This is a genomic window from Micromonospora sp. NPDC005710, assembly GCF_040630995.1.
Taxonomy (GTDB): Bacteria; Actinomycetota; Actinomycetes; order Mycobacteriales; family Micromonosporaceae; genus Micromonospora.
Window position 1 is genome coordinate 55,371 of record NZ_JBEXYP010000012.1, and the last position, 57,100, is coordinate 112,470.

The 57,100-nt window shown below is 70.7% G+C and carries 52 protein-coding genes and 1 pseudogene (2 of these 53 only partly in view); 39 read left to right on the forward strand and 14 right to left on the reverse strand.

What is annotated here, in order from left to right; all coding sequences use genetic code 11:
- On the forward strand, positions 1-237 hold the 3' end of the coding sequence (locus ABZ406_RS17880; RefSeq protein WP_357762465.1) for an SDR family NAD(P)-dependent oxidoreductase. It extends 591 nt beyond the left edge of the window; only the last 237 of its 828 coding nucleotides appear in the window; the start codon falls outside the window, past its left edge; it ends in the stop codon at positions 235-237.
- Positions 238-259: 22 nt separating this feature from the next.
- Positions 260-1,351 (forward strand): PLP-dependent cysteine synthase family protein, encoded by a 1,092-nt coding sequence (locus ABZ406_RS17885; RefSeq protein WP_357762468.1) that lies wholly within the window; start codon positions 260-262, stop codon positions 1,349-1,351.
- A 73-nt stretch (positions 1,352-1,424) separates the two neighbouring features.
- On the opposite strand, the gene ABZ406_RS17890 is transcribed toward ABZ406_RS17885, so the two are convergent.
- The 4 genes from ABZ406_RS17890 to ABZ406_RS17905 form a co-directional block, all read right to left on the reverse strand.
- The gene (locus ABZ406_RS17890; RefSeq protein WP_357762471.1) at positions 1,425-2,054 is read right to left on the reverse strand and encodes a putative glycolipid-binding domain-containing protein; all 630 of its coding nucleotides are present in this window, start codon (positions 2,052-2,054) and stop codon (positions 1,425-1,427) included.
- A gap of 94 nt (positions 2,055-2,148) precedes the next feature.
- Positions 2,149-3,954, reverse strand: coding sequence for a DEAD/DEAH box helicase (locus tag ABZ406_RS17895; protein ID WP_357762847.1), 1,806 nt, complete (start codon positions 3,952-3,954; stop codon positions 2,149-2,151).
- Between the two features lie 353 nt (positions 3,955-4,307).
- Positions 4,308-6,017, reverse strand: a complete 1,710-nt coding sequence (locus tag ABZ406_RS17900; protein WP_357762474.1) for a hypothetical protein — start codon at positions 6,015-6,017, stop codon at positions 4,308-4,310.
- Positions 6,018-6,131: 114 nt separating this feature from the next.
- Positions 6,132-7,712: an NlpC/P60 family protein gene (locus tag ABZ406_RS17905; RefSeq protein ID WP_357762476.1), complete on the reverse strand. Its 1,581-nt coding sequence runs from the start codon at positions 7,710-7,712 to the stop codon at positions 6,132-6,134.
- Between the two features lie 239 nt (positions 7,713-7,951).
- Here ABZ406_RS17905 and mqnE point away from each other — a divergent pair, with 239 nt between their 5' ends.
- The 3 genes from mqnE (at position 7,952) to ABZ406_RS17920 (ending at position 9,976) form a co-directional block, all read left to right on the forward strand.
- On the forward strand, positions 7,952-9,121 hold the full coding sequence (gene mqnE, locus ABZ406_RS17910) for an aminofutalosine synthase MqnE (RefSeq protein ID WP_203174799.1): 1,170 nt from the start codon (positions 7,952-7,954) through the stop codon (positions 9,119-9,121).
- Between the two features lie 23 nt (positions 9,122-9,144).
- Entirely contained in the window at positions 9,145-9,585 is a 441-nt protein-coding gene (locus tag ABZ406_RS17915) for a hypothetical protein (RefSeq protein ID WP_357762479.1), read from the forward strand.
- 73 nt (positions 9,586-9,658) lie between these two features.
- Positions 9,659-9,976: a DUF4229 domain-containing protein gene (locus tag ABZ406_RS17920; protein ID WP_357762481.1), complete on the forward strand. Its 318-nt coding sequence runs from the start codon at positions 9,659-9,661 to the stop codon at positions 9,974-9,976.
- Positions 9,977-10,063: 87 nt separating this feature from the next.
- Here ABZ406_RS17920 and ABZ406_RS17925 read toward each other — a convergent pair whose 3' ends face one another.
- Complete coding sequence (locus ABZ406_RS17925; RefSeq protein ID WP_357762484.1) at positions 10,064-11,401, reverse strand: C39 family peptidase; 1,338 nt, start codon at positions 11,399-11,401, stop codon at positions 10,064-10,066.
- Between the two features lie 210 nt (positions 11,402-11,611).
- Here ABZ406_RS17925 and ABZ406_RS17930 point away from each other — a divergent pair, with 210 nt between their 5' ends.
- The 4 genes from ABZ406_RS17930 (at position 11,612) to ABZ406_RS17945 (ending at position 16,682) form a co-directional block, all read left to right on the forward strand.
- Positions 11,612-13,492 (forward strand): M14 family metallopeptidase, encoded by a 1,881-nt coding sequence (locus ABZ406_RS17930; protein WP_357762487.1) that lies wholly within the window; start codon positions 11,612-11,614, stop codon positions 13,490-13,492.
- 355 nt (positions 13,493-13,847) lie between these two features.
- A complete protein-coding gene (locus tag ABZ406_RS17935) occupies positions 13,848-14,777 on the forward strand; it encodes an ABC transporter substrate-binding protein (protein ID WP_357762490.1) in 930 nt (309 codons plus the stop codon).
- A 13-nt stretch (positions 14,778-14,790) separates the two neighbouring features.
- Positions 14,791-15,861, forward strand: a complete 1,071-nt coding sequence (locus ABZ406_RS17940; RefSeq protein ID WP_357762493.1) for an iron ABC transporter permease — start codon at positions 14,791-14,793, stop codon at positions 15,859-15,861.
- Positions 15,858-16,682, forward strand: a complete 825-nt coding sequence (locus tag ABZ406_RS17945) for an ABC transporter ATP-binding protein (RefSeq protein ID WP_357762496.1) — start codon at positions 15,858-15,860, stop codon at positions 16,680-16,682. The genes ABZ406_RS17940 and ABZ406_RS17945 overlap by 4 nt, the downstream gene beginning before the upstream one ends.
- Before the next feature lie 221 nt (positions 16,683-16,903).
- On the opposite strand, the gene ABZ406_RS17950 is transcribed toward ABZ406_RS17945, so the two are convergent.
- The 5 genes from ABZ406_RS17950 to ABZ406_RS17970 all read right to left on the reverse strand — a co-directional run bounded on the left by ABZ406_RS17950 (position 16,904) and on the right by ABZ406_RS17970 (position 20,401).
- Positions 16,904-17,668 (reverse strand): VOC family protein, encoded by a 765-nt coding sequence (locus tag ABZ406_RS17950; RefSeq protein ID WP_357762499.1) that lies wholly within the window; start codon positions 17,666-17,668, stop codon positions 16,904-16,906.
- A gap of 94 nt (positions 17,669-17,762) precedes the next feature.
- Positions 17,763-18,500 (reverse strand): ABC transporter permease, encoded by a 738-nt coding sequence (locus tag ABZ406_RS17955; RefSeq protein WP_357762502.1) that lies wholly within the window; start codon positions 18,498-18,500, stop codon positions 17,763-17,765.
- 10 nt (positions 18,501-18,510) lie between these two features.
- On the reverse strand, positions 18,511-19,452 hold the full coding sequence (locus ABZ406_RS17960) for an ABC transporter ATP-binding protein (RefSeq protein WP_357762505.1): 942 nt from the start codon (positions 19,450-19,452) through the stop codon (positions 18,511-18,513).
- Positions 19,449-19,760: a transcriptional regulator gene (locus ABZ406_RS17965; RefSeq protein ID WP_357762508.1), complete on the reverse strand. Its 312-nt coding sequence runs from the start codon at positions 19,758-19,760 to the stop codon at positions 19,449-19,451. Before ABZ406_RS17965 ends, ABZ406_RS17960 begins: the two co-directional genes overlap by 4 nt.
- Positions 19,757-20,401, reverse strand: a complete 645-nt coding sequence (locus ABZ406_RS17970) for a transporter (RefSeq protein WP_357762511.1) — start codon at positions 20,399-20,401, stop codon at positions 19,757-19,759. The genes ABZ406_RS17965 and ABZ406_RS17970 overlap by 4 nt, the downstream gene beginning before the upstream one ends.
- Positions 20,402-20,536: 135 nt before the next feature.
- On the opposite strand from ABZ406_RS17970, the gene ABZ406_RS17975 reads away from it, so the two are divergent.
- From ABZ406_RS17975 to ABZ406_RS17990, 4 genes are read left to right on the forward strand one after another with little or no spacing between them, the layout of a single operon-like run.
- Positions 20,537-20,932, forward strand: coding sequence for a type VII secretion target (locus ABZ406_RS17975; protein ID WP_357762514.1), 396 nt, complete (start codon positions 20,537-20,539; stop codon positions 20,930-20,932).
- Positions 20,929-21,855: a WXG100 family type VII secretion target gene (locus ABZ406_RS17980; RefSeq protein WP_357762516.1), complete on the forward strand. Its 927-nt coding sequence runs from the start codon at positions 20,929-20,931 to the stop codon at positions 21,853-21,855. Before ABZ406_RS17975 ends, ABZ406_RS17980 begins: the two co-directional genes overlap by 4 nt.
- Before the next feature lie 9 nt (positions 21,856-21,864).
- Positions 21,865-22,212 carry a YbaB/EbfC family nucleoid-associated protein gene (locus ABZ406_RS17985; RefSeq protein ID WP_357762519.1) on the forward strand — a complete coding sequence of 116 codons (348 nt, stop codon included), beginning with the start codon at positions 21,865-21,867 and terminating at the stop codon, positions 22,210-22,212.
- Positions 22,209-22,820: a hypothetical protein gene (locus ABZ406_RS17990; protein ID WP_357762522.1), complete on the forward strand. Its 612-nt coding sequence runs from the start codon at positions 22,209-22,211 to the stop codon at positions 22,818-22,820. The genes ABZ406_RS17985 and ABZ406_RS17990 overlap by 4 nt, the downstream gene beginning before the upstream one ends.
- Here the strand turns inward: ABZ406_RS17990 and ABZ406_RS17995 are convergent.
- Both ABZ406_RS17995 and ABZ406_RS18000 read right to left on the reverse strand, forming a co-directional pair.
- A complete protein-coding gene (locus ABZ406_RS17995; RefSeq protein WP_357762524.1) occupies positions 22,809-25,058 on the reverse strand; it encodes an AAA family ATPase in 2,250 nt (749 codons plus the stop codon). The two genes, ABZ406_RS17990 and ABZ406_RS17995, sit on opposite strands and share 12 nt — an antisense overlap.
- 1,000 nt (positions 25,059-26,058) lie before the next feature.
- The gene (locus tag ABZ406_RS18000; protein WP_357762527.1) at positions 26,059-27,309 is read right to left on the reverse strand and encodes a DUF222 domain-containing protein; all 1,251 of its coding nucleotides are present in this window, start codon (positions 27,307-27,309) and stop codon (positions 26,059-26,061) included.
- Between the two features lie 381 nt (positions 27,310-27,690).
- Between ABZ406_RS18000 and ABZ406_RS18005 the strand changes: the two genes are divergently transcribed.
- The 3 genes from ABZ406_RS18005 to ABZ406_RS18015 are packed head-to-tail and all read left to right on the forward strand — an operon-like array spanning position 27,691 to position 30,500.
- On the forward strand, positions 27,691-28,272 hold the full coding sequence (locus tag ABZ406_RS18005; protein ID WP_357762530.1) for a helix-turn-helix domain-containing protein: 582 nt from the start codon (positions 27,691-27,693) through the stop codon (positions 28,270-28,272).
- 42 nt (positions 28,273-28,314) lie between these two features.
- Positions 28,315-29,697 (forward strand): MFS transporter, encoded by a 1,383-nt coding sequence (locus tag ABZ406_RS18010; protein WP_357762533.1) that lies wholly within the window; start codon positions 28,315-28,317, stop codon positions 29,695-29,697.
- Positions 29,649-30,500, forward strand: a complete 852-nt coding sequence (locus tag ABZ406_RS18015; RefSeq protein ID WP_357762536.1) for a menaquinone biosynthesis protein — start codon at positions 29,649-29,651, stop codon at positions 30,498-30,500. Before ABZ406_RS18010 ends, ABZ406_RS18015 begins: the two co-directional genes overlap by 49 nt.
- A gap of 18 nt (positions 30,501-30,518) precedes the next feature.
- Here ABZ406_RS18015 and ABZ406_RS18020 read toward each other — a convergent pair whose 3' ends face one another.
- Complete coding sequence (locus ABZ406_RS18020) at positions 30,519-31,481, reverse strand: hypothetical protein (protein WP_357762539.1); 963 nt, start codon at positions 31,479-31,481, stop codon at positions 30,519-30,521.
- Entirely contained in the window at positions 31,481-32,473 is a 993-nt protein-coding gene (locus tag ABZ406_RS18025) for a hypothetical protein (RefSeq protein ID WP_357762542.1), read from the reverse strand. The genes ABZ406_RS18020 and ABZ406_RS18025 overlap by 1 nt, the downstream gene beginning before the upstream one ends.
- A gap of 372 nt (positions 32,474-32,845) precedes the next feature.
- Between ABZ406_RS18025 and paaA the strand changes: the two genes are divergently transcribed.
- From paaA to ABZ406_RS18140, 23 genes and pseudogenes are all read left to right on the forward strand, one after another.
- Positions 32,846-33,922 carry a 1,2-phenylacetyl-CoA epoxidase subunit PaaA gene (gene paaA, locus ABZ406_RS18030; RefSeq protein ID WP_357762545.1) on the forward strand — a complete coding sequence of 359 codons (1,077 nt, stop codon included), beginning with the start codon at positions 32,846-32,848 and terminating at the stop codon, positions 33,920-33,922.
- Positions 33,919-34,203 carry a 1,2-phenylacetyl-CoA epoxidase subunit PaaB gene (gene paaB, locus ABZ406_RS18035; protein ID WP_091395615.1) on the forward strand — a complete coding sequence of 95 codons (285 nt, stop codon included), beginning with the start codon at positions 33,919-33,921 and terminating at the stop codon, positions 34,201-34,203. Before paaA ends, paaB begins: the two co-directional genes overlap by 4 nt.
- The gene (gene paaC / locus ABZ406_RS18040; protein ID WP_357762550.1) at positions 34,200-34,925 is read left to right on the forward strand and encodes a 1,2-phenylacetyl-CoA epoxidase subunit PaaC; all 726 of its coding nucleotides are present in this window, start codon (positions 34,200-34,202) and stop codon (positions 34,923-34,925) included. The genes paaB and paaC overlap by 4 nt, the downstream gene beginning before the upstream one ends.
- A gap of 53 nt (positions 34,926-34,978) precedes the next feature.
- The gene (gene paaD, locus ABZ406_RS18045; RefSeq protein WP_357762553.1) at positions 34,979-35,455 is read left to right on the forward strand and encodes a 1,2-phenylacetyl-CoA epoxidase subunit PaaD; all 477 of its coding nucleotides are present in this window, start codon (positions 34,979-34,981) and stop codon (positions 35,453-35,455) included.
- Entirely contained in the window at positions 35,452-36,561 is a 1,110-nt protein-coding gene (gene paaE / locus ABZ406_RS18050; protein ID WP_357762555.1) for a 1,2-phenylacetyl-CoA epoxidase subunit PaaE, read from the forward strand. Before paaD ends, paaE begins: the two co-directional genes overlap by 4 nt.
- 211 nt (positions 36,562-36,772) lie before the next feature.
- Positions 36,773-37,963, forward strand: a complete 1,191-nt coding sequence (mqnC, locus tag ABZ406_RS18055) for a cyclic dehypoxanthinyl futalosine synthase (protein WP_357762559.1) — start codon at positions 36,773-36,775, stop codon at positions 37,961-37,963.
- Positions 37,964-38,340: 377 nt separating this feature from the next.
- Positions 38,341-39,372: pseudogene (locus tag ABZ406_RS18060) on the forward strand (cell wall anchor protein); the annotation flags it as partial.
- An 813-nt stretch (positions 39,373-40,185) separates the two neighbouring features.
- Positions 40,186-40,896: a demethylmenaquinone methyltransferase gene (locus ABZ406_RS18065; protein WP_357762561.1), complete on the forward strand. Its 711-nt coding sequence runs from the start codon at positions 40,186-40,188 to the stop codon at positions 40,894-40,896.
- 86 nt (positions 40,897-40,982) lie between these two features.
- Positions 40,983-41,207, forward strand: a complete 225-nt coding sequence (locus ABZ406_RS18070; RefSeq protein WP_238679899.1) for a hypothetical protein — start codon at positions 40,983-40,985, stop codon at positions 41,205-41,207.
- Positions 41,208-41,346: 139 nt separating this feature from the next.
- Entirely contained in the window at positions 41,347-42,624 is a 1,278-nt protein-coding gene (locus ABZ406_RS18075) for a geranylgeranyl reductase family protein (RefSeq protein WP_112585680.1), read from the forward strand.
- Positions 42,625-42,758: 134 nt separating this feature from the next.
- Positions 42,759-43,124: an NADH-quinone oxidoreductase subunit A gene (locus ABZ406_RS18080; RefSeq protein ID WP_007454588.1), complete on the forward strand. Its 366-nt coding sequence runs from the start codon at positions 42,759-42,761 to the stop codon at positions 43,122-43,124.
- 14 nt (positions 43,125-43,138) lie between these two features.
- Entirely contained in the window at positions 43,139-43,816 is a 678-nt protein-coding gene (locus tag ABZ406_RS18085) for an NADH-quinone oxidoreductase subunit B (RefSeq protein ID WP_030486262.1), read from the forward strand.
- Positions 43,813-44,550 (forward strand): NADH-quinone oxidoreductase subunit C, encoded by a 738-nt coding sequence (locus ABZ406_RS18090; RefSeq protein ID WP_357762566.1) that lies wholly within the window; start codon positions 43,813-43,815, stop codon positions 44,548-44,550. The genes ABZ406_RS18085 and ABZ406_RS18090 overlap by 4 nt, the downstream gene beginning before the upstream one ends.
- Positions 44,547-45,872, forward strand: coding sequence for an NADH-quinone oxidoreductase subunit D (locus ABZ406_RS18095; protein WP_357762568.1), 1,326 nt, complete (start codon positions 44,547-44,549; stop codon positions 45,870-45,872). Before ABZ406_RS18090 ends, ABZ406_RS18095 begins: the two co-directional genes overlap by 4 nt.
- On the forward strand, positions 45,869-47,068 hold the full coding sequence (nuoE, locus tag ABZ406_RS18100; RefSeq protein WP_357762570.1) for an NADH-quinone oxidoreductase subunit NuoE: 1,200 nt from the start codon (positions 45,869-45,871) through the stop codon (positions 47,066-47,068). The genes ABZ406_RS18095 and nuoE overlap by 4 nt, the downstream gene beginning before the upstream one ends.
- Positions 47,065-48,381: an NADH-quinone oxidoreductase subunit NuoF gene (nuoF, locus tag ABZ406_RS18105; protein ID WP_357762573.1), complete on the forward strand. Its 1,317-nt coding sequence runs from the start codon at positions 47,065-47,067 to the stop codon at positions 48,379-48,381. The genes nuoE and nuoF overlap by 4 nt, the downstream gene beginning before the upstream one ends.
- Positions 48,382-48,436: 55 nt before the next feature.
- Positions 48,437-50,974 carry an NADH-quinone oxidoreductase subunit G gene (locus ABZ406_RS18110; RefSeq protein ID WP_357762576.1) on the forward strand — a complete coding sequence of 846 codons (2,538 nt, stop codon included), beginning with the start codon at positions 48,437-48,439 and terminating at the stop codon, positions 50,972-50,974.
- On the forward strand, positions 50,971-52,323 hold the full coding sequence (gene nuoH / locus ABZ406_RS18115) for an NADH-quinone oxidoreductase subunit NuoH (RefSeq protein WP_357762579.1): 1,353 nt from the start codon (positions 50,971-50,973) through the stop codon (positions 52,321-52,323). The genes ABZ406_RS18110 and nuoH overlap by 4 nt, the downstream gene beginning before the upstream one ends.
- A 1-nt stretch (position 52,324) precedes the next feature.
- Positions 52,325-52,966, forward strand: a complete 642-nt coding sequence (gene nuoI, locus ABZ406_RS18120; protein WP_357762582.1) for an NADH-quinone oxidoreductase subunit NuoI — start codon at positions 52,325-52,327, stop codon at positions 52,964-52,966.
- On the forward strand, positions 52,963-53,733 hold the full coding sequence (locus tag ABZ406_RS18125; RefSeq protein ID WP_357762585.1) for an NADH-quinone oxidoreductase subunit J: 771 nt from the start codon (positions 52,963-52,965) through the stop codon (positions 53,731-53,733). The genes nuoI and ABZ406_RS18125 overlap by 4 nt, the downstream gene beginning before the upstream one ends.
- The gene (gene nuoK, locus ABZ406_RS18130; protein WP_030486270.1) at positions 53,730-54,029 is read left to right on the forward strand and encodes an NADH-quinone oxidoreductase subunit NuoK; all 300 of its coding nucleotides are present in this window, start codon (positions 53,730-53,732) and stop codon (positions 54,027-54,029) included. Before ABZ406_RS18125 ends, nuoK begins: the two co-directional genes overlap by 4 nt.
- A gap of 12 nt (positions 54,030-54,041) precedes the next feature.
- Complete coding sequence (gene nuoL / locus ABZ406_RS18135; protein ID WP_357762588.1) at positions 54,042-55,967, forward strand: NADH-quinone oxidoreductase subunit L; 1,926 nt, start codon at positions 54,042-54,044, stop codon at positions 55,965-55,967.
- Positions 55,968-56,031: 64 nt separating this feature from the next.
- A protein-coding gene (locus ABZ406_RS18140; RefSeq protein WP_357762591.1) for an NADH-quinone oxidoreductase subunit M crosses the window boundary here: on the forward strand, positions 56,032-57,100 show its 5' portion. Its footprint extends 467 nt past the window's final position; only the first 1,069 of its 1,536 coding nucleotides appear in the window; its start codon is at positions 56,032-56,034; its stop codon lies beyond the right edge, outside the window.

The following is a 57,100-nucleotide window of genomic DNA, read 5'->3' on the forward strand; positions in this document are numbered from 1 at the left end:
GGTGCGGTGGCCTCGTTCACCGGGTCGATGCTCACCGCGCAGCGGGTGGCCGACCGGGCGGTCCGGCTGGCCCGTCGACCCCGCCCGGTGGTCAGCCTGCCCCGGTGGCGGGGTGCGCAGGTGCGCCTGTTGGACGCGTTGCCCCGGTTGGCAGTCGCGCTGACCCCGCTGGTCCGGGCCGTCGGCCGCGCCGGTCAGCGCCGCCAACGCCGCCGGACCGGCGCTGACCGCCGCTGACCTGCTTGCTAGGTTTCCGAACGTGACTCATCTCGACCGGTGCGACGAATCCAGCCGGACCTGGGTGACCGAGGCGATCGCCGCCGTCGAGGCGGACGCGAACCGCTCGGCCGACACCCACCTGCTGCCGTTCCCGCTGCCCCGGGAGTGGGGCATCGACCTGTACCTCAAGGACGAGTCATCGCACCCCACCGGGTCGCTGAAGCACCGGCTGGCCCGCTCGCTGTTCCTCTACGGGCTCTGCAACGGCTGGATCGGGCCGCGCACCACGATCGTCGAGGCGTCGTCGGGTTCAACCGCCGTCTCCGAGGCGTACTTCGCCCGGATGCTGGGCCTGCCGTTCATCGCGGTGATGCCCGCCTCCACGTCGCCCGAGAAGATCGCGCAGATCGAGTTCCAGGGCGGCCGGTGCCACCTGGTGGACGACCCGGCAGGCGTGGTGGTCGAGGCCCGGTGGCTCGCCGAGGACTCCGGCGGGCACTTCATGGACCAGTTCACCTACGCCGAACGGGCGACCGACTGGCGGGGCAACAACAACATCGCCGAGTCGATCTACGCGCAGTTGGAGCTGGAACGGCACCCGATCCCCGCCTGGGTGGTGGTGGGCGCCGGCACCGGGGGCACCAGCGCGACCATCGGGCGGTACGCCCGGTACCGCCGACTCGCCACCAAGCTCTGCGTCGTCGACCCGGAGAACTCCGCGTTCTACCCGGCCTGGCTGGCCGCCGACTGGTCGGTACGGACCGGAAGGGGCTCCCGCATCGAGGGCATCGGCCGGCCCACCGTGGAGGCGTCGTTCGTACCCGCTGTGGTGGACCGGATGGTCCAGGTGCCGGACGCCGCGTCGCTGGCCGCCATGCGCGCCGGATCGGCGCTGCTCGGCCGCCGGGTCGGCGGGTCCACCGGCACCAACCTGTGGGGCGCGTTCGGTCTGATCGCCGCGATGCTCGCCGAGCGCCGGACCGGCTCGGTGGTCACCCTCATCTGCGACCCGGGCGACAGGTACGCCGACACCTACTACGCCGACGACTGGGTGGCCGCCCAGGGCCTCGACCTGACCCCACACCTGGCCACCATCGACCGCTTCCTGGCCAGCGGGGCCTGGCCGGTCTGACCCGCCTGGCCCCGCTGGGCGCGGTTCTGACCCGCCTGGCCTGCCTGGCCTGCTGAGCGCGGGCCTGACCCGTTCAGCGCGGGTCGATCCGTTCGGCCAGCCCGGGGTAGCGCACCACGTAACCGCTGTCGTCCAGGTCGATGTCCGCTGTGAAGGTGCCGCTGGCGAAGCGCACCCGACCCGGCCCGAGCCCGGTGTAGATCTGCTCGGCCGGCACCACCTCCAAGCCGGGCAGCAGCACCCAGGCGACGGTGATCCGGTGTGCCACGTCGGCCGGCTCGGCAGCCATCCGGAGCCGGTGGACCGGCAGGGTGTTGAACAGCGGCGAGCCGCTCAGGTCGACGTCGAGTGCGTCGGCCAGCCGGTCCGGGTCGTCGGTGCCGGGCAGGCCGGCCCGGGGATGACCGGCCGCGACCAGAGCGGCGTCCAGGTTGCCCTGCTCGGCGGTGGTCACCCGCCAGCGGCCCGCCGCCCGTTCCAGCGTCACCCGGCGCAGCCAGCCAAGGCCCTCGGCCTCGACCTCGACCCGGCTCGTGGCCCAGTCCGGCGTGGTGGTCAGCTGGTAGCGCGCTGTCCACGGGATCGGGTCCACGGCGAGCAGAGTGCCCCGGGCCGCCAACCCGTGGCCGTCGTCGAGCAAGACCTGCTCGCTGCCGGCGGTGTCCGTCCGGGACCAGAAGATCGACTTCGGCATGGTCGGCATGAGCCGGACGTTACGCGACCTGCTCGGCATCGGCAGCGCATGCGCGAACGCCGCCGCGAAGCCTGGGCTTCACGACGGCGTTCGGTGGATCAGATCAGTAGGTACGCGCCGCCGGTCGCCCGCCGAAACCGCGCCGATCGTCACGCGGGCGGTCCTCGCGGGGCCGGTCGTCACGCGGCCGGTCGTCCCGGACCCGGCTCTCCGGGCGGAAACCACCCCGAGTGTCCCGGTCGCCGAAGCGCCGGTCGCCCTGCGGCCGGTCGCCCTGCGGCCGGTCAGCGTAGCTCCGGTCGCCCTGGGGGCGGTCGCCGTAGCGGCGCTCGCCCTGCGGCCGGTCGCCGTAGCTCCGGTCACCTTGGGGGCGGTCGCCGTAGCTCCGGTCGCCCTGCGGCCGGTCGCCGAAGCGCCGCTCGCCGGTCGGCCGGTCACCGTAGCGGCGCTCGCCCTGGGGACGGTCGCCGTAGCTCCGGTCACCCTGCGGCCGGTCGCCGTAGCTCCGGTCACCCTGCGGCCGGTCGCCGAAGCGCCGCTCGCCGGTCGGCCGGTCACCGAAGCGCCGGTCACCCTGCGGGCGGTCACCGAAGCGCCGGTCACCACCCTGCGGGCGGTCGCTGTAGCGGCGCTCGCCCCCGGTGCGGTCACCGAACCGACGCGGGCCCCCGGCCCGGTCGTCGAACCGGCGCGAACCGCCGGAGCGGTCACCGTAACCCCGGGGCTCCGCCTCGACGCGGACCGGAACGCCACTGGGCTCCCGGGCGCCGACCAGCTCGGCCAACGCCGCGTCCCCAACCCGGACCCGGGTCTCCTCCGGCGCGACGCCGGCCTTCTCCATCATCGCCAGGGTCGTGCGGCGCTGCTTGGGCAGCACCAACGTGGCGACCGCACCCGACTCGCCGGCCCGGGCGGTACGCCCCGCGCGGTGCAGGTAGTCCTTGGGGTCCTTCGGCGGGTCGACGTGCAACACCAGAGTGACCCCGTCGACGTGGATGCCCCGGGCCGCCACGTCCGTGGCGACGAGCACGTTCATCCGGCCCTCACGGAACTCGGCGAGCGTCTTGGTGCGCATCCGCTGGGTCTTGCCGCCGTGCAGCCCACCGGCGCGGACGCCCACGGCCGCGAGCTGCTCGACCAGCCGGTCCACCCCGAGCTGGGTACGGGCGAAGACCATGGTCCGGCCATCCCGGGCGGCGATCGAGGCCGCCACCGGGAACTTCTCGTGCGGCGGAATCAACAGCATGTGGTGGTCCATGGTGGACACCGAGGCGGTGGACGGCGCCGTGGAGTGGGTGACCGGGTCGGTCATGAACCGCCTGACCAACGTGTCGACGTCGCCGTCCAGAGTGGCCGAGAAGAGCAGCCGCTGACCGTTCGCGGGCGTCTTCGCCAGCAGTTGAGTCACCTCGGGCAGGAAGCCCATGTCGGCCATCTGGTCGGCCTCGTCGAGCACCGTGACCTCGACGTCGTCGAGCTGGCAGATGCCCCGCTCGATGAGGTCGCCGAGCCGGCCCGGAGTGGCCACGATGATCTCCACACCGCGGCGCAGCGCGTCGATCTGACGGTCGTACGGAACGCCACCGACGGCGGTCTTGAGGAAGATGCCGACGGACTTGCCCAGCGGCACCAGGGCGTCGTTGACCTGCATGGCCAGCTCGCGGGTGGGCACCAGGACCAGGGCGCGCGGGTGCATCGGCCGGGCGCGGTTGCGCTTGGCCAGCCGGGCGATCATCGGCAGACCGAAGGCGAGCGTCTTACCCGAACCGGTCTGCCCACGGCCCAGCACGTCGCGGCCGGCGAGCGCGTCCGGAACGGTGGCCCGCTGGATCTCGAACGGGCTGGTGATGCCCTGCTGCGCAAGCGCGCGGACCAGCGGCTCGGGCAGGCCGAGAGCGGCGAAGCTCATCGGCTCGGCGGTCTCGGTCGGCTCGGCCTGCGCGGTCGTTGCCGGCGCGGTGCCGGCCTCGCTCGTGGGGACGTCGAGCTGCTCCCGGGCGGTGTCGGCCGCCGGGACTGAGTTGAAAACGGACGTAACGGTGCTGGAGTCAGCGGAGGTGGTCAACAAAAACCTTTCGAGCGGGGCGCATCTTCGCGATGGCCTGCCGCGGCTGTACCGCCGGATCGCCCGCAAGATCGCCCAGGGGCGCACACCACGCGCGCCGGGTCAGTGATCTCAGCCAGTGTACGGCGGTCTGGCGAACCCGCCAGCCGGTTGAACGACGGTAGTGGGCGGACTCACCATCGTCGCCACTCGCTGGCTCACCCGTTGAGCACGCTGCCGACCAGACCGTCCAGGGCGTCACCGGCCAGCAGAACGACAAGCACGCTGATCGCCACGAGCAGCCCCAGAGCGGCGGCCAGGACGATCATCACCCGGGCGTTGCTGGACCGCTCGGCAGGCGTGTCCGCCCAGCCCTGGGCCAGGATGTGCCCGGTCAACGAGCCGGAGGTCTCCACCGCGTTGGCGGGGATCGCGATGGTGGTGAAGCCGACCCCCTCGCCGCCTCCGTAGACGGTGCCGGCCAGATCGGTGCCGCCGTCGTGCCGCCCACCACGGGTGCCGATGTCGTGCCCCGCACCGCGGGCGCTGGGCGTGACCCGGCCGGCGGAACCCGCAGGTGGGCTGTTCGGCGGCGCGGTCAGGCGGGGGGTCTCGGTGCTGTTCCGGGTCGACGAGAGCGACCCGGCGGTGGACGGCGGCCAGGCCGGCAGCGCCGGCGCGGGCACCACCGGTGGCGCGGAGGGAGCCGTTCCGGTCCATCCGCCGCCGGACGTCGGGCGGGTCGCCGCAGCGCTGGACGTCCACCCGGCCGGCGGTGCGGAAACCGACGCGGATGCTCGTACCCCGGGCGTGTCGTACATCGCCGGCGGCGGCGGAAACGGCGGTGCCGGCATCGGGCCGGGTGGGGCCGGGGGTGCCGGAACCGGCGGGCCGGGCGGTGGCAGCGGCGGGCTCGGCACGGGCGGCGACGGCGGGCCCGGGATGGGCGGCACCGGCGACGGCGGTGGGATGGGCGGGCCGGGAACGGGCGGAACCGGACCGGGCGGCGGCGTGGGCCGAGGGCTCGGGGTGGGACCGGGCGGGTACGGACCCGGGGCGGGAGCGGGCTCCGGCTCCGGGGGTGGCGGCTGGGTCGGCCCGGGGCCGGGTGGTGTGGGCTCCGGCTCCGGAGTCGACGGCTGAGACGGCTCGGCGCCCACCGGCGCGGCTCGATAGACGGCGGGCGCGCTCTCACGACGATCCGGGGTGCCCAGGGCGCTGGCGGTGCCCCGGCTGCTGCTCGGAACCGTGGCGCTGGCCCGTGCCGGCGCGGGGGAGTCGTTCCGCTGCCCGGGCAACGACACTTCGGCGGGGCTGGTCGAGCCGGTCGCACGATAGGTGGTCGCGGTGACCGGAGCGCTGGCCGGCAGGTCACTGCGGAGAGCACCGGCGGTCACCACTGTGGCGCGGGCGCGTACCGGTGCGGCGGCCTGACCCGGGCGCGCGTCGACCGCTGTCGACTTCCCGGCGTCGGCTGCGGAGACGTCCGAGGCGGCGTCCGGGTCGTCGGAAGCGGCGTCGACACCGACGGGTACGTCGTCGTCGGCGGCTACGTCGTCGTCGGCCGTTTCGTCGCGACCGGCGTCGGACGCGGCGACCGTCGCCGTGCCGCTGCCTGCCGAGCTGCCGTTGGCCGGGTTGCTGTCAGCCCGGCTGGCGTCGCTGACGGCGGGGCTGGCGTCGCTGACGGCAGGGCTGGCGTCACTGCCTGCCGGACCAGACTCTGCCGGGCTGGCGTCGCTGACGGCCAAGTCGCTGTCAACGGGGCGCACGTCGCTGCCGGCCGGGCTGCCGTCGGTGGGTCGCGCGTCGGTGCCGGCCGGGCTGGTGACGCTGACGGCCACCGGGTCGACGGTCTCCGGCCCTGGTGGGCCGGCCTGGTCGACCACAGGGTCGACAGTCTCCGCCGGATCTCTCTGCTCGGCCATTTCCGCCCTCCGCGCCATGCTCGCACCCGGACCCGTGACGTCGAGTCGGATGTGCCTGGTTGTCACGGTGCCACAGATCTTCCCGAGCGGACAGCCGGAGCCGGTCGTGGCGGATCAGCCTGCGGTGCTGGGGCTGCCGGTCGCGCTGCTGGTACCCGTCGCGCTCGTGCTGGCCTTCGGCGTGGTGGTCGGAGACATGCTTGTCGGCGCGCTCGTCGGTGCCGAGGGCAGGGTCGTCGGGGGGTTGCTGGGGGTTTTGATCGGGGTCCTGCTCGGGGTGACCGGCGGCTTCGGCGTGCTGCTGCCGGTCGGCGTCGGCGTGGTCGTCAGCGTCGGCGTGGGCGTCGGCGTCGGCCTGGTGGGTTCGGTGGGCTTGGTGGGCGACGGGGTGGGCGTCGGCTTGGTGGTCTTCGTCGGCGTCGGCGACGGAGAGGTCGGCGGCTTCGGGGTCGAGACGGGCGGGGTCGGGTCGGTCACGACGGGTGCCGGCACCGCGCCGATCACCCGGGTGGCGGCGTACAGCCGGCTCCAGCCGACCACCGAGATCTTGACGACGTCGCCGGTGGTGGGCGCCTGCACCATCTTGCCGTTGCCGATGTACATGCCGACGTGGTGGATCGTCGTCCAGCTGCTGCCCGAGGCGAAGAAGAGCAGGTCGCCGGGGAGCAGCGCGCTCTGCGAAACGGTGCGGTTACGGGTGGCGGCGTACTGGTCGCGGGAGACCCGGGGCAGGTCGAAGTAGTCGGCGCCCGGGGACCGGTACGCCGCCCACATCAGGCCGGAGCAGTCGAACTGGTCCGGCCCCTCCTCGGACCACTTGTACGGGTCGCCGAGCTGGGCGAGCGCGTACCGGACGGCAGCCAGTGCCCGCGGGTGCGCGGCCATGCCGCTGATGTTCTGGTTGGAGACGTAGCCGGCGCCGACCTGCTGCTCGGCGGCTTCCTGCTGACGTTCGATCTGGATCAGCGCGGCGGCGTTGTCCCGGCGGAGCTTGAGCAGGCTCGCCTCGGCGGCGCGCAGCGCCGTCTCGCCGGTGGTGAACTCCACCTCGGCGGTGGCGAGCAGGGTCTTGGCCTCGGAGTGCTTCTGGTACGCGGCCTGCTCGCCGGCGCGGGCCCGGGACAACTCCCCGGCCACACCGGTGGTGCCGCCGTCGACCTTCTCGCCACGGCTGATCGCCTGAAGGCGGCTCAGCCCACGGATGTCCTGGGCGAGGTCGCCCGGCGGCAGCGCGGCGGCTGCCTTGATGGCCTCGCCGGCGGCCGTGTCGGCTGTCTGCTGGGCCCGGAGCAGGGCGTCCTGCGCGGTCGCCAGCGCCTTGCCGGCCGCGTCGACCTGCGCCTGCGCGTCGACTCGTTTCTGCCGGCTCACCAGCAACGCCTCGCCGAGCGCGCCCACCTGAACCTCGCCGGCGGAGATCGCGGCGGCCAACGGGCCGTTGCCGATGGTGACCACCGGCGGAACGGGAGCCCCGGCGACCGGTGCGCCGCCGGGCAGTTGGAGCGACCCGGTGACCGCCGGGCGTGAGCCGGTGTCCGGCACCGTGGTCGGAAGGGCGGGCTCCGCGTACGCGGGAGTGGCCAGGACGGCCGCGGCGATCGCGCCGAGCAGGGCGGCCCAGAGCTTCGGTCGCAGAACCGGCGAGATCACCGGGCTCCGTCGTCGCTGCCGTCGCCCGCGCCCGCTGTAGACCATGCCGCTCCCCGTCCGACTGCTCGTCGCCGCGCTCGGTGGGCGCGACCGTCGGGACGGTACCAGTGTGTGTGTTCCGCCCCACCTTGTTACTACCGCACCTCGACACCCTTGTCGATGCGTTGCCGGGTTACGGGAGCCTGAGAGTCTGGTGAAGTGGGTCGCTGCCGGCGACCGTGCCGCCGGACCTGTCGGCACCGCGACGTACGCTCGATCCGGACCGCAGGTGGAAGGGACGTGCCATGGACGCCGGACTCAAGCGTGAGCTCGAAGCGAAGGTGTACGCCGGTGAGCGGCTGACCCGGGAGGACGGGGTCGCCCTCTACGAGAGTGACGACCTGACCTGGTTGGGGCGGCTGGCGCACCACAAGCGCACCGAGTTGAACGGCGACCGGGTGATGTTCAACGTCAACCGGCACCTCAACCTGACGAACGTCTGTTCGGCGTCCTGCGCGTACTGCTCGTTTCAGCGCAAGCCGGGCGAGAAGGACGCGTACACGATGCGCATCGACGAGGCGGTCCGTAAGGCCAAGGAGATGGAGGACGAGCAGCTCACCGAGTTGCACATCGTCAACGGCCTGCACCCCACGCTGCCCTGGCGTTACTACCCGAAGGTGCTGCGCGAGCTGAAGGCGGCGCTGCCGAACGTCAAGCTGAAGTGCTTCACGGCGACCGAGGTGCAGTGGTTCGAGAAGATCAGCGGCCTGAGCGCCGACGAGATCCTCGACGAGCTGATGGACGCCGGCCTGGAGTCGCTCACCGGTGGTGGCGCGGAGATCTTCGACTGGGAGGTCCGGCAGCACATCGTCGACCACGCCTGCCACTGGGAAGACTGGTCGCGCATCCACGCCCTGGCGCACAGCAAGGGCATGAAGACCCCGGCGACGATGCTGTACGGCCACATCGAGGAGCCCCGGCACCGCGTCGACCACGTGCTGCGGTTGCGCGAGTTGCAGGACGAGACCGGTGGTTTCGCGGTCTTCATCCCGCTGCGCTACCAGCACGACTTCGTCGACTCGGCGGACGGCAAGATCCGTAACCGGATCCAGGCGCGCACCACGATGGCCTCGCCGGCCGAGTCGCTGAAGACGTTCGCCGTCTCCCGGCTGCTGTTCGACAACGTGCCGCACGTGAAGAACTTCTGGGTGATGCACGGGCTGTCGGTGGCCCAGCTGTCGCTCAACTTCGGCGTGGACGACCTGGACGGCTCCGTCGTCGAATACAAGATCACGCACGACGCCGACTCGTACGGCACCCCGAACACCATGCACCGTGACGACCTGCTGCACCTGATCTGGGACGCCGGCTTCCAGCCGGTCGAGCGGGACACCCGTTACAACGTGGTCCGGGAGTACGACAAGGCCCCGTCGCTGGCCGAGCGGCGCGCCGAGCCGCAGCAGGTCTGGGCCTGAGCCACCACGTACCCTCGCAGTCGATGACCGAGCAACGAGGTTCTGAGCAGCAGCGGGGCGGGTTTCCCCGCCGGGACGCCGAGGGGCGCATCAGTACCCTGGGCGACCTGCTCGGGGTGTGCCTGGCCGGCCTGGTCATCGGCGCGCTCGCGTTGGTGCTGTTCGACTGGGCGTTCGCCTCGATCGGCGCCGGCGACTTCGGGCACACGAACGGTTGGCTGGCGGTGATCCTGCCGGCCTGGCTGTTCTGGGACGACTTCCGGGCCTGGGAGTTCGGTGCGGCCCGGGTGGCAGCGGCGGTGGTCGCCGCCGCCGTCGGGGTGTTCGCGGGGCTGCTGATCGCCGGTCTGGGCGCCGGGTTGCCGCCGCTGCTGTCCGGCGCGTTGGCGGCGGGGGCGTTCACCGTGGCGTACGCGGTCCTCTGGTTCCCGGGTGTCCGCTGGCTGGCCCGCCGGACCGGCTGACCACGACCGCCCGCCGGGCGGCTCGATCCTTCCGCTGGCAGTGGCGGGCGACGGAGAGAACGGAGTGGTGCGGGTGAGCGCCGCGCTCAAGTACACGCTGGGCCGGATCGGGCTGTTCGTCGCCGTGCTGGCGGGCCTCTGGCTGGTCGACATGAACGTGTTCCTGAAGCTGATGCTGGCGTTGGTGTTCTCCGCCGCGCTCTCCTTCTTCCTGCTGCGCGGTTGGCGGGACGAGATGGCCGGCGAGATCGCCGAAGCGGCCGAGCGCCGCCGTACCGAGAAGGAACGCCTCCGCTCCGCCCTAGCCGGCGAAGACCAGGACCCCACCCCCACCCCCACCCCCACCCCCACCCCAACCCCCGATCCGCAGGCCCCCGACTCCCCGCGTTGATCAAGAGGTTTGCGTCACCAGGACGGGCTCCAGTGACGCAAACCTCTTGATCAACCCCGTGCTGGGGGTGGGGTGGCGCGCAGGGGGTTACCAGTTGGTGGAGCCGGGGACCTTGGGCCAGGTTTTTGTGGTGGGCTTGATCAGGTAGGCGATGCCGCCGGAGCCGCCGGACACCCCGCCGCTGGCGTTCGTGCGCTTGGTCCGCAGCCAGATCTGCTCGAACTGCGCGCGCTTGTAGACGTTGCGCACCACGTCGTTGCTCGACGAGGCAGGATCGTTGACGATCACGTCGCCGTCGGCGGTGAAGCCGACCACCACGAAGAGGTGCCCGGAGGTGCCGTAGTTCGCCCCGTCCAGCTCGCTGGCGAGGAAGGACTGACTTGTCACCACGGGGATGCCTGCGGCGATGAAGCGTTCCAGTTCGTCCAGCGAGTGCAGCCGCGTCACCCGGCCCTCCAGCCCGGGGAAGCTGGCCGCGTACGCGGTGTTGAACGGCCAGTTGCCCGCGCCGTCGTACGCGTAGTCGTAGGTCATCCGCGCGGCATGGTTGACCGTCGGGTCGGGGTAGGTCGGGTCCACCCAGGAGGTGTCGTCGGTCGACGGCCTGCGACCCCAGTACTCGACGACCATCTCCGTCGAGGTGGGTGAGCACCACGCCTCGCCGCCGCCGTCGTACTCGGGGTAGTGCCCGGCGTGCACGTTCTGCGAGTAGCGCGGCACCGGCAGCTCGACGCCCCAGGCGATGTGCCCGGCGCTCGGCGGCACTGTGAACCGGTCCGGCACTGTGGAACTCATCGCGCCGAGCATCCGGACCACCGGTGCGGCGGCCTGGCCGGGTGCCCGGTAGAGGGTCAGCTTGAGCTGGTACGACCGCAGCAGCACCCCGGCGGTGGCGTCGTCGATGCTGAACGTGTCGGTCCAGATCGTCGAGAAGGGGTCGCCCTGCCTGTCGACGCTCGTCCGTTTGATGTCGGCGTCGCCGGACGCCCAGCGACCGAGGACGTACCACGGGGTCTGGTCGCCGCTGGTGTAGTTGCCCTGCATCTCCACCTGGATCCAGGTGCCGGCGGGGGTCTCCGCGTTCCAGGAGGCGATCAGCTCGGTGGCGTCGAACCCGATCCGGGTCACCGGCGAGGTCCAGGTGCCGTACTCCCAGGTGCGGGTGACGCCGGTGTGCGGGTCCGCGTACTCGGTGGTGCCGGCCGGGCCGGCCAGGGTGACGCCCGCTCGGGCGCCGGGCACGACGCGGGTGCCGGCCCGGCTGCCCCGGTGCCAGTCGGCGGGCCCGGACCAGTCCTGGTAGGTGATCTGCTCGTCGTGGGCGGGGGCGGGCGGGTGCGCCGCCAGTGCGGGCGCGGCGCTGGTGAGCAGGGTGAGCGTGGTGACGCCGGCGAGGGCGGCCGCGCGCAGGCGGGATCTGGCCATTGGTGCTCCGCGGTGTCGAGGGGGCATCGTCGCTGGTCAGTTTTCCGCCTGGCGGGAAGTTTCGCCAGACGTTGACAGGTGGAAAATCATTGTCGCCGTGATGATCCGCTTGGGATGCCTAACGCAACGATCGATATTGATATGACCATGTGACAGGTGGTGAAGTGTCCTTCACCGAGCGGGATCTCCCGCCCATCGAGGAGGTAGTCCATGGCCCTCCGCACGCCCATTCCTCTCCGCCGTGTCCTGGTGCTCGCTGTCGTCACCGGGCTGGGCATCGTCACCGTCGCCGCCGGTCCGGTCGCCGCCCGACCGGCACCGGACCGCACCGCCGAGCCGGCCGCCGCGGCCGGCTACCGGGTGCTCGGGCCCCGGACCCTCGCCGACCGCAACGCGGTGGCCCGCACCGGGGCCGCCATCGACTACTCCGAGCACGGCGTGCTGCACATCTCGGCCACCGCGGCCGAGGCCGCCGCGATCGGCAAGCTCGGCTTCCGGCTGGAACCGCTCGCCCCGCCCCCCAACGCCGAGCGCGGCGCCGACGACTTCGGCACGCTGGCCTTCCCGCCGGCCGACTCCAACTACCACGACTACGCAGAACTGACCGCCGTCGTGAACCAGGTCGTCGCCGACCATCCGGCGATCGCCCGCAAGATCAGCATCGGTTCGTCGTACGAGGGCCGCGACCTGATGGCGGTGAAGATCTCCGACAACGTCGGCACCGACGAGAGCGAGCCGGAGATCCTGTTCAACTCCCAGCAGCACGCCCGCGAGCACCTGACCGTCGAGATGGCGATCTACCTGCTCAACCTCTTCACCGACAACTACGGCAGTGACTCCCGGATCACCAACATCGTCAACGGCCGGGAGCTCTGGATCGTGCCGACCGTCAACCCGGACGGCAGCGAGTACGACATCGCCACCGGTTCGTACCGGTCCTGGCGCAAGAACCGGCAGCCCAACAGCGGCTCGTCGAACGTCGGCACCGACCTGAACCGCAACTGGTCCTACAACTGGGGATGCTGCGGCGGCTCGTCCGGCACCACCTCGTCGGAGACCTACCGGGGCCCGTCGGCATTTTCCGCGCCCGAGACGCAGGCGCTGCGCAACTTCGTCAACGGCCGGGTGGTCGGCGGGGTGCAGCAGATCAAGGCCAACATCGACTTCCACACGTACTCGGAGCTGGTGCTCTGGCCGTACGGCTACACCACCGCGAACACCGCGACCGGGATGAACGCGGACCAGTACAGCACCTTCGCCACCATCGGACAGCAGATGGCGGCCACCAACAACTACACGCCGGAACAGTCCAGCGACCTGTACATCACCGACGGGGACAGCCTCGACTGGATGTGGGCGACCCACAACATCTGGGCGTACACCTTCGAGATGTACCCGGGTTCGTCCGGCGGCGGCGGCTTCTACCCGCCCGACGAGGTCATCGGAGCGCAGACCTCGCGCAACCGGGAGGCGGTGCTGATCCTCAGCGAGTACGCCGACTGCCCGTACCGGGCGATCGGCAAGCAGGCGCAATACTGCGGCGGCGGTGGCGGCACCACCGTCTGGTCGGACACCTTCGAGACCGCCACCGGTTGGACCATCAACCCGTCCGGCACCGACACCGCCACGCTCGGCGCGTTCGAGCGGGGTGCCGCCCAGGCGACCACGTCCTCCGGCGCCAAGCAGCTCACCCCGTACGCCGGGTCCAACGACCTGGTCACCGGCCGGCTGGCCGGCTCGGCGGCTGGTGACTACGACGTCGACGGCGGCGTGACGAGCGCCCGGTCCCCGGCGGTGACCCTGCCGTCGTCAGGCACGCTCACCCTCTCGCTCGCCTGGTACCTGGCGCACGGCTCGAACGCGTCGTCGGCGGACTACCTGCGGGTGAGCGTCGTGCACAACGGCGGCACCACAGCGCTGCTCACCCAGAGCGGCGCGGCCAGCAACCGGAACGGGAGTTGGGCGGTAGCCAACCTCAACCTCACCCCGTACGCCGGCCAGTCGGTCCGCGTGCTCGTCGAGGCGGCGGACGCATCCGGAGCCAGCCTGGTGGAGGCGGCTGTGGACAACGTCACCATCACGTCCTCCTGATCGGGTGGGGCCCCGCTCCGCCCCGGCGGGGCCCCGCCACCCGGTCCCGAGTCTCCACATAAGGAACATATCCCCACGGCGTGGAGGTCCCGTCGATCGTCGAGCGCCGATCGCAGCGTGATCGATCCGGCACGTCCTGGCGGTGCGCTACGGTCTTACCGACCAGTCCGCAGCGAAGCCGGTGCTCATCCCGGCGCTGTCCCGCAACTGTGATGCCCCACCGTCAGGTGGGGACGAGCCAGGTCGCCTACGGATCGGTCGCGATACGCGCTCTCGAGGAAGGGCGCCTCGTGGGCGGGCGTACGCAAGTCCCTGTCGGCGAAGCACCACACTCCTCGACCGACAGGAGGCCCACATGTTCAGACGTACCCCTCGGCTCTTCGCGGCGACCCTCGCGGTCGCCGCGCTCGCCCTCGGCGCCTGCGCCGAGAAGGCCGACGACACGCCGAGCGCCGGCACCGCAGCCGCCGCCTACCCGGTCACCGTCGGCGCGCTCGCCCTCGACAAGCGCCCCGAGAAGATCGTCGTGCTGTCGCCCACGGCCACCGAGATGCTGTTCGCTATCGGTGCCGGCCCGCAGGTCACCGCCGTCGACGACCAGTCGAACTACCCGACCGACGTGCCCAAGACCGACCTCTCCGCCTTCCAGCCGAACGCCGAGGCCATCGCCGGTAAGAACCCCGACCTCGTGGTGCTCTCGGACGACCGCAACAAGATCGTCGAGCAGCTCGGCAAGCTGAAGATCCCGGTGTACCAGACCCCGGCGGCGGTCACCCTCGACGACTCGTACCGGCAGATCACCGAGCTGGGCACGTTGACCGGGCACGCCGACCAGGCCACCGACGTCACCACCCGGATGAAGGACGACATCGCCAAGCTGGTCAAGGACCTGCCGCAGCGCGCCGAGAAGCTCACCTACTTCCACGAGCTGGGCCCGGAGCTGTACAGCGCCACCAGCAAGACCTTCATCGGCTCGCTCTACAGCCAGGTCGGCCTGACCAACATCGCCGACCCCGCCGACGCGGACGGTAAGAACTTCGGCTACCCGCAGCTGTCGCAGGAGTTCATCGTCAAGGCCGACCCGGACTTCGTCTTTCTGGCCGACGCCAAGTGCTGCCAGCAGAGCGCCGACACCGTGAAGGCGCGCAGCGGCTGGGCCGGCCTCACCGCTGTGAAGAACAACCAGGTGGTCGCCCTGGACGACGACATCGCCTCCCGCTGGGGCCCGCGGGTCGTGGACCTGCTCCGGGTCATCATCGACGCGGTCGCCAAGGTGCCCGCGTGACAGTCACCAGTCGGTGACCGGGCCGCTGTCTGCGGCCCGGCCCGCCGGGTTGCGTAAGCGGTGGCTGGTCGTGGGTTTGCTCGCGGTGCTCGTCGCGCTCGTCGTCGGAGTGTCGCTGGGCCCGGTGAGTCTCCCCCCGGGCAGCGTCGCCGCCGAGCTGCTCAACCTGTTTCCCGGCGTGCACCTCGACAGTGGGCTGACCGAGCGTGAGATCGCGATCGTCACCGAGCTGCGCCTGCCCCGGGTGGTGCTGGGCCTGCTCGTCGGCGGTCTGCTCGCCCTCGCCGGTGGGTGCTACCAGGGCGTGTTCCGTAACCCGCTGGCCGACCCGTACCTGCTCGGGGTGGCCGCCGGCGCCGGCCTCGCAGTCACCGCGGCGATCGCCCTCGGCGGCGCCGGCCGGCAGGGGTCGCTCTCCGGGCTGCCGATGACCATTCCGATCGCCGCGTTCGCCGGTTCCCTGCTCGCCGTCACGATGACCTACGTGCTCGGGGCGGCCGGCGGGCGACGCGGGTCACCGGCGATGCTGATCCTGGCCGGCGTGGCGGTGTCCGCGTTCCTCTCCGCCGGGCAGACGTACCTGCTGCAACGTCACGCCGACAGCATCCAGCCGGTCTACTCCTGGTTGCTCGGCCGGCTGGCCACCGCCGGCTGGCACGACGTGCTGCTGGTGCTGCCGTACGCCGCGCTGACCACTGTGGTGGTGCTGCTGCACCGCCGTGAGCTGGACGTCCTCGCGGTCGGTGACGACGAGGCGAGGAGCCTGGGCCTGCACCCGCAGCGCACCCGCTACCTGTTGATCGCCGCCGCCTCCCTGGGCACCGCCGCGGCGGTCTCCGCGACCGGCCTGATCGGCTTCGTCGGCATCATCGTGCCGCATACCGTCCGGCTGCTCGCCGGCTCCAGCTACCGGGTGATCCTGCCGATGTCACTGCTGTTCGGAGGCGCGTTCCTGGCGTTGACCGACGTGGTGGCCCGCACCGTCGCCGCTCCGTCCGAGCTGCCCATCGGAGTGGTGACCGCCCTGCTGGGTGGCCCGTTCTTCGTCCTTGTCCTGCGGACCGCCCGGCGGGTGCTCACGTGAGCAGCCAACACGCCGCCGGTGCGCCGGCCGCCGGTGCGCCGGCCGTCGAGGTGCGTGGGCTGCACGTCGAACTCGGCGGTACGCCGATCCTGACCGGCGTCGACCTCACCGTCGCCGTCGGCGAGTGGGTCACTGTGATCGGCCCGAACGGCGCCGGCAAGTCCACAGTGTTGCGCGCCGTCGGCGGCCTGCTGCCCGCGCCGAAGGCGATCACCCTGTTCGGTACGCCGAGTGCCGCGCTGCGCCGTCGGGACCGCGCCCGGATAGTGGCCACGGTGGCCCAGTCCCCGGTGGTGCCGCCCGGCATGGCGGTGCTGGACTACGTGCTGCTCGGCCGCACCCCGTACATACCGACCCTGGGCCGGGAGTCGGCCGCCGACATCGAGGCCGTGCACGAGGTGCTGGGGCGGTTGGATCTCGCCGACTTCCACCGTCGCGAACTGGCCACCCTCTCCGGCGGCGAACGGCAGCGGGTGTTCCTCGCCCGCGCGCTCGCCCAGGGCGCGACGCTGCTGCTGCTCGACGAGCCGACCAGCGCGCTCGACATCGGCCACCAGCAGGACGTGCTCGAAGTCGTCGACCAGCTGCGCCGCGAGCACGGCCTGACCGTCCTGGCCACGATGCACGACCTCTCCCTGGCCGGCGAGTACGCCGACCGGATGGTGATGCTCGCCGCCGGTCAGGTGGTGGCCGCCGGAACTCCGCCCGAGGTGTTGACCGAGGAGTTGCTCGCCACCCACTACCGGGCCAGCGTGCGGGTGGTCCCCGGCACCCACGGCCCCCTGGTGATCCCCGTCCGTCCCACCCGCGCCAACACGTAGTTCCCGACGCCTCGACCCGCCGGCGATCTTGCACTTTCTGTCGCGACACAACCGGCATTCCACTCATGTCGACGACCGAAACTGCAAGATCGGCGCGATCTTCCCGCTCGACACACGCTCCAGCCAGTACGGGTTGACCCGCCAACCACAGCCCTGACGCAACAGTGTCGACCACCAGATCAAGTCCGGGCGTGCGGGCGGGGGCGCGGATTCGTGGCGGGTCAGGGGCCCAGGTCGATGACGGAGAAGAGGGCGCCCTGGGGGTCGCGGAGGGCGGCGAAGCGGCCCGCCGGGATGTCGCGGGGCGGGACCAGGATCGTTCCGCCCAGCTCGGAGGCGCGGGCCGCGGCGGCGTCCGCGTCGGCCACCGCGAAGTACACGGTCCAGTACGCGGGCAGGTCGGCCGGGAAGTCGTCGGCCAGCGGTGGCATCATCCCGGCGACGATCTGCGTCCCGAGCCGCCACCCGGTGTACGTCATGGCGCCCACCGCCTGGTCGTCGGGCTGCCAGCCGAACACCAGCTCGTAGAAGACCTTCGCGCCCTCGGGGTCGGGGGTGACCAGCTCGTTCCAGCTCATGGCGCCCGGCACGTTGAACACCTCGGCACCGGTCATGGTCAGCGGCTGCCAGACGCTGAACGTGGCGCCGGCCGGGTCGGCGAAGACCGCCATCCAGCCCCTGTCGAAGACCTCGAACGGTGGCACGACCACCTGCCCGCCGGCCCGTTCGACCCGGCCGGCGACCAGTTCGGCGTCGTCGGTGGCGAGGTACGTCGACCAGATCGGAACCTGGTCCGGGATCGCGGGCGGGCCGGCGCCGGCCACCGGCTTGCCGTCGAGCAGGAAGACCGTGTAGCCACCCGCCTCGGGTTCGGAGGTGACCTGGCCGGTCCACCCGAACAGCTCCGGATAGAAACGCCGCGCGTCGGTCAGGTCCGGGGTGGCCAGGTCGGCCCAGCAGGGCGTACCCGGCGGGACGGTGCTCACGTCAAGACCCCTCTCGGCCCGGGCGGCCACGGCGGCCCCCTGCCGGAATCCTGGCACCGTCCCGCCGCGCCTCGGGGCGGAAACGGACGAATCGTCAGCTGAACCGGCGACCCTCGTCCCGCCGGTACGCCCAGCCGGCGAGCGCGGCGAGCAGCACCACCCAGACACCGAGCATGATCAGTGCCAGCGGCTGCACGGTGTAGTCGGCCACCGCCGCCCACATCAGCTCGGCAGCACCCCGGGTGGGCAGGTACGGGGCGATCGTCTCGATGAACCCGGGGGCATCGCCCGGCGCGGAGAGCAGGCCGCCGCCGAACGCCAGCGGCAGGAAGACCACCTGCGCGACAACGATCGCCGCCTTGCTCGGCAGCGAGTAGCCGATGGCGAGCCCCATCAGCGTGAACGGCACCGAGATGACGGCCACCGTGCCGAGCGCCAGCAGGAACGCCGCCGGGGTGATCCGGGCCGCGGTCAGCGTCGCGCCGATCACCACGACCGGGATCAGCGAGAGATAGGTGAGTGCCAGGCCGGCCAGCACCCGGCCGGCGAACCGTGGCGCCGGCCCAGCCGGCAGAGTTCGGGTGTACGGGTTCCAGGGCTGGTCGCGGTCCTCGGCGATACCGACGCCGTACTGGAAGATGTTGGCGCTCATCACCGAGAAGGTGACCATCGACGCGGTGGCGTAGGTGGCAGCGACCGGATCGTCACCGGCGAACGGCACCACGAAGAAGATCATGGCGGCGGCCGGGAAGAAGGCGCTGCCGAAGACGGCCACCGGGATCCGGATGATCTCCAGGAGCTGGTAGCGGGCGTGGACCAGGGCGAGCTGCACTGTCGCCTCCTCAGACTGTGGTGGGCTGGCCGCCGGCAGCGGCGGTGGTGGGTCGGCCGGCTCCGGCGGGTACGGCTCCGCTGGGCGCGTCTCCGCTGGTGATGGCGAGGAACGCCTCCTCCAGCGAGGTCGGCCGTACCTCCAGGTCGGTGAACGGGGTCTGGGTCATGACCAGCGCTCGGACCAGCTCGTCGGCGTCGGTGGTGAGCAGGTGCAGTCGACCGTCGACCCGTTCGCTGCGGACCACCCCGGGCAGGTCGGGCAGGTGATCGGCGACCAGGCTGACCCGGCGTACGCCCACGATGCCGCGTACCGCGTCCACTGTGTCGTCGGCGAGCACGCGACCCTGCCCGATGACCACCACCCGGTGGGCGAGCGCCTCCACCTCCTCCAGGTAGTGGCTGCTCAGCAGCACGGTGCCGCCGTCGTCGTGGAAGGCCCGGATCGCGTCCCACAGGGTGTGCCGGGCGGCCACGTCCAGGCCGGTGGTGGGCTCGTCGAGCAGCACCAACCGGGGTCGACCGACGAATGCCAACGCCACCGCCAACCGGCGCCGCTGCCCTCCGGAGAGCCCACCGGTCTGCCGTCGGGCCAGGTCGTCAAGGCCGAAGCGGTCGAGCAGTTCGGCCCGGGGCACCGGGTCGCTGTAGTGCGCGGAGACGAAGTCGACGACCTCGCCGACGCGCAGAGTGCCGGGCAGGCCGGTCTCCTGCGGGGTGACCCCGATCTGCCGTCGGCTGGCCGGGTCGCGGGGGTCGCCGCCGAACAGCTCCACCCGCCCCGAGCTGGGGCGGCGCAGACCCATCAGCAGGTTCATCAGGGTGCTCTTGCCGGCGCCGTTCGGCCCGAGCAGGCCGACCAGTTCACCGGCCCGAACTTCCAGGTCGACACGGTCGAGGGCGAGGACGTCGCCGTACCGGCGGCTGGCCTGGTCGGCGCGGGCGAGGGTCATGGCTGCTCCTTCGACGGGATGGGGTCGAGCAGGGTGCGGATCGTCTCGGTGTACTCCTCGAACGCCAGCCTGCCGCGCCGACTGAGCCCGACCATGGTCGCCGGGGTGCGTCCGCGATGGGTCTTACTGATCTCCACGTAGCCGGCGTCCTCGAGTTTGCGCAGGTGCACCGACAGGTTGCCGGCGGTCATCGCGAGCAGTTGCTGTAGGCGGGGAAACGCGATCCGGTCGCCGACGTTGAGAGTGGAGAGACTGGCCACCACCCGCAGCCGGGCCTGCGCGTGGATGACCGGGTCCAGCTCGGTCACGGCTGCTGCCGCAGTCGCTGTCGCCGCCGGGCGAGCGCGCCGGCCACCAGCATTCCGCCGCCGCCGGCCACCGCCACGACGAGTGGGTGCCAGCCCGGGCCGGCGATCGCCCCGATCAGATTGATCACGCTGATCCAGACGCCGAGCCGGAACAGGTCCTGGTCCAGCCAGACCGCCCCGCCGGCCATGTGCAGCGCACCGGTCAGCCCGACGGCGGTCGCCGACCAGAGCAGCGCCGCCAGGTCGTGCGGCAGGTGCTCGGAGATGCGGCCCAGCCCCGCGTAGACGCTCACCGAGCCGAGGGCCCAGGCGTACCCGTACCACTTGCCCCGCCGGGCGGAGTCGCCGATCACCTGGCCGTAGGCCCGCACGCTGACCACCGCCTGGGTCGCTCCGGCGGCCGCCAGCAGGACGAAGAGGACGGTCAGCGGCAGCCAGCTGGGCAGTGCGACAAGCGCCCGGTCACCGGGGGAGAACCGCAGGAAGAACAGCCCGAAGCCGATCAGCCAGGCGACCCCCCAGGGCCAGTAGAGCAGGCGCGCATCGGGATCGAGCCGGCGTGCCGTCGCCGACCGTTGGTCCTGGATCAGCTGGAGCGCCGCTGCGGCGTCGATGGGTGGCGAATCGTCGTCGAGGTCCACGCAAACTACTTTACGGCACAAAGTCGAAGGCGGTTGCCCCGTCATCGCCGGGCGGGACCCCCGATCCCGGCGAGCAGTGCCTATGGTGGGGTGTCGTGGCGACTGATCCGTCGCACAGGCCACAGGGGAGGGTTCGTGTCAAGCCCGATCAATGAGCTGGAAGTCCAGCCTGAGGCCCTGACGGCGTTCGCCGCGGGGTCCAGGGACCGGGCGGCCCGCTTCAGCGAGCTGCACCGCGCCTTCGGCGACGGCCACGTGCCCCGGCACGCCTTCGGGGTGATGCCGGCGTCCTTCAACCTCGCGGCGACGTACGCCGAGCAGTTCGAGGCGTGCCTGCAGGGTCTCGCCGACGGTGCCGAGATGATGGCGGACATCGCGGAAGGGGTCAGCGACACCGCCGCCGCCTACACCGGCACCGACGTGGCCAACACCGACCTGTTCGTGCCCGGCCGCCCGCCCGCCCCCGACGTCATGACGCCAGGCCCCTGGTCCGGTGGCGCCGACGTTCCGAGCGGGCCGGTGCCCGCGTGAGCACCGAGGCGTTGCAGCGCAACAAGACCTACTTCGAGCAGATCGTGTCGGGCACGCCCGACCCGTTCAAGCCACTCTCCAACGCGGTGCTCTGGCCGTTCGAGCAGCTGTTGGAGCTCGTCGCCGGCGAACCGGACGACCTGATGCGGGCCGCCCAGGTCTGCCTGGACACCGGCGCGGCGGTCCGCGAGATCGCCGGTGACCAGATCGCCGACCGGGCCCGGTTGCGCGGCGCGTGGACGGGCGACGCCGCCGAGAGCTTCCACGCCTCGATGGAGTCGGTCGAGGCGGCGATCGAGGAGCTTGCCCAGGGGCTCGACGGCACCAAGGACGTGCTGGTCGAGGCCGCGAACGCGGCGGTGGACGCGTTCAACCTGCTGGTCGAGCTGATCCTCGAGTTCCTGCTCTGGTTCCTCACCGAGGTGATCATCGCGGCGGTGGCGGCGGCGCTGAGCGCCGGCGTCTCGCTGGCCGCCACAGTGGTCCGGGTGCTGGCCCGGCTGGCCACCACAGTGGGTCGGATGGTCAAGATCGTCGCTCGGTTCGCCGAGGTGCTCACCCGCCTCGCCGCCCGGCTGGGCAAGGTCGCCGGGCAGCTCCGCAAGTACGCGGAGACCGTCATGGAGATCAAGAAGCGAAAGAAGCAGTACAAGCTGGTCAGCAAGAGCGGCTGGACGGCAGAGGGGCGCGCCTTCCAGATCGAGAAGTTCAAAACGCTCTTCCCCGGCAAGTTCGTCATCAACCAGGTCTCACCGGTGAACATCCCCGGCTTCGGCGGTGCCCTGCTGGACACCGGCGTGGGCCTGCACGACATCTCCGACGGGCACAAGGACCGCAACTACCTGGTGGACGGCACGTACAGCGAAGACCTGGGCCCGTACACCACAGGTGTGCAGAATGTCTTCGACTCCATCGTGAACTGAGAGGCAGCCATGACCTTCCCCGCCCTGGACCGCATCGAGGCGCTGGCTCGCAACCTCGACGGATGGCAGCGGCAACTCGCCGATCGGATGGCGGAGTTGGAGCAGACGAGCGCCGAGGGTGTCAGCGACTCCGGGCTGGTCCGGGTCACCGCCGCCGCCGACGGCAAGATCGTCTCTACCGAGCTGAACGCGCGGGCGATGCGATTGGACTCCTACACCCTGGCCGAGGAGTTCACCGCTGCCGCCAACCGGGCGCAGGAGGCCGCCGCGGCCCTGGTCAGAGAGCTGGTCGGCGAGGTCATCGGCGAGCCGGGCACCAGCCCGCGCCAACCCGGCGACCACGAGGAGCGCCGATGACCGTCGACGAGAGTCAGGCACGGTACGTCGAGGGGCTCACCCGACTGCTGCCGGTCGGCGAGCAGGTTCGCGCGGTGGCCCAGGTTCGGGCGGGCGGTGGGCTGACCCCGGCGCCGCCCCCGCAGCCGTCGACCCCGCCCGCCACGGGTGGGCCGGGCTTCCTGGGCGTACTGCTCAACGTGCTGTCACCGAACATCACATTCGGTCGGGCGGACAACGCCGTCGACTGGCTCTTCTTCGGCGTCGGAGGTCGAGGCGAGCCAGGCTCCCAGGCATCAGTGCTGCACCACGCCCTGACAGTGGCGGGCAAGGGCTCCGGCCTCCGAACCCTCGTACTGGCGGTCACCGACACACAGGTGGTGCTCGGCGCGACAGCACCCGTCGGGCTGCTCTCCAACTCGGCCGCGGACGCAGTGGCGCAGTCCGACATCGAACTGCTCGGGTCCGTACCGCGCCCGACAGTGACCGCCCGCTTCGGCAGGTACCGGTTGAACTGGAAGCGGCTGCGGCTCGACTTCGCCGACGGGTCGTGGCTGTCGTTCCACGTGCCGCTCGCCGACTCCGGTCGCCCGCTGAAGGAGATCGCGGCGGCCCTGTCAGCCCGCTGACCCGCCGACGAGCGGGGCGGGCAGCGGCGCGACGTGCAGCACCGCCAGCCGGGACACCGCCCGGGTGAGCACCACGTACAGCCGGTGCAGCCCGCGCGGTTCGGCCGCGACGATCGCGGCCGGCTCGACCACCACCACGTGGTCGTACTCAAGGCCCTTGACCAGCGTCGCCGGCACCACAGTGACCCGCTCCGCGGCGGCCACGTCGTCGGCGGTCGCGGTCTCGACACCGGCCTCCGCGAGCGCCGCGCGCAGGCCGTCGACCGCATCGTCCGCCGCGATCACACCGACCGAGCCGTCGTGCGCGAGCGCCGCCCGCACCTCGGCCACCGTCGCCGCGGTCAGGTCGGTCACCGTTCGCACGTCCAGGCCGCCGTCGTGGCGCAGCGACTCAGCCGGGGGTACGTCCACAGCGAGCGCCGGGAGCAGCTGGTTCGCGAAGGCGACGACAGCGGCGGGCACCCGGAAACCGACTGTCAACGGCACCACCACCGCGTCCGGCTTGCCCAGGTGGGCAAGGGACTCCCGCCAGTCCGTCGCCGCCCACGGCGCGGTGCCCTGAGCGAGGTCACCCAGAAGCGTGACCGAGCCGTGTTCGCTGCGCCGAGCGATGGCCCGACACTGCATCGGCGAGAGGTCCTGCGCCTCGTCGACCACCACGTGCCCGAACCCGGAGAACCGTTCCAGCAGACCTGTCGCCTCGTCGACAAGCACCGCGTCGGCGGTGGTCCAGCGGGTCGCCTTCGGCGTGCGGCCCGGCTTCGCCCAGGTGAGCTGCGCCTGCTCGGCGTCGCTGAGCAGCCCGTTTGCCGCGGCGGCGAGCCGGGCCGGATCGGAGAACAGAGAGTGCACCACCCCTTCCGGGGTGAGCGCCGGCCAGACCGCGTCCAGGAAGTCGAGCACCGGCCGGCACCGGCTCATCCGGCGTAACCAGGCATCGCTTGGCGACTCGGCGCGCCGCGCCTCGGCCTGCCGTTGCAGCAGGCTCACCACCCGGGCCTGGACGCGTTCCCGACCCGTGCCGTACGGCAGCCCTTCCCGGCGGGTCTCCTCGACGATCCGGTGCAACGGCTCGACCCCGATCCGCCAGCGGAACGACCCGTCCGACACGGTGATCGACTCGGTCGGGGCACCGATCTGCGCCTGCACCGCGCGCCGCAGCACGCTCGCCATCCGTACGTCGTGTTTGAGCGCGGCCACCGACGGCTCCTCGACCGCCCGGACCGACACCCGGGAGATCAACTCCTCCACCGTGGCCTGCGCGACCTCGACCTCCCCGAGCGCCGGCAACACCGCCGCGATGTACGACAGGAACGCCCGGTTCGGCCCGACGATGAGCACGCCCGCCCGCCGCAACCGCTCCCGGTGCAGATAGAGCAGGTACGCGGCCCGGTGCAGACCCACCGCCGTCTTCCCCGTACCCGGGGCACCCTGCACACAGATCGAATCGGCGAGGTCGGCCCGGACCAACTCGTCCTGCTCCGGCTGGATCGTGGCGACGATGTCCCGCATCGGCCCGACGCGCGGACGCTCGATCTCCGCAGTGAGGATCCGACTCGACGTGCCGAGCTCTTCGCCCCGATCCAGCCGCTCATCCTCGAAGCTGGTCAGCACCCCATTGCTGAACCCGAACCGCCGCCGGACCGCCACCCCCTGCGGATCCCGCACACTCGCCCGGTAGAACGAGCGGGAAACCGGCGCCCGCCAGTCCAGCACCAACGGCTCGCCACGCTCATCGGTGACGTGCCGCCGCCCCACGTGATAGCGCCGCCCGTAATGATCGTCGCCGCCGTCGGGTGCGGTCGGGTCGATCGTGGTCGTGGAGTTCGTTGTGCGGCCGTCCGTGGTGTCGCTGCCTGTGGTGTCGCTGTTCGTGGTGTTGCGGTCCGTGGTGTTGCTGCCTGTGGTGTCGCTGTTCGTGTTCCCGCTGCCTGTGGTGTCGTTGTTCGTGCTGCTGCTGGTCCTGTTGTCCGGGGCGTCGGCGAAGTCGAGGCGGCCGAAGAAGAGCGGAGTGGTCGGGTCGTCGGCCAGCTCGGCCACCCGGCGGGCCAGGGTGCGACCGAGGGTCTCGGCCGCGTACGCGTCGCCGGCCACCTGATCACCGGTCGCGAACAGAGACTCGGCCCGCTCCCGCATCCGAGCGAGTGCCGCCCGAGAGGTGGTGAGGTGTGCGCGTTCAGCGGCCAGGTCCGCGTCGAGATCGGTGCCGAGCTGGGTGTCGAGGTCAAGTGCGGGCATGCTGACGTCCCATCGTTCACATCTGCTGCGCGCTCGCGTGTCCGGGGGCGGATGGCCGGCCGCCCGGCGCGAAGACGTCCGTGCCGGTGCAGCTCACCTCGGCCGTCAAGCGGGCTGCAACCCTACGCTCCCCGACCCGTCGCATCCAGCGAATTACCGACACGACCACTCATCCGAGTAGGCGTGTCGCCGCTGGGAAGTCGCCGAAGTGGCGTGTTGACGGACGTCGCGGCATCGAGGCGGCAATGGGATGAACCCGATGCCGAGGTCGAATGCTGCTAGGCGACCATGCCGCAGGCCATGTCTCGGACCGTGCTGCGTGACGGGCTTTTATCGCTCGGGGCGCCGTGCTCTGGTCGTGTCTCGGGCGGTGTTGCGTCACGGGCCTTTGCTGTTGGGGGCGCCGCGCTCTGGTTGTGTCTTGGGTAGTGCTGCGTGACGGGCCTTTGCCGCGTCGGGGCCGGCGTTCCGGTCGTGCCTCGGGCCGTGCTGCGTGACGGGCTCTCGCCGTTTCGGAGGCACCACGCCCCAGTCGTCACTCACGCGGTGCCGTGCCTCGGCCACGTCTCGCGCTGGGCGTCGCAACCTCAACCGGCCCAGCAGGCCGTATTTCCTCACGCCGCGCTGACATGGGCACTGTGATCGACTCGGTCTTCATGAAGTCGCGGCGTCCAAGCCGGTGTGACGCCCCGGTTTCCAGGATGTCGAGTCGATCACCGGGAGATGCGGCTTGGGGCTACAACGGCCAGCGGGAATCTCGCGTGCTCGCTCATTGCTCGCCGCTGTCTTGCTGCTCATTGCTCGTCTTGCGCTGTTGGCTCGTCGTTCGCGCTGCTGGCTCGTCGCGCGCTGCTGGCTCGTCGCGCGCTGTTGGCTCGTCGTGCGTTGCTGGCTCGTCGTGCGTTGCTGGCTCGTTGTGCGCGCTTTTCGCGCGCTGGCTGCTCGTCGCCGTCGCGGGTCATGGGCGGAGTCTTGGGCGGCGTTGGCGTGCCTGACAGCATCAGCAGCGCAGGTGGTAGAGGTTGCGACGTGGGGCGCGCAGTGGGTCGAGCCAACTGGGTGGCAGGAAGTCGGGTCGGCCGTCCGCCGCGATTCGGACCGTCCAGTCGCCACGATGGATGAGCCGGTGGTGGTAGCCGCAGAGCAGCACCGCATTGCCCAGCGCCGTCACCCCACCGTCGGCCCAGTGTCGGACGTGGTGGCCGTCGCACCACCTCGGCGGCCGATCACAACCAGGAAAGGCGCAACCGCCATCTCGTAGAACAAGCGCGCGCCGCAGCGGACCGGTGAAAAGCCGGCGCTGCCGCCCGACGTCCAAGATCTGGCTGTTGCCGCCGAGCACAGCAGGCAGCACGCCAGCGTCGCAGGCCAGGCGGCGGACCGCGCCGGGCGTGAGGCGGGTGCCGGTCTCCAGTGTCCCGGCGCGTACGCCGTTGACCAGCTCGTTCAACGACACGGTCAACACCAGCTGAGGGCGGTCGCCGCCGTTGTCGGGCAGTTGGCCGGTACGCAGCGCCAGTCGGCAGATCTCACCCAACGCGTCGGCGCGACGCTGACCAGGACTGCGGTCATCGTGCTCGCCGGCCGGGGCGCAGAGCGGGTCGATCGCCTCGCGGAGCAGGCTCGCGGTTTCGGTGTCGAGGTTGCCGCTGAGGCGTACCTGCCCGTTCTGTTGCTCGGAGAGCGTGACGTGCCGACGGGCCTCGGCCCGCTCGGTGGCACGCTCCAGGGCCTTGAGCTCAGCCTGGACGGCCAGGTCCGGGGCGACGTGCGCGAGGACGCGTTCGCCGAGCCGGCTCAGGCTTGTCGGATCGAAACGGTCAGCCCAGGTGACCAGGAGTTGAGTGGCCTTGTCCGTCACTTCGGGACCGACGTCGACCGGGAGGGCGGCGATCGTCTCGGCCACCACTCGCCCCTGCTCGACTGTCATTGCACCGCTGAGCAGCGCGTCGCGCACCGCCGGCGGGGCAGCCTCGATGGTGGCGGCGAGCTGGACCAACTGGCGCGCACCGCGACCGGAGAGCCGGAGCCGATCCCGCAGCCAGACTGCCGTGGACGAGGCGCCCTGAGCGACCGCCAGCCCGCGACCGTCCAACTCGCGGACCAGGCCGAGCTGAACGGTTGCCAGCCGCTGCGCCAGCACCTGAGTCGCGTCGAGAGAAGCGAGCAGCTGATCATCGGAGAGCCCCCAGAGCATGGTGTCGGCGCAGTCGTCAACCGCACCTTTCACCTGCCCCAACGCCTCCAACATGGAGCCAGAATAGAACTGACGTACGACACTTTTACGATGATGTTGATCGATGAAGCTTGCGAAAATTCGTTGATCATTGCGAACAGTCGAGCCCGCGCGCCGGCCCCGCCTCGCTCGGTCGTTCGCCCGCACCGCCCCACCACTCGCTGCTTCGCGGTGCCGCCGTGCCGCCGTGCCGTCCCGCACCGTGTCGCGCCGCCGTGCCGCGCCCCGCCGCCGTGCCGCGCCGCCACGCCCGCTGGATAGGTCACCCTGCGGAGTCGCGCCTGCCGTCAAACCGCCCGCTCGCAGCCGAACGTCGAAGTGCGGCTGTGGCGAGCGGGTTCGGGCGGGGGCGTGGGGGTGATGGCAGGTTGGGGAGCCTGGCGGGATCATGGGCCTATGACCGAGGCCCGCTCCGATTCGCGCCGGATGACGATCAGCGACCCGCAGGTGATGCGGGCGATGGCTCATCCGGCTCGGATCGCGATCATGGAGTACCTGAACAGTCGCGAGGGCGGTGGGACCGCCACCGAGTGCGCCGAGATCGTTGGGCTGTCGCCGAGTGCGACCAGCTATCACCTGCGCGCGTTGGCGAAGTTCGGGTTGGTCGAGCAGGCGCCGAGCCGGGGGGACGCGCGCGAGCGGTTGTGGCGGGTGCCGAGTACGAGTGTGCTGGTCGAGGCTGGTCATGATGCGGGGCCGGAGGCGCGTGCGGCCGAGGAGGCGCTGGTGGAGGCGCATGCGGTTCGGGCCATGGAGCGTACCCGGGACTGGTTGCGGCGCGCCCGGGACGAGCCGGCCGAGTGGTACGACACGGCTCTGTTCAGCGACACGTTGGTGCTGCTCACGGCCGAGGAGTTGGCCGAGTTGAACGAGGCGGTGTTGGCGCTGCTCCGGCCGTACCACCCGCGGCGGCGGGGCGAGCCACCGTCGGGTGCGCGCACTGTCGCTGTGCAGTACCGGACGGTGCCGTTGGCATAGTCAGGCTTGCATGAAGCACTTGTGAAGGATTATTTTCGAAGTATGTCCTTCACAAGTGACGAGTCGCGATGGGCGGACGTCTGGATCGCCGCCGCCGCCCGGGGCACCACGATCTGCGGTGACTTCCTCGCCGCGACCGCGCTGGCGCTGGCCCTGCAGGGCGCGGGTGCCGGCGGGCTGGCCGTGTCGGGGCTGCTGCTGGCCGCGACGCTGCCTCTGGTGGTGCTCGCTCCACTCGCGGGCCGACTCGCCGATCGGGTGGACAGCCGTACCCTGCTGGTGACCATCGGGTTCGGGCAGGCCACCATCTGCGCGCTCCTCGCCGTCGTCGAGCAGCCGGTCCTGGTGGTCGGGCTCGTCGCCCTGCTGGCCTGCGGGCTCGCGGTGACCCAACCCTGCCTGGCGGCGCTGCTGCCGACGATGGTCCGCCGGGCCGACCTGCCGCGAGCGAGCGCGATCAGCCAGACCGCCGTCTCGCTCGGTGCGCTCGGTGGCCCGGTACTGGCCGGCCTGTTGGTGGGGCAGTTCGGCACCCGGGTACCGCTGCTTCTTGATGCCGTTACCTACCTGGCGCTCGTGGTCGCGGGCCTACTGCTGCGCACCCGACGCGGCGGCCGACGACCCGCCGCGAGCAGCCCGGCCGCCGCGAGCAGCCCGGCCGCCGCCGCTGGCAGCCGAGCCGTCTCGGGCGGTGTGACAACCGCCGGGGGTACGGGGATCGACTGGCGGCTGCGCCGCGACCCGCTGATGCTCGTCATGGTGGTGAGCACCGCAGTGGTGATCGCTGCCATCGGCGGCATCAACGTGATCGAGGTCTTCTTCATCAGGGAGACGTTGGGGGGTTCGCCGACCACGTACGGCCTGGTCAGCGCCGCGTGGATGGCGGGCATGCTGCCGGGGAGCTGGCTTGCCGTACGCCTCGCCAGGCGGCTCGACGACGACGGCGCGTTGGTACGGGGGGTGCTGGTCACCCTGGCCGTGTGCAGCCTGATGGTCCTGTTCGCGGCGACAGTGCCGGCGGCGGGTGTGTTGGTGCCGCTCTGGCTGGTGGGGGGTGCGGCCAACGGTGGCGACAACGTCTTCGCCAACATCCTCCTCGCTCGGCGGGTGCCGGAGGCGATGCGCGCCCGGGCGTACGCCAGCTTCGGGGCGGCCGTGCAGGGCGGCTCGATGGCGGGTTTCCTGGTCGGCGGGGCGTTGCTCGCTGTCGTCCCGCCTCGGCCGCTGATCGCCGGCACCGGTGTGGTCGGGCTGCTGGTGGTCCTGGCCTTCGTGCCGGTCGTGAGCCGGGCGGTACGAGGGTCGTCGAGTGCGGGGTTGGCCACTCCGGGCCGGCCCGCCGAGCCGGAGCCAGCCGCCGGGGATACGGTCGGGCCATGGTTGAGCGCATCGAACGCCCGCGGGTCGGGCACATCCAGTTCCTGAACTGCCTGCCCATCTACTGGGGTCTGATGCGTTCCGGTGCCCTGCTCGACGTGGACCTGCACAAGGACGCACCGGACCGGTTGAGCGCCGCGCTGGTCGCCGGTGACCTCGACATCGGCCCGATCACGCTGTTGGAGTACCTGAAGCACGCCGACGAGTTGCTGCTCCTGCCGGACCTGGCGGTGGGCAGCGACGGGCCGGTGCTCTCGGTCAACATGGTCTCCACCCGACCCCTCGGCGAGTTGGACGGCGCCCGGGTGGCGCTCGGTTCGACCTCGCGGACCGGGGTCATGCTGGCGCAGCTGCTGCTCGCCGAGCAGTACGGCGTGCGGCCCGAGTACTTCCGCTGCCCGCCGGATCTGACCCAGATGCTGCTGGAGGCCGACGCCGCAGTGCTGATCGGGGACGTGGCGCTGCGGGCGTACTACGAGGCGCCGCAGAAGGGCCTCACGGTCACGGACCTTGGGCAGGCGTGGCGGGACTGGACCGGCCTGCCGATGGTCTTCGCCGTCTGGGCGGTCCGCCGTGACTTCGCCGCTGCCCACCCGGGCCTGGTGAAGGAGGTGCACGAGGCTTTCCTGCGTTCCCGGGACCTCTGCCTGGCAGAGTTGGACCAGGTCGCCGAGTCGGCGGCCCGCTGGGAGACCTTCGACGCGGCGACGCTTGCCACGTACTTCCGGACCCTCGACTTCTCTCTCGGCGACCGGCAGGTCGCCGGGCTGCGCGAGTGGGCCCGGCGGGCCGCTGCCATCGGCGAGGCCCCAGCGCTGCCGGACGGCGGCCCGGAATTCTTCGCCGGCTGACCCGGGCCCGTCAGCGGCTCAGGTGCCGGGGCGGAGCAGGGCTTCGGTGATCTTCTCGCAGTTCTTCATGCCGTAGTCGTAGCCCATGTTGATCGGGTACTTGACCATCACGCCCATCGTCCAGGTGTCACCGATGGCCAGGCAGTTGATGTGCATCTCCTGCTCCCTGGTCCGGTCGATCCACCCGTTCTTGATGGCGATCGTCTTCTGCTCGGCGGCCGGGAAGGCCTTGCGAATGCCGAAGTCGCCGGCACCGCGAACCAGCTTCATCTCGTTGAGCAGCCACTTGGTCCACTTCGGCCCGGCGGCAGTGCCGGTGGCGATGCAGTTGCCCATCCGGGCGGTGTCCCGGGGGGAGAGCGCCGTGCGGCTCCAGCCGCCGTCGGGGGCGACGCTGCTGTCGGTCAGCTTGCACATGGAGATGAGCCGTTTGATCGAGGCGTCCCGGTCGACCTGGTTGTAGAACTGTTCGGCTCGGGTGTTGTCGCTGTCCCGGATGATCCGGGTCGCGTCGGCGAGCTTCGCGGCGCTCGGGGTCTCGCCGGCGTCGGCCGCGCGGCGCAGGTAGTCGGCGACGATCCAGGCCTTGATCATCGAGGCGGTCGTGCTGGTCTCGCCCATGTTCTTCGAACCGATGATCTTTCCGGTTCGGCGGTCCAGGACGCTCCAGGAATACCAGCCGTCGATGTTCAGGTCGAGGTCCTTGGCCACGAACGGCAGCGGTGCCAACGACGGGCTGGGGCTCGGTGACGGCGAGGACGGTTGGCGGGCGCTGCGGTCGGTGCCGGCGCCGGTGGGGCGGTCGCTCGTGCCGGACCCGGCGTCGCCCCACTTCGCCGCCGCGGACGACTCGAACGGAGACCCGGGCAGCAGCCGCAGCGACACCAGGACCAGCCCGATCAGGATGACCGCGACGGCGATCAGCCGGATCGGGGAGGTCTCGCCGCCGTTGCGCCGGTCGACTCGACGGTTGCCGGCCATCAGAGCTTCCCGACCGGTTGCTGCGGCACCTTGAGCGCGGCGCCGGGCTGCGGAGTGACCAGTTGGGTGGCCACGCTGGCGCAGACCTTCGCGCCGTAGTCCAGACCGGTCCTGATCGGGTAGCGCAGCATCACCGCGAGACTCCACTTGCCGGTGACGGCGAGACAGTTGACGTGCCAGTCGCCGTCGCCGTAGATGGGGGTCCAGCCGTTCTTGATGCTGACCGGGCCCTGTGCGGTGATCGACTTGGGTAGGCCGTCGATGATTCCCCAGCGGCCACCACCGGACGAGCTTTTCTGGTCCTTCTTCGCGGTGGTGCCCCTCACCTTGGTCATCTGGTCCAGCACCCACTTGGTCCACTTCGGCCCGGCGGCCTTACCGTCGGCGATGCAGTCGCCGACCCGGGCCGCGTCGCGGGGGGACATCCGGGTGAAGCTCCAGAAGCCGGTGTACGGCTTGACGTTGCCGCGCTTGGTGTCCGTCAGCCCGCAGATCTTGATCGCCCGCTGGATCACCGGGTCGGGGACGCTGCTCGTCGAGGGCTTGTACGAGCCGCCGGCGGCAGCGTAGACCTTGTTGGCCGCTCCGTCGTCGCTGTCGATGATGGCGACTCGAGCCGCCTCCTTCATCGCCGTGGACGGCTCCTTGTTGCCGAGCTGCCGCAGGTAGTCGGAGACGATCCACGCCTTGATCATCGATTCGGTGGAGCTGGTCGCTGTCATGTTCGGCGACCCGGAGATCTTGCCGGTCTTCCGATCCAGCAGAGCCCACGAGAAGAACTCACCAGTGAAGCTCACCGACACCGGGCCGGCCGCCAGGGTTGGCGGCGGCGGTGGGGCGGGTGCGGGCGCGGAGACGCTCGTCGTGCCGCCTCCGCCGCTGCCGCCGCTGTTGTCGTCACTGGCGAGCCGGGCGTAGGCGGTGGGGACCAGTAGGACGCCGCCGAGCACGACCGCCGCGATGGCGAGCACCAGGGTCACGCGAGATCGCATGAGTGGGTGAACTCCAGATGTCGGGGCCGGGGGGACCGGCCTTTCGTCGGGAACGAATCGGGTGCGATCGCCGAGGCCGGGGGAGGTGGCCTCTGTGGAGATGTCGATGCTGGCAGCCGATCGGTTGTCCGGCAGAAGTCTACGTCCGGTCCGGCCGGCCGCCAGGGTTCGACACTAGGCAACCTGGGACAAAGGCGGGATATGGGGCCGGTATGAGGTTTTTGCAGCGATTCATCTTTGTTTCGTGGCCTACGTCACGGCGAGCCGTCGGCCGTCAAGTAGCGCAAAGCACTCATCCGCTTACAGATGGGATGCGCGGATTCCTGTTACACCCCCTGGTGCAACGTGGCGCAAGCTGTAACACTTAGCCTCATGTATGGCAACGACTTCTCCGCCCCGAACGGCGCCCCGGACGACTCGCCCGGCGGCCTGCTGGGCGAGGTCGAGGCCGCCGAGGCCGAGCTGAGGGCAGCGGCGGCACGCGGGCGACGTGGCGGGCCCGCGCCCGACGAGGACCTGGCGGCGTACTTCGCCGAGGTGGTCGACGCCGAGCAGAAGATCGAGCCCCGAGACTGGATGCCCGACGCGTACCGACGGACGCTGATCCGGCAGATCGCCCAGCACGCCCACTCCGAGATCATCGGCATGCAGCCGGAGGGCAACTGGATCAGCCGGGCGCCGTCACTCAAGCGCAAGGCGATCCTGCTGGCCAAGGTGCAGGACGAGGCAGGTCACGGCCTCTATCTCTACGCCGCCGCCGAGACCCTCGGCATCAGCCGCGACGAGCTGGTCCAACTGCTGCTCGACGGCCGCCAGAAATACAGCTCCATCTTCAACTACCCCACCCTCAGCTGGGCCGACGTGGGCGCCATCGGTTGGCTGGTGGACGGCGCGGCGATCGTCAACCAGGTGCCGCTCTGCCGCTGCTCCTACGGCCCGTACGCCCGGGCGATGATCCGGGTCTGCAAGGAGGAGTCGTTCCACCAGCGGCAGGGGTACGAGATCCTGCACACCCTGGCGCACGGCACTCCCGAGCAGCAGGCGATGGCCCAGGAGGCGGTGGACAGGTGGTGGTACCCGTCGCTGGCCATGTTCGGCCCGCCGGACGGCGACTCCACCCACTCCGCCCGGTCGATGGCCTGGAAGATCAAGCGCTTCTCCAACGACGACCTGCGGCAGCGCTTCGTCGACATGTGCGTCCAGCAGGCCGAGATCCTCGGGCTGCGCATCCCCGACGCCGACCTGCGCTGGAACGACGAGCGGCAGGCGTACGACTACACCCAGCCCGACTACGACGAGCTGATGCGGGTGATCTCCGGCGACGGGCCGTGCAACCGCGAACGGATCGCCCACCGCCGGGCCGCGCACGCCGACGGCAGCTGGGTACGCGAGGCCGCGGCGGCGTACGCCGCGAAGCGGGCGGGACAGAAGGAGACGGTCGCAGCATGACGCAACACACCCCGCTCTGGGAGGTCTTCGTACGGGCCCGACGAGGGCTGTCACACACGCACGTCGGCAGCCTGCACGCCCCCGACGCCGAGCTTGCCCTGCGCAACGCCCGTGACCTGTACACCCGCCGGCAGGAGGGCGTGTCGATCTGGGTGGTGCCGGCCGGCGCGATCACCGCGTCCAGCCCGGACGAGAAGGACGCCTTCTTCGACCCGGCCGCCGACAAGGTCTACCGCCACCCCACCTTCTACGAGGTGCCGGACGGGGTGGCCCACCTGTGAACGGGCCCTTCGACTTCACCCTCGCCCTCGCCGACGACGCGTTGGTGGCGGCCCAGCGGCTTGCCGAGTGGACCACCCGCGCGCCGGAGATGGAAGAGGACATCGCGCTGGCCAACATCGCCCTCGACCAGCTCGGCGCGGCGCGCCTGCTGCTGTCGTACGCGGCTGAGCTGGAGGGCGCCGGGCGGGACGAGGACGCGCTGGCGTACCTGCGCGACGACCGCGAGTTCCGCAACGCGCTGATGGTCGAGCTGCCCAACGGCGACTTCGCGGTGACGATGGCGAAGCTGTTCTTCCTTGCCGCGTACCAACTGCCGCTGTACGCGGCGTTGGCCGGTTGCGCCGACGAGCGGTTGGCCGCGATCGGCGCGAAGGCGCGCAAGGAGTCGGCGTACCACCTGGACCACGGCGCGCTGTGGGTGAAGCGGCTCGGTGACGGCACCGAGGAGTCGCATCGTCGGATGCAGGCGGCCGTCGACCACGTGTGGCCGTACACCCATGAGCTGTTCGCCGCGGACCCGGCGGCCCCGGTCGACCCGGCCACCCTGCGCCAGGCGTTCGACGAGGTCGTCGGCCCGGTCCTGGCCGAGGCGACGCTCACCAGGCCGGATGGTGCCTGGGCCCCGGCCGGCGGGCGGGCCGGCGTGCACACCGAGCACCTGGCCTACCTGCTGGCGGAGATGCAGGTGCTGCACCGCGCCCACCCCGGAGCGAAGTGGTGAGCGCGAGGAGTGCAGCGCAGCGGAGCCCCGCAGTCGCGAACGAAGACGGCAGGGTGAGTGACGCGCGGGAGGCCGCCGCGAGTGTGGTGGACCCGGAGATCCGGGTCATCACCATCGACGAGCTGGGCATCCTGCGCGCGGTCGAGGAGGATCCGGCCAGTGGTCGGGTCACCGTCACCATCACCCCGACCTACACCGGTTGCCCGGCCATGGACGTGATCCGGGCGGACATCCGCCGCGCGCTCGCTGCCGCCGGCTACCCGGACGCGGAGGTCCAGACCGTCTACAGCCCACCGTGGAGCACCGACTGGATCTCCGAGGGTGGGCGGGCCAAGCTTGCCGCCGCCGGGATCGCCCCGCCGGCCCCGGTGCCCACCGCAGGCGTCGTGTCGCTGACGCTCGCGGTCCGCTGCCCGCAGTGCGGTTCGCCGGACACCGAGCAGGTCAGCCGGTTCGGCTCCACCGCGTGCAAGGCGTTGTGGCGGTGCCGTTCCTGCTCCGAACCCTTCGACCACCTGAAGGCGCTGTGACTGTCACCATCACCCGCCCGGTTCGCCGCCGGCCGGTCTTCCACCCGTTGTCAGTCGCCGCCGTCGACCGGCTCACCGACGACTCCGTGGCGGTGACCTTCGCCGTACCCGAGGAACTGCGGGAAACGTTCGCGTTCCGCGCCGGTCAGCACCTCACGGTGCGGCGGCCCGCAGAGGACGGCACGGACGTGCGCCGGTCGTACTCGATCTGCTCCACCCCCGATGACCTGGCCCGGCACGGCCGGTTGCGGATCGGGGTGCGGGAGATCCCCGGCGGTGCCTTCTCGGCCTTCGCCTGTGGGGCGTTGCGCGGGGGCGACACCGTCGAGGTGCTGCCGCCGCTGGGCACGTTCACCACGGCGTTCGCGCCGGACCGGACCCGGCACTACGGCGCGGTCGTCGCCGGCTCCGGCATCACCCCGGTGCTCGCGCTCGTCGCGACCGCCCTGGCCGTCGAGCCGGCCAGCACCTTCACCCTTGTGTACGGCAACCGCACGGCGAACACTGTGATGTTCGCCGAGGAGTTGGCCGACCTGAAGAACCGCTATCCCACCCGGCTGCACCTGGTGCACGTCCTCTCCCGGGAGCAGGGCGAAGCGCCGTTGCTCTCCGGTCGGATCGACACCGAGCGGCTGAGCCGGTTGCTGGACACGATCGTGCCGGGCGACCTGATCGAGGAGTGGTTCCTCTGCGGCCCGTACGGGATGGTCGTCGACATCCGGGAAGTGCTGACCGGGCGCGGGCTGCCCGAGTCGGCGGTGCGCACCGAACTGTTCCATGTCGACGCGCCGCCGGAGCCGGTGCGCCGACCCGTCGACCAGGCGGGCGCCGGGGCCGAGGTGACGATAGTGCTCGACGGACGGTCGTCGAGCTTCACGATGGGCCGCGAGGAACGGGTGCTTGACGCCGCGCTGAAGGTGCGCGGCGAACTGCCGTACGCCTGTAAGGGTGGCGTCTGCTCGACCTGCAAGGCGAAGGTCGTCGACGGCGCCGTCACGATGGCCCGGAACTACGCCCTGGAGCCCGACGAGCTGGCCGCCGGCTATGTGCTGACCTGCCAGTCCAGCCCGACCACCGACAAGCTCACCGTCGACTACGACGCCTGACGGTGCGTTTCAGCCGCCCCCACCCCGCCGATCTTGCAGTTTCGGTCGTCGACATGCGCGGAATGCACCATGTGTCGCGACAGGAAGTGCAAGATCGGCGGGGAGGGTTTGGTGGCGACCCCGCTCCAGCGCGATCCTTGCGTGTGCGGAGCGGATCACAGCCCTCAGCACCCCTCAGGGCCATGGCGTGTGACCGGCGTAGGCTCGGGTTGTGACGGTGAGCCGGGAGATCGACGACATCCTGCAGCGCGGCGCGGACGGTGGGCGGATCACGCCCGAGGAGGCGCTGCTGCTCTACACCGAGGCGCCCTTCCACGCGTTGGGCGAGGCGGCGGACGCGGTGCGTCGGCGACGCTACCCGGACAACGTCGTCACGTACCTGATCGACCGCAACATCAACTACACCAACGTCTGCGTGACGGCGTGCAAGTTCTGCGCCTTCTACCGCGCGCCCAAGCACAAGGAAGGGTGGACCCACCCGACCGAGGAGATCCTGCGCCGGTGCGGCGAGGCGGTCGAGCTGGGCGCCACCCAGGTGATGCTCCAGGGCGGGCACCACCCGGACTACGGCGTGGAGTACTACGAGGAGCTGTTCTCCTCGGTCAAGCAGGCGTACCCGCAGCTCGTCATCCACTCGATCGGCCCCAGCGAGATCCTGCACATGGCGAAGGTCTCCGGGGTGAGCCTGGACGAGGCCATCGCCCGGATCAAGACCGCCGGCCTGGACTCGATCGCCGGCGCCGGGGCGGAGATGCTCCCCGAGCGGCCGCGCAGGGCCATCGCGCCCCTGAAGGAGTCGGGCGAGCGCTGGCTGGAGGTCATGGAGCTGGCCCACCGGCAGGGCATCGAGTCGACGGCCACCATGATGATGGGCACCGGCGAGACGCACGCCGAGCGGATCGAGCACCTGCGCATGATCCGGGACGTGCAGGACCGCACCGGCGGGTTCCGGTCCTTCATCCCGTGGACGTACCAGCCGGAGAACAACCACCTGAAGGGCCGCACCCAGGCGACCACGCTGGAATACCTGCGCCTGGTAGCGGTGGCCCGGCTCTTCTTCGAGACCGTGCCGCACCTGCAGGCCTCCTGGTTGACCACCGGCAAGGACGTCGGTCAGCTCGCGTTGCACATGGGTGTGGACGACCTCGGCTCGATCATGCTCGAGGAGAACGTCATCTCCTCCGCCGGTGCCCGGCACCGCTCCAACCTGCACGAGCTGATCGGCATGATCCGCTCCGCGGACCGGATCCCGGCGCAGCGCGACACTCTCTACCACCGGCTCGCCGTGCACCACACGCCGGCTGACGACCCGACCGACGAGCGGGTGGTCTCGCACTTCTCCTCGATCGCGCTGCCCGGCGGCGGCGCTGGCCGACCCCTGCCCCTGGTCGACGTCAGCTGACTGTCGACGCCCGGCCGTTCGGCTGATCGACGCTCGTGCTCCCGCCGGATCACCCCCCGGCGGTACGGGTGGTCCCCGCCGCCGCAGCGTCAGGCTCTCCGGTTCGGGGCTGGTGGAGATGATCGTCGGCGGCTAGCGTCCCGGCTCATATCCGTCGCCACCGTCGACGGAGGGGGCTGTCCTCCATCGGCCCGCTGCGGGTCGTTCATATAACGCACGGCAGTACGGGCGGGATGGGTGACCATCCCGCCCGTACTGTCTGCCCAGCTCGGGCCGGACGGATGAAAACGGGTCCGCCTGCTGGCGTGGAAGATCGGCCTCCGATAGCGTCCGCTCGTTCCGCAACCATTCTTTCTTCCCTACCCCCCGGGGGACTGATGACAGCGTTCCACCGCTCGACGCTGGTTCGCGCCAGTGTCGTGGCGCTGCTCGCGGCCGGCGGCATCGCCGCCGTCGCCGCCCCGGTGCTGGCGGCCGAGCAGGCCGATCTGGCCCTGGTGCCGGTCAGCTACAACCTGGCCAAGGGTGTCACTGAGGCAAAGAGCAAGCCGTTCAAGTTCACCGTCGACAACACCCGGAGCGAGGAAGACGCCAAGGGTGTCAGCTACACAGTGGACACCAGCAAGCTGAAGACGAACAAGGTCCGGGTAGTGGTGCCCGACGGCTGCCGGGTGAACGGCACGAAGTTCACCTGCCGCCTCGGCGACCTGGCCGCCGGCACCAGCGAGGACTTCGGTATCCCGATCTTCTCCACCGGCGGCAAGGGTGCCGCGGGCACCCTGGTGGTCACCATCCGCTCGACCACCGAGGACCCCAACAAGGAAGACAACAGGGTCGCGCACGACATCACCGTCACCGAGCCGGGGTACGACCTGACCAGCTGGGTGCAGGACGTCAACGCGAACGTCGTGCTGAACGGCGTCAACGGCGACGACCCCGACCTGCGGCCGGTGCGGCCGGGCGAGACGGTGCCTGTCGACTGGGCGGTCTACAACGACGGCAGCCGCAAGGCCACCGGCCTCGCCTACGTGCTCACCCTCCCGGCGGGCGTCACGTTCGACACCCTGCCGGACACGTGCACCACGCAGACCTTCGGCGTGGTGCAGGCGCTCTGTCAGGACGACGGCGCGGTGATCCGGCCCGGTGACTACTACACGGCGGACATCAGGGTGACAGTCGGCAAGGACGTCACCGAGCCCGTGCTGCGGGTCGGCGAACTGGTGGCGCACGGTCTGGACGCGGCAGCGGGCCAGCCCGAGGAGCAGCCGCGACGGGCCAGCACCGCTCAGCGGAAGACCTTCACCGAGGTGGACGAGGGCGACAACCAGGCGATCTTCGACGTCTTCGTCGACCAGTCAGTGGAACCGACGCCGACGCCCACCCCGACGGTCACGCCGACCCCGACGCCGACGGTCACCCCGACCGTGACGCCGACGGTCACCCCGACCGTGACGCCGACCCCGACGCCGACGGTCACGCCGACCCCGACGGAGACGCCCACGCCGACCGAGACGCCGACCCCGACGCCGACGGTCACGCCGACCCCGACGGAGACGCCGACCCCGACCGAGACGCCGACCCCGACGCCGACGGTCACCCCGACCGCGACGCCGACGCCGAGCCCGACGGTCACCCCGACCGCAACGCCGACGCCGACCGCGACGCCGACGCCGACCGCGACGGCAACGCCGACCGCGACCGCGACCCCGACCGCGACGCCGACGGCAACGCCGAGCCCGACGGTCACGGCAACGCCGACGGCGACGCCGAGCCCGACGGTCACGCCGACGCCGACCGAGACGGTCAGCCCGACGCCGAACCCGAGTGGTACGCCGACGCCGGGCACCACCGTCTCGCCGGGTGCCGGTGGCGGCTCCGGTGGTGGTGGTTCGGGTGGTGGCGGCCTGCCGGTCACCGGTGTGCAGGTCGGGCTGATCGGTGGGATCGGTGTGATCATCCTGCTGGTGGGCGGGGCACTGCTGGTGCTCACCCGACGCCGCAAGGTGGTTCTGGTTTCGCCGTCCGACGAGAAGTCGACCGACTGACACCGGCACGCTGACCGGTCGCGGGCGGGAGGGGCGCGACCGCGACAGGTGTGATGGCAACAGGCGTTCCGACCGGAGGGTCAGGAACGTGAGGGCGGGGTGGGCGACCACCCCGCCCTCACGCGTGCGGCGCCACCCAGCGAGCGTCGGTTGGCGGGCGGCTGGCAGAGTGAAGGGGTGAGCCGTACCCCGCAGGGCCAGCGCGCCAGTCTGGACAAGCAGCCGCACGAGGTCGCCGCGATGTTCGACGGCGTGGCAGAGCGTTACGACCTGACCAACACGGTCATCTCGCTGGGCCAGGACCGCTCCTGGCGCCGGGCCACCAGGGCGGCGCTCGGGCTGCGGCCTGGTGAGCGGGTGCTGGACGTGGGCGCGGGCACCGGCGTCTCGACGCGTGAGCTGGCCCAGTCCGGGGCGTACGCGGTGGGGGCCGACCTGTCGCTGGGCATGCTGTACGCGGGCAAGCGGTCCCGGCCCGAGGTGCCGCTGTTGGCTGGTGACGCGCTGCGACTGCCGTTCGCCGACGCCAGCTTCGACGCGGTGACCATCTCCTTCGCGTTGCGCAACGTCAACGACACCGACGCGGCGCTGCGTGAGCTGGCCCGGGTGACCCGGCCGGGTGGGCGGTTGGTGGTCTGTGAGTTCAGCACCCCGGTCAACCCGGTCTTCCGGACGGTCTACCTGTCGTACCTGATGCGGTCGTTGCCGGCGGTGGCCCGCACGGTGTCGAGCAACCCCGAGGCGTACGTCTATCTCGCCGAGTCGGTCCGGGCCTGGCCGGCGCAGTCCGCGCTCGCCGGCCGGGTGGCCGCGGCCGGGTGGGGCCGCGTGGCGTGGCGCAACCTGACCGGTGGTGTGGTGGCCCTGCACCGGGGGATCCGCGAGTAGCGGACCGCCGCACCAGTGGGCATGGACATTGTTCAGGTTCCGCTAATATCAGGCTTTAGTCCACTTTGCCCCGTACGCTTGATCGCATGACCGGAGCAGACCCGGCGGACCCGGTGGCCGCCACCGACGACGACGCGGCCGAACTCATCGCCCAGTTGCGCGAGTTGGCCGGGGCCGACCCGGTGGAGGTCCGGCAGGTGGTCGCCGAGGTGTTGGCGGCGCTGGACCGGGCGGCGGGCGGGGCGCTCCGCGAACATCTGCCGGAGACGATCCGGGTCGACGCGGGCCTGGACGCCGCCAGCTCGGCCTGACACCTGACCGCTGTGGACGGTGGGGAACTGTCACATCAGCGAGTTAGGTACCCCTGATCCTGCGCTGGTATGACGCCGGTCATACACTCGTCCCGTCTGGCTTGTGAAGCATTTCACGAGCGTGCGGGAGGAGGCGCGAATGACCGCGGTGGAACACGACGCCGACGTCATCGTCGTAGGCGCCGGTCCCGGTGGATCAGCGACTGCGTACCACCTGGCCCGGCATGGCGTACGGGTGCTGCTGCTGGAGAAGACCGAGTTCCCCCGGGAGAAGGTCTGCGGCGACGGGCTGACCCCGCGCGCGGTGCGCCAGCTCATCCGGATGGGTGTGGACACCTCGCCCGAGGCCGGCTGGCTGCACAACCGCGGCCTGCGGGTCATCGGCGGTGGGGTGCGCCTCGAACTGGACTGGCCGGAGCTGGCCAGCTTCCCCAACTACGGTCTGGTGCGCACCCGACTGGACTTCGACGACCTGCTCGCCCAACGGGCGGTGGCCGCCGGCGCGAAGCTGCGGACCAGCGTCAACGTGCTGGGCCCGGTGCTCGACGGCGACGGCCGCGTCACCGGCGTCGAGGCTGAGGTCGGCCCGGGCAAGGAGCCCACCACCTTCCACGCGCCGCTCGTCGTCGCGGCGGACGGCGTCTCCGGGCGGTTCCCGCTCGCGCTCGGGCTGGCCAAGCGGGAGGACCGGCCGATCGGCGTGGCCGTCCGCCGCTACTACCGCTCCCCGGCCAAGCACGAGGACAACTACCTGGAGTCCTGGCTGGAGCTGCGCAGCAAGGACAGCGGCGACAACCTGCTTCCCGGGTACGGCTGGATCTTCGGCCTCGGCGACGGGCGGGTGAACGTCGGCCTCGGCGTGCTCAACTCGTCCTCGGCGTTCGGCAAGACCAACTACCGCCGGCTGCTCACCGACTGGCTCGCCAACACCCCGGAAGACTGGGGGATGACCGACGAGACGAACGCCGACGGCCCGATCCTCGGTGCCGCGCTGCCGATGGGCTTCAACCGGGTGCCCCACTACACCAGGGGTGTGCTGCTCGTCGGTGACTCGGGCGGCATGGTCAACCCGTTCAACGGCGAGGGCATCGCGTACGCCATGGAGTCCGGCGAACTGGCCGCGGAGGTCATGGTCCAGGCCCTCGCCCGGCCGGCCGGCCCGGAGCGGGAGCGCGCGCTGCTGGCGTACCCGAACGAGCTGAAGGCCCGGCTCGGCGGCTACTACCGGCTGGGCGGCATCTTCGTGAAACTGATCGGCCGCCCCGAGATCATGCGGATCGCCACCAAACACGGCATGCCGCACCCGACGCTGATGCGTTTCGTGCTCAAGCTGTTGGCCAACCTGACCGACCCGCGTGGCGGGGACGCGATGGATCGGGTCATCAACGCGATGACGAAAGCCGCCCCAGCCGTGTAAATAGGACGGCATCGGCGCTGGTCAAGGCCCGATGCTGACAAAGATCGACCCCCGCCGACTGCCACTGCGAGGGACGTGAATAGTGTGATTTTCGTCAAGCACCGAGGGCAGGGAAGGACGAGCAGGAGAAAACGATGTCGCTCTCGCCTTATGCACCGATCATCGGGCTGTTCGCCCTCGCCGCGGCGTTCTCGCTGTTTTCCGTTGGCGCCGCGCGTTTCGCCGGTCCCCGTCGCTACAACAAGGCCAAACTCGAAGCTTACGAGTGCGGCATCGAGCCCAGCCCGCAGCCGGTCGGCGGCGGGCGGTTCCCGATCAAGTTCTACCTGACGGCGATGCTCTTCATCGTCTTCGACATCGAGATCATCTTCCTCTACCCCTGGGCGGTCTCGTTCGACGCTCTGCCGATCTTCGGCTTCGTGGAGATGGTCCTGTTCATCGTCGCGGTCTTCGTTGCGTACGCCTACGTGTGGCGGCGCGGCGGCCTGGACTGGGACTGAGGAAGGAACGTCAGATGGGCATCGAGGAGAAGCTTCCCGCCGGCGTCCTGCTCACCTCGGTGGAGAAGCTGGTCAACTGGTCTCGGAAGTCGTCCGTGTGGGGCGCCACCTTCGGCCTGGCCTGCTGCGCCATCGAGATGATGGCAGCCGGTGGTCCGCACTACGACATGGGCCGCTGGGGCATGGAGGTCTTCCGGGCGTCGCCCCGGCAGGCCGACCTGATGATCGTGGCCGGCCGGGTGAGTCAGAAGATGGCCCCGGTGCTGCGCCAGATCTACGACCAGATGGCCGAGCCGCGCTGGGTGCTCTCGATGGGCGTCTGCGCCAGCAGCGGCGGCATGTTCAACAACTACGCGATCGTGCAGGGCGTCGACCACGTGGTGCCCGTCGACATGTACCTCCCCGGCTGCCCGCCCCGGCCGGAGATGCTGATCGACGCGATCCTCAAGCTCCGCGAGAAGATCATGTACGAGCCGCTGGGCCCGAACGGTCGCAAGATGCTCGCCGCCCGCCAGGAGCGCGGTGACGTCCCGGTCGTGCCGTACGGCTCGATGCCCTCCTCGTACCGCAGCGACAAGGCCCGGCGTGCCGAGTGGACCCGGGCGGTCCGCGAGGGCCGCGAGGAGCAGCTGCGCATCGAGAACTGGATGAACGCTCAGAACCACCTCCACCCGCAGGCAGGCCCGAAATGACGTCACCCACTGACAAGCCGAACGACGGCGGGGTGCCGGTGCCGGTCACGCCGGTCGGCGCCACGAGTGGTGCCCCCGCCGAACTTCCGCCGGCCAGCCCGGCCGGTCGCGGGATGTTCGGCAACCAGGGCACCGGCGACGTGTCCGGCTACGGCGGCCTGGTCCGCCAGCGCCAGCCCGTCGAGGAGGCGTCCCGGCCGTACGGGGGCTACTTCGACGAGGTCCGCGACGCGCTGGAGGAGGCGTACCCGGCCTTCGCCGACGCGATCGAGAAGGTCGTCGTCGACCGGGGTGAGCTGACCCTGCACGTACGCCCCGAGCGGATCGCCGAGGTCTGCCAGGTGATGCGGGACGACCTTGCGCTGCGGTTCGAGCTGTGCTCCTCGGTGTCCGGTGCGGACTACCTGGGTGCCGACGAGCGCCGGTTGCACGTGATCTACCTGCTCACCTCCATGACGTACCGGCGGCGGGTCCGGCTGGAGGCCGCGGTCTCCGTCGAGGCCCCGCACCTGCCCAGCGTGACGGCCATCTACCCGACGGCGGACTGGCAGGAGCGGGAGGCGTACGACATGTTCGGCATCGTCTTCGACGGTCACCCCAGCCTCACCCGGATCCTCATGCCGGACGACTGGGAGGGCCACCCGCAGCGCAAGGACTACCCGCTCGGCGGCGTCCCCGTCGAGTACAAGGGCGCGGAGATCCAACCGCCGAACGAGCGGAGGTCGTACCAGTGACGACGTCGAACTACGCCAGCGAGCGCGAGACCGACGAGGGCCGGGTCTTCACCGTCACCGGTGGGGACTGGGACACGATCGTCGCGGGCACCGACCCGATCAACGACGAGCGGATCGTGGTCAACATGGGTCCGCAGCACCCGTCCACGCACGGGGTGCTGCGGCTGATCCTGGAGCTGGAGGGCGAGACGGTCCGCGAGGCCCGTTCGGTCGTCGGCTACCTGCACACCGGCATCGAGAAGAACCTCGAATACCGCAACTGGGTCCAGGGCTCGACCTTCGTGACCCGGATGGACTACCTCGCCCCGATCTTCAACGAGACGGCGTACGCCCTCGCCGTCGAGAAGCTGCTCGGCATCACCGACGACATCACCGAGCGGGCCACCACGATCCGCGTGCTGATGATGGAGCTCAACCGGATCTCGTCGCACCTGGTCTGGCTGGCCACCACCGGCATGGAGCTGGGCGCGATCTCGATCATGTTGTACGGCTTCCGCGAGCGGGAGTACATCCTCGACATCTTCGAGACCATCACCGGCCTGCGGATGAACCACGCGTACGTGCGGCCGGGTGGTGTGGCGCAGGACGTGCCGGACGACGCGATCCGCAAGATCCGTGAGTTCCTCAAGATGATGCCGAAGAAGCTCAAGGAGTACGAGGACCTCCTCTCCGGCCAGCCGATCTGGACCGAGCGGACGAAGGGCGTCGCGGTGCTGGACGTCACCGGCTGCGTGGCCCTCGGCATCACCGGCCCGGTGCTGCGCTCCGCCGGGCTCGCCTGGGACCTGCGCAAGACCATGCCGTACTGCGGCTACGAGACGTACGAGTTCGACGTGCCGACCCACCCCGACGGTGACGTGTGGGGCCGCTACCAGGTCCGGCTCGCCGAGATCCGGGAGTCGATGAAGCTTGTCGAGCAGGCGCTGGACCGGCTCCGCCCGGGCCCGGTGATGGTCGCCGACCGCAAGATCGCCTGGCCGGCGCAGTTGGCCATCGGCGTGGACGGCATGGGCAACTCGCTCGAGCACGTCGCGAAGATCATGGGTCAGTCGATGGAGTCGCTGATCCACCACTTCAAGCTCGTGACCGAAGGCTTCCGGGTTCCGCCCGGCCAGGTGTACGTGGCCATCGAGGCGCCCCGCGGCGAGCTGGGCGTCCACGCGGTGTCCGACGGTGGCACCCGGCCCTACCGGGTGCACTACCGGGAGCCGAGCTTCGTCAACCTGCAGGCCCTCCCGGCGATGGCCGAGGGCGGTCTGATCGCCGACGTGATCGCCGGCGGCGCCTCGTTGGACCCGGTGATGGGTGGGTGTGACCGATGACGACGACTTTCACTGACGAGACCCGGGAGCGGGCGCGCGAGATCATCGCCCGTTACCCGGCGGACCGGTCCCGCTCGGCGCTGCTGCCGTTGCTGCACCTGGTCCAGGCCGAAGAGGGGTACGTCTCCCCGGCCGGGGTCACGTTCTGCGCCGAGGTGCTGGGGCTGAACAAGGCCCAGGTCGGCGCGGTGGCCACCTTCTACACGATGTACAAGCGCAAGCCGACCGGTGACTTTCTGGTCAGCGTCTGCACCAACACGATGTGCAACGTGCTCGGTGGCCAGGAGGTCTACGACACCCTCGCCGAGCACCTGGGCGTCGGGCACGACGAGACCACAGCGGACGGCACTATCACGCTGGAGCACGCCGAGTGCTTGGCGGCGTGCGACTACGGCCCGGTGATGACCGTCAACTACGACTTCTTCGACGGCGTGGACGCCTCCACTGCGGTCGGTGTTGTCGACGAGCTGCGGGCCGGCGGCCGGCCGATGCCGACCCGGGGCGCCCGGCTCTGCACGCTCAAGGAGATGGCGGTTCAGCTCGCCGGTTTCGCCGACGAGCGCGACGGTGCGGTCGCCGACGGTGGGCCGGGTGAGCCGACCCTGCGAGGGCTGCGGCTTGCCCAGCAGCACGGCGTCTCGGTGCCGGGCTTCGACCCGAACACCCCGATCCGTAGCAAGGCCGAGGCCGACAAGGCCGCCGCCGAGGCGAAGGCGAAGGCGGAGGCAGCCAAGCCGGCGCCCGTCGAGGCCAGCGCGGCTCCGGTGAAGGGTGGCGACGGGGCCTCCGCCCCGACCGGGGCAGCCGGGGTCACCGCGCCGGCGAAGCAGGCAGAGACCACCGTGCCGGCGAAGCCGGCGGACACCACCGGCAGCACCACGCGGGACGTCAAGGCACCCGACGACAAGTCGCCGCAGGTGCGTACCGCCGAGACCCGGCAGCCGGACGCCGACACCGCAGTGCCGGACGCTCCCGGCACGAAGGTCCCGGTGGATCGCTCCGGCACCGCGCCCGAGGCCGACGACGCACTGTCGGCCGAGGCCGCGGGCGTGGCGGCGAACGCGCCAGCCGGCGACGGCAAGCCCGCCGGCGACGGAGCCGGGGCGCAGGAGCGCAACCTCACCGAAGCGAAGGCTGGAACGGACGCCGACGGCGCCGGAGCGGCCGATGCGAACGAAACGGGGGCCCAGAAGTGACCACTCCCCGCCCGGAGACGCTGGCCAAGCTGACGCCGGTGCTGACCAAGCGCTGGCTGTCGCCGGACGCCTGGCAGATCGGCACGTACGAGCAGCTGGACGGCTACGCCGCGCTGCGCAAGGCACTGAAGGCCCACCCGGACGACCTGATCCAGCTGATCAAGGACTCCGGGCTGCGGGGCCGAGGTGGCGCCGGCTTCCCGACCGGCCTCAAGTGGGGCTTCATCCCGCAGGGCGACGGTAAGCCGCACTACCTGGTGGTCAACGCCGACGAGGGCGAGCCGGGCACCTGCAAGGACCTGCCGCTGATGACCCACGACCCGCACGCGCTGGTCGAAGGCGTGATCATCGCTTCGTACGCGATCCGGGCCGCCCGCGCCTACATCTACATCCGGGGCGAGGCGGTGCACGCCGCGCGGCGGCTGCGCAACGCGGTCCAGGAGGCGTACGACAAGGGTTACCTGGGCCGGAACATCCTGCGCAGCGGCTACGACCTGGAGCTGGTGGTGCACTCCGGCGCCGGGGCGTACATCTGCGGCGAGGAGACGGCGCTGCTGGACTCGCTGGAGGGGTTCCGGGGTCAGCCCCGGCTGCGCCCGCCGTTCCCGGCCACCCACGGCCTGTACGCGAGCCCGACAGTGGTGAACAACGTCGGCACCATCGCCAGCGTGCCGCCGATCGTGCTCGGTGGGGCCGACTGGTGGAAGAGCATGGGCACCGAGAAGTCCTCCGGGCCGATGATCTACTCGCTTTCCGGCCGGGTCGCCAACCCGGGCCAGTACGAGTGCTCGATGGGTGTCACGCTGCGCGAGCTGCTGGAGCTGGCCGGTGGCATGCAGCCCGGCCACAACCTGCGGTTCTGGACGCCGGGTGGCTCGTCCACCCCGCTGCTCGCCGCCGAGCACCTGGACGTGCCACTCGACTTCGAGGGGGTGGCGGGCGCCGGGTCGATCCTCGGCACCACTGCCACCCAGATCTTCTCCGACCAGGACTGCCCGGTGTACGCGACGTACCGGTGGCTGGAGTTCTATCACCACGAGTCGTGCGGCAAGTGCACCCCGTGCCGTGAGGGCAACTACTGGATGGTCCGGGTCTACCGGCGGATCCTCGCCGGTCAGGGCACCCACGAAGACCTGGACACCCTGCTGGACACCTGCGACAACATCCTCGGCCGCTCGTTCTGCGGCCTGGGTGACGGCGCGACCAGCTCGGTGACCTCGTCGTTGCAGTACTTCAAGCAGGACTACCTCGACTACATCGAGGGACGTACCGCGCCGAAGCTCTCCGACAAGCAGCTGGTTGGAGCTCACTGATGAGCGCGAGGAATGAGCTTGCGAGTCCCGCAGTCGCGAATGGAAGGCGGCTCTGATGACGGACGTAGCAAAGCAGACCGAGACGGTCACCCTCACCATCGACGGCGTCGAGGTCACCGCCCCCAAGGGGACGCTGCTGATCCGGGCCGCCGAGCAGATGGGCACCGAGATCCCCCGGTTCTGCGACCACCCGCTGCTGGCCCCGGCCGGCGCCTGCCGGCAGTGCCTGGTCGACGTGGAGGGGCAGCGCAAGCCGGTCGCCTCCTGCACCCAGACCGTCGCCGACGGCATGGTCGTGCGGACCCAGCTCACCTCCCCGGTGGCCAAGAAGGCGCAGGAGGGGGTGATGGAGCTGCTGCTGCTCAACCACCCGCTGGACTGCCCGATGTGTGACAAGGGCGGCGAGTGCCCGCTCCAGAACCAGGCGATGTCCACCGGTCGCACCGACTCGCGCTTCCACGAGCACAAGCGGGAGTACGAGAAGCCGATGGCGATCAGCAGCCAGGTGCTGCTGGACCGTGAGCGGTGCGTGCTCTGCCAGCGGTGCACCAGGTTCTCCGAGGAGATCGCCGGCGACAAGTTCATCGACCTGATGGGCCGGTCGTCCTCCGAGGAAATCAACATCTACCGGGACGACGCGTATGGGGCTGAGGTCGACGCCGGCAGTGCCGACGGCACCGGCGCGGGCGCCGGTGATGTCCCGTTCAACTCCTACTTCTCCGGCAACACCGTGCAGATCTGCCCGGTGGGTGCGCTCACCGGTGCCCAGTACCGCTTCCGGGCCCGCCCGTTCGACCTCGTCTCCAGCCCGAGCGTCTGTGAGCACTGCTCGGCCGGCTGCGGGCAGCGCACCGACTGGCGGCGCGGCAAGGTGCTGCGCCGGTTGGCCGGTGACGAGCCGGCGGTGAACGAGGAGTGGAACTGCGACAAGGGTCGCTGGGGCTTCCAGTACACCCGGGCCGCCGACCGGCTGACCACCCCGCTGGTCCGCGACGAGCACACCGGCGAGCTGCGCGAGGCGTCCTGGAGTGAGGCGCTCACCGTCGCCGCCGAAGGGCTGCACATCGCGCGGGAGAGCGGGCAGGGCACCGCGGTGCTCACCGGCGGTCGGCTGACCGTCGAGGACGCGTACGCGTACGCCAAGTTCGCCCGGGTCGCGTTGAACACCAACGACATCGACTTCCGGGCCCGGCCGGTCTCCCGCGAGGAGGCCGATTTCCTGGCCAGCTCGGTCGCCGGGGTCACCGACGTCACCTACACCGACGTGGAGAACGCGCCGGCGGTGGTGCTCGTCGGCCTGGAGCCCGAGGAGGAGTGCCCGATCCTCTTCCTGCGGCTGCGCAAGGCGTACCTGAAGAAGACCCTGACGGTGTACGCGCTGGCACCCTTCGCCACCCGCGGCCTGGAGAAGCTCGGTGCCAAGCTGGCCCGGGTGGTGCCGGGCGAGGAGGCGAGCGTGCTCGCCGAGCACGCCACCGTGAGCGAGGCGTTGAGCGCACCGGGCGCGATCCTGATCGTCGGTGAGCGGTTGGCCACCGTGCCGGGTGGGCTCTCCGCCGCGGCGGACGTGGCCCGGCGTACCGGCGCGAAGCTGGCCTGGGTGCCGCGGCGCGCTGGTGACCGCGGCGCTGTCGACGCGGGCTGCCTGCCCAACCTGCTCCCCGGTGGACGCCTGGTCACCGAGCCGGCCGCCCGGGCCGAGCTGGGTGAGGCGTGGGACATCCCGGCCGGGGTGATCCCGAGCCAGGCTGGTCGGGACACCGACGGCATCCTGGCCGCGGCCGCCAACGGGCAGCTCGGCGCGCTTGTCGTCGGCGGTGTCGACCCGGCTGATCTGGCCGACCCGCGACTGGCCGAGTCCGCCCTGGACGCGGTGCCGTTCCTGGTCAGCCTCGAGCTGAAGGCCAGCGCGGTGACCCGGCGGGCGAACGTGGTGCTGCCGGTCGCGCCGGTGGCCGAGAAGGCCGGCAGCTTCCTGGACTGGGAGGGTCGGCTGCGCCCGTTCGAGCCGGTGCTGAACACGGCGGCGATGACCGACGGCCGGGTGCTCGACGCGCTGGCCGCACTGCTCGACGTGCGCCTCGGCACCGCCGACGTGCCGAGCGTGCGTCGCGAGCTGGGCACGTTGCCGGCGACGCGGATGTCCCGACCGGCCGCGCCGTCGGTCGCGCCGGGCCGGGTGCCGCAGCCGAACGCCGGGGAGGCCGTGCTGGCCACCTGGCACCAGCTGGTGGACCTCGGCACCCTGACCGAGGGCGACGAGAACCTCGCCGGAACCGCCCGCCCGCCGGTGGTCCGCCTGGGTAAGGGCACCGCCGAGGCGCTCGGTGTGGTCGACGGTGACGCGGTCACTGTCGGCACCGACCGGGGGGCTCTCACCCTGCCGGCGGAACTCACCGAGATGCCGGACGGCGTGGTCTGGCTGCCGACCAACTCACCCGGCTCGACAGTGCGGCGCAGCCTCGGGGCGACGTCCGGCGCGGTCGTCCGGATCTCCGTCCCCGCACCCGGTGCGGCCATCCCGGCCGGCCGTGTGGCGGCCGACGAGACCGGCCTCCCGGGTCCACTCCTCACGTCCGGGGGTAACCAGTGAGTGCGATCTTCCTCGCCCAGGATCCGACGTTGGCCGACTTCGGCCGGGATCCGTGGTGGCTGGTTCTCGGCAAGATCGTCTTCGCGTTCGCCTTCGGTCTGCTGGCCACGCTGCTCGGCGTCTGGTTCGAACGACGCGTGGTCGGCTACATGCAGGTGCGGCCCGGCCCCAACCAGGTCGGCCCGTTCGGTCTGCTGCAGACCCTCGCCGACGGCCTGAAGATGGCCTTCAAGGAGGACATCCTGCCGAAGGCGGCCGACAAGGTCGTCTACTTCTTCGCCCCGACGATCTCGGTGATCTGCGCGGTGACCGCCCTGTCGGTGGTGCCGTTCGGCCCGATGGTGAGCATCTTCGGTCACCACACGCCGTTGCAGGTCACCGATGTGCCGGTGGCGGTGCTGCTGCTGCTGGCCTGCTCGTCGATGGGCGTCTACGGCATCGTGCTGGGCGGTTGGGCCTCCGGCTCGACGTACCCGCTGCTGGGTGGCCTGCGGTCGAGTGCCCAGATGATCTCGTACGAGGTCGCCATGGGGCTCAGCATCGTGGCGGTCTTCATGACCGCCGGCACGATGAGCACCAGCGGCATCGTCGCCGCCCAGGCCCACGGGACGCAGCTCAGCATCGGCGGGTTCGACCTGCCCGCCCCCGGCTGGTACGCGATCCTGCTGCTGCCGAGCTTCGTCATCTTCTTCATCGCCACCGTGGGTGAGACCAACCGGGCGCCGTTCGACCTCCCCGAGGCTGAGTCCGAGCTGGTCGCCGGCTTCATGACGGAGTACAGCTCGCTGAAGTTCGCGCTCTTCATGCTCAGCGAGTACGTCGCGATGGTGACCATGTCCGCGGTCACGACCACGCTGTTCCTGGGCGGCTGGCGGGCACCCTGGCCGATCACCCTCTGGGAGGGCGCCAACTCCGGTTGGTGGCCGATGCTCTGGTTCTTCGGCAAGGTGATCGCCCTGGTCTTCGTGTTCGTGTGGCTACGGGGCACGCTGCCCCGACTGCGCTACGACCAGTTCATGCGGCTCGGCTGGAAGGTGCTGCTGCCGATCAACCTGGTCTGGATCCTGGTCCTGTCGGGCCTGCGCTCCATCGAGGACTGGGACACCAAGGGCAAGGTGATCGCCGTCGGCATCCCGGCGGGCATCCTGCTGATCGCCACGATCCTCTGGCCCAGCCGGCGTCCGAAGCCGACGCCGACGACGCAGGAACAGGTCGACAACCGGCCGCACGGGAGCTTCCCGCTGCCGCCGATGGATCTTCAGGTACCACCGAGCCCGCGTATCACGCGCGTGGTCGCCGAGCGGGAGCCGGCAAACATCGTTGCCGGCTCGGACTCCAGGGAGGTGTGACGTGGGCGCGATCACCGGAACGTTCAAGGGATTCGGTGTCACCTTCTCGCACATGTTCAGGAAGGTCGTCACCACCGACTATCCGTTCAAGCCGCCGGTGTCGGCGCCGCGCTACCACGGGCGGCACATCCTCAACCGGCACCCGGACGGCCTGGAGAAGTGCATCGGCTGCGAGCTGTGCGCCTGGGCCTGCCCGGCGGACGCGATCTACGTCGAGGGTGGCGACAACACCGACGAGCAGCGCTTCTCGCCGGGTGAGCGGTACGCCAGCATCTACCAGATCAACTACGCCCGGTGCATCTTCTGCGGGCTGTGCATCGAGGCCTGCCCGACCCGGTCGCTCACGATGAGCAACGAGTACGAGCTGGCCCGGGACAACCGGCAGGACCTGATCTTCACCAAGGAGCAGCTGCTCGCGCCGTTGCTCGAGGGCATGGAGCAGCCGCCGCACCCGATGCGGCTGGGTGACAGCGAGAAGGACTACTACGTCGGCGCGCTTAACAACCCGGGCACCTCCGCCGGTGCGGAGACGTCCCCGATGGGTCCCGGCCGCTACCAGGTCGAGGAGCACCCCGGCGTGACGTTCCCGGGCGCCGAGCAGGCCGCCCAGCGCGTCGCGGCCGGCAAGGGAGAGGAAGCATGACCACGTCTACGGTGCTGGCCGCGGCGGGTGCGGTGTCGGGAGGTGAGGAGGTCACCTTCTGGATCCTCGGGCCGCTCGCGCTCATCGGCGCGATCGGGATGGTGGCCGCGCGCAACGCTGTGCACTCCGCGCTCTGGCTGGTGCTCACCATGCTCTGCCTGGGCGTGTTCTACGTGCTCCAGGCCGGGCCGTTCATCGGCATGGTGCAGATCATCGTCTACACCGGCGCGATCATGATGCTCTTCCTCTTCGTGCTGATGCTCGTCGGCCGGGACTCCACCGACTCGCTCATCGAGACGTTGCGCGGCCAGCGGGTCGCCGCGATCGTGCTCGGGTTGGGCTTCGCCGGCCTGGTCGGCGGGGCGCTCTACCGGGCGTTGGACGGCACCACGGCGGTCGGCCTGGAGCAGGCCAACGCGGAGGGCAACGTGCAGGGCATCGCCCGACTGCTCTTCACCAAGTACGTCTTCGCGTTCGAGCTGACCTCGGCGCTGCTGATCACCGCGGCGGTCGGTGCGATGGTGCTGGCGCACATCGAGCGCCGCAAGGAGGACAAGGTCGACCAGGTGTCGACGATGCGGGCCCGTTTCGCGCCGGGCAACTACCCCGGCCCCAAGCCGGGCCCCGGCGTCTTCGCGACCTCGTCCTCGGTGGCCACCCCGGCCCTACTGCCGGACGGCCGGCTCTCCGAGCGGAGCACGCCGGACATCCTGCCGGTGCGGGAGCTGACCGCGCAGGAGACCACGCTGAAAGGTACTGACTCATGACGCCTGACTACTATCTGGTGCTCGCGGCGGTGCTGTTCACCATCGGCGCCGCCGGGGTGCTCGTCCGGCGCAACGCGATCGTGCTGTTCATGTGCGTGGAGCTGATGCTCAACGCGGCCAACCTGACGCTGGTCACCTTCAGCCGGATCAACGGTGACCTCAACGGCCAGATCATGGCGTTCTTCGTGATGGTGGTGGCGGCGGCCGAGGTCGTGGTCGGGCTCGCGATCATCATGTCCATCTTCCGGACGCGACGCTCGGCGAGTGTCGACGACGCCAACCTGCTGAAGTACTAGAGGGGTCCACCGGTGGAAGAGACTGTGGAATACGCCCAGGCCACGGGGCTGCTCGGGGGCGTCTGGCTGCTGGTGGCGATCCCGCTGCTCAGCGCGGCCATCCTGCTGCTGCTCGGCCGCCGGGCCGACCGCTGGGGGCACTGGTTGGGCGTCGCCGCCATCGGCGTCGCGTTCGTGCTCGGCCTGAGCTTCTTCTTCCAGCTACGGGGCCTGGAGAACAAGTCCGTCGAGCTGAGCCTCTGGGACTTCATCGCCGTCGGTGATCTGCGCGTCGACTTCGGCCTGCTGTTCGACCCGCTGGCCGCGGTCTTCGTCCTGCTGATCACCGGGGTGGGTTTCCTGATCCACCTGTACGCGGTGGAGTACATGTCGCACGACGCGGGTCGTCGTCGGTTCTTCGCGTACTTCAACCTGTTCGTCGCGGCGATGCTGCTGCTGGTGCTCGGCAACAACTACGTGATGCTGTACTTCGGCTGGGAAGGCGTCGGTCTGGCGTCGTACCTGCTGATCTCCTTCTGGACCGAGCGGCCGAGCGCGGCCACCGCCGGCAAGAAGGCGTTCCTGATGAACCGGGTCGGCGACACGGGCCTGGCCATCGGCATCTTCATCATGTTCGCCACGCTGGGCACCACCCAGTACGACGAGGTGTTCAACGGCGTCGGCGCGCTCACCGGCACCACGGTGCTGGTCCTCGGCCTGTTGCTGCTGCTCGGCGCGGCAGGCAAGTCGGGTCAGTTCCCGCTCCAGGCGTGGTTGCCGGACGCGATGGAGGGCCCGACCCCGGTGTCGGCGCTCATCCACGCCGCCACCATGGTCACCGCGGGCGTCTACCTGATCGCCAGGTCCAACCCGATCTTCTCCGCCAACTCGACGCTGCAACTCGTGGTGGTCAGTGTCGGCGCGCTCACCCTGCTGATCGGCTGCATCATCGGTGCGGCGAAGGACGACATCAAGCGGGTGCTCGCCTGGTCGACGGTGAGCCAGATCGGCTACATGTTCCTCGGTGTCGGCCTCGGCGGCGCGGCGTACGCGCTGGCCATCGTGCACCTGCTGGCGCACGGCTTCTTCAAGGCCAACATGTTCCTGGGCGCCGGCTCGGTCATGCACGGGATGAAGGACCAGGTCGACATCCGCCGCTTCGGTGGGCTGTCCAAGTACATGAAGATCACCTGGTTGACCTTCATGATGGGCTGGCTGGCCATCATCGGCATGTTCCCGTTCTCCGGCTTCTTCTCGAAGGAGCCGATCATCGTGGCCGCCTTCGAGCGGGAGGACTGGACCGCCTGGCTCTTCGGCGGGGCGGCGCTGCTCGGCGCCGGACTCACCGCGTTCTACATGACCCGGCTGTTCGTGCTCACCTTCCACGGCCCGCAGCGGTGGACCGAGGACATCGAGCACCCGCACGAGTCGCCGAAGCTGATGACCATCCCGCTGATCCTCCTGGCGGTCGGGTCGGTCGGCGCCGGCTTCCTGCTCTCCACCTCCGTTCCGGACTGGCTGACGGAGACCGCCGGGCTGGGTGGCGAGCACGCGGAGCACGAGGCGGTCCTCTCGCATTCCGTGATCACCGTGCTGTCGCTGCTCGTCACGGTGCTCGGTGCCGGGCTCGCCTGGTTCCTGTTCCGGGCCGGTACGGCCACCGCGCCGCAGCCGGCCGGGGTGCTCGTCACCGCCGCCAGGCGCAACCTCTACACCGACACGGTCAACGAGGCGGTCTTCGAGAAGCCGGGCATCTTCCTGACCCGGGCGCTCGTGTACCTCGACAACCGGGGCATCGACGGGCTCGTCAACGGGCTCGCCGCCGCGGTCGGCGGGGGCTCGGGTCGCCTCCGCCGGATGCAGACCGGCTTTGTCCGCTCGTACGCCACCTCGATCCTGGCCGGTGCGCTGCTGGTGATGGCGGCGTTCCTGGCGGTGCAGGCGGGGTGGTTGGCGTGATCGACCTCAGTACGCCCGCCCCCGCCGGCGGACCACGCAGTGACGACGGAGGTAAGGCCGCATAATGTCCAACTTCCCGTTCCTCTCGGTGCTCACCGTGGCGCCGCTGGTGGGCGCCCTGGTGGTGGCCTTCCTGCCGCGCCACCGCCCGGAGCTGGCCAAGCAGGTGGCGTTCGTCTGGTCGCTGCTCGTGCTTGTGCTCTCGGTGGTGATGTGGGTCAGCTTCAACGCCGGCGGTGACCGGTTCCAGTTCCGCGAGTCGTACTCGTGGATCCCGAACTGGGGGGTCAGCTTCACCTTCGCCGCCGACGGCATCGCGCTGGTGATGCTGATGCTCATCGCGGTGCTGGTGCCGCTGGTGATCCTGGCGTCCTGGCACGACGCCGATTCGTCGAAGCGGTCGGTGCCCGTCTACTTCGCGCTGCTGCTGGTCCTCGAATGCACGATGATCGGCGTCTTCGCGGCCGCCGACGTCTTCCTGTTCTACGTGTTCTTCGAGGTCATGCTGGTGCCGATGTACTTCCTCATCGGCAGCTACGGCGGCCACCAGCGGCAGTACGCGGCGGTGAAGTTCTTCCTCTACTCGCTCGTCGGCGGTCTGTTCATGCTGGCTGCGGTGATCGGTCTCTGGGTGGTCGGCGGCAAGACCTTCGACTGGCAGGCGCTCACGCAGGTCGACATCAGCACCGGCACCGAGCGGTGGCTGTTCCTCGGCTTCTTCCTCGCGTTCGCCATCAAGGCGCCGTTCTTCCCGTTCCACACCTGGCTGCCCGACGCCGGTGGTGCCGCCCCGGCGGGCGCGGCGGCGCTGCTCGTCGGCGTCCTGGACAAGGTCGGCACCTTCGGCATCCTGCGCTACTGCCTGCCGCTGTTCCCCGAGGCGTCGAAGTGGTTCGCGCCGTGGGCGCTGGCCCTGGGCGTGATCGGCATCATCTACGCGGCGCTGCTGGCGGTCGGCCAGAACGACCTGAAGCGGCTGGTGTCGTACACCTCGATCGCGCACTTCGGCTTCATCGGGGTGGGCATCTTCGCCTTCACCACCCAGGCCGGCACCGGCGCGGTGCTCTACATGCTCAACCACGGGCTGGCCACCGGCCTGCTCTTCCTGGTGGTGGGCATGCTGATCTCCCGGC

What these genes read in the sequence shown, in the direction of transcription:
- ABZ406_RS17930 (WP_357762487.1), top strand. Translation starts at nt 11,612, where the DNA reads ATGGCCCTCCGCACGCCCATTCCTCTCCGCCGTGTCCTGGTGCTCGCT.
- ABZ406_RS18085 (WP_030486262.1), top strand. Translation starts at nt 43,139, where the DNA reads ATGGGCATCGAGGAGAAGCTTCCCGCCGGCGTCCTGCTCACCTCGGTG.
- ABZ406_RS18110 (WP_357762576.1), top strand. Translation starts at nt 48,437, where the DNA reads ATGACGGACGTAGCAAAGCAGACCGAGACGGTCACCCTCACCATCGAC.
- ABZ406_RS17890 (WP_357762471.1), bottom strand. Translation starts at nt 2,054, where the DNA reads ATGCCGACCATGCCGAAGTCGATCTTCTGGTCCCGGACGGACACCGCC.
- ABZ406_RS18070 (WP_238679899.1), top strand. Translation starts at nt 40,983, where the DNA reads ATGACCGGAGCAGACCCGGCGGACCCGGTGGCCGCCACCGACGACGAC.
- ABZ406_RS17935 (WP_357762490.1), top strand. Translation starts at nt 13,848, where the DNA reads ATGTTCAGACGTACCCCTCGGCTCTTCGCGGCGACCCTCGCGGTCGCC.
- ABZ406_RS17995 (WP_357762524.1), bottom strand. Translation starts at nt 25,058, where the DNA reads ATGCCCGCACTTGACCTCGACACCCAGCTCGGCACCGATCTCGACGCG.
- ABZ406_RS18010 (WP_357762533.1), top strand. Translation starts at nt 28,315, where the DNA reads ATGTCCTTCACAAGTGACGAGTCGCGATGGGCGGACGTCTGGATCGCC.
- ABZ406_RS18000 (WP_357762527.1), bottom strand. Translation starts at nt 27,309, where the DNA reads ATGTTGGAGGCGTTGGGGCAGGTGAAAGGTGCGGTTGACGACTGCGCC.
- ABZ406_RS18025 (WP_357762542.1), bottom strand. Translation starts at nt 32,473, where the DNA reads ATGCGATCTCGCGTGACCCTGGTGCTCGCCATCGCGGCGGTCGTGCTC.
- ABZ406_RS17900 (WP_357762474.1), bottom strand. Translation starts at nt 6,017, where the DNA reads ATGGCCGAGCAGAGAGATCCGGCGGAGACTGTCGACCCTGTGGTCGAC.
- ABZ406_RS18090 (WP_357762566.1), top strand. Translation starts at nt 43,813, where the DNA reads ATGACGTCACCCACTGACAAGCCGAACGACGGCGGGGTGCCGGTGCCG.
- ABZ406_RS18005 (WP_357762530.1), top strand. Translation starts at nt 27,691, where the DNA reads ATGACCGAGGCCCGCTCCGATTCGCGCCGGATGACGATCAGCGACCCG.
- ABZ406_RS18020 (WP_357762539.1), bottom strand. Translation starts at nt 31,481, where the DNA reads ATGGCCGGCAACCGTCGAGTCGACCGGCGCAACGGCGGCGAGACCTCC.
- ABZ406_RS17895 (WP_357762847.1), bottom strand. Translation starts at nt 3,954, where the DNA reads ATGAGCTTCGCCGCTCTCGGCCTGCCCGAGCCGCTGGTCCGCGCGCTT.
- paaB (WP_091395615.1), top strand. Translation starts at nt 33,919, where the DNA reads ATGACGCAACACACCCCGCTCTGGGAGGTCTTCGTACGGGCCCGACGA.
- ABZ406_RS18080 (WP_007454588.1), top strand. Translation starts at nt 42,759, where the DNA reads ATGTCGCTCTCGCCTTATGCACCGATCATCGGGCTGTTCGCCCTCGCC.
- mqnE (WP_203174799.1), top strand. Translation starts at nt 7,952, where the DNA reads ATGGACGCCGGACTCAAGCGTGAGCTCGAAGCGAAGGTGTACGCCGGT.
- ABZ406_RS18075 (WP_112585680.1), top strand. Translation starts at nt 41,347, where the DNA reads ATGACCGCGGTGGAACACGACGCCGACGTCATCGTCGTAGGCGCCGGT.
- ABZ406_RS17960 (WP_357762505.1), bottom strand. Translation starts at nt 19,452, where the DNA reads ATGACCCTCGCCCGCGCCGACCAGGCCAGCCGCCGGTACGGCGACGTC.
- nuoE (WP_357762570.1), top strand. Translation starts at nt 45,869, where the DNA reads ATGACGACGACTTTCACTGACGAGACCCGGGAGCGGGCGCGCGAGATC.
- ABZ406_RS17985 (WP_357762519.1), top strand. Translation starts at nt 21,865, where the DNA reads ATGACCTTCCCCGCCCTGGACCGCATCGAGGCGCTGGCTCGCAACCTC.
- ABZ406_RS18125 (WP_357762585.1), top strand. Translation starts at nt 52,963, where the DNA reads ATGACCACGTCTACGGTGCTGGCCGCGGCGGGTGCGGTGTCGGGAGGT.
- nuoK (WP_030486270.1), top strand. Translation starts at nt 53,730, where the DNA reads ATGACGCCTGACTACTATCTGGTGCTCGCGGCGGTGCTGTTCACCATC.
- ABZ406_RS18015 (WP_357762536.1), top strand. Translation starts at nt 29,649, where the DNA reads ATGGTTGAGCGCATCGAACGCCCGCGGGTCGGGCACATCCAGTTCCTG.
- paaA (WP_357762545.1), top strand. Translation starts at nt 32,846, where the DNA reads ATGTATGGCAACGACTTCTCCGCCCCGAACGGCGCCCCGGACGACTCG.
- ABZ406_RS17905 (WP_357762476.1), bottom strand. Translation starts at nt 7,712, where the DNA reads ATGGTCTACAGCGGGCGCGGGCGACGGCAGCGACGACGGAGCCCGGTG.
- ABZ406_RS17915 (WP_357762479.1), top strand. Translation starts at nt 9,145, where the DNA reads ATGACCGAGCAACGAGGTTCTGAGCAGCAGCGGGGCGGGTTTCCCCGC.
- ABZ406_RS17925 (WP_357762484.1), bottom strand. Translation starts at nt 11,401, where the DNA reads ATGGCCAGATCCCGCCTGCGCGCGGCCGCCCTCGCCGGCGTCACCACG.
- ABZ406_RS17990 (WP_357762522.1), top strand. Translation starts at nt 22,209, where the DNA reads ATGACCGTCGACGAGAGTCAGGCACGGTACGTCGAGGGGCTCACCCGA.